Genomic DNA, 57,671 nt, shown 5'->3' with positions numbered 1-57,671 from the left:
GTGTTGGTGACGAACATGACGCGCCCTTTGGGGCGGGAATCGGCAAACGCACCGACGAACGCTGCGAGCACCACATACGAGAGGACGAAAAACAGCTTGAGCAGCGGCGTCATCCAGTTCTGGGCATGCAGGTCTTTGAGCAGAGCGATGGCGGCAATCAGAAGGGCACTATCGGCCAGCGACGAAAAAAACTGCGCGGCCATGATGGAATAAAAACCTTTTTTCATCAGATGCGGTGCTGTCCTCGTTGTGCCTTGTCCTGGCTCCTCGCGAGCGACGCGTTTGGGCCTATGCCGTTCGAAATGGGTTGTGCGCACGGCTTTATATCACGAAAATAGGTGCCTTCGGACGGCTGCTCGCGTTGCCCAGGCGGCGCCAAGCAGCCGTTCACCCGCGCGAAAGGAGCGCCACGAGCGCCCGATAGCGCCTGCTTGCGCCCTTAAGTTCTTACGAAAACACCCATGCCGCGCCCGCTTCTCGCCACCATCCACACCGCCGCCCTGGCCAACAACCTCGCTGTCGCCCGCCGCCACGCGCCGAACTCCAAGGTCTGGGCAGTCGTCAAAGCCAATGCCTATGGCCACGGATTGGCCCGTGCGTTCCCGGGCCTTCGAGCAACCGACGGTTTCGGTCTGCTCGATCTCGAAGAGGCGGTCAAGTTGCGCGAGCTCGGCTGGGCCGGGCCGATTCTCCTGCTGGAAGGATTTTTCCGGCCGACCGACATCGACGTGATCGACCGGTACAGCCTCACCACGACGGTGCACTGCGACGAGCAGTTGCGAATGCTCGAAATGGCGCGGCTCTCGAAGCCCGTCAACATTCAACTCAAGATGAATACGGGGATGAACCGGCTCGGGTACACGCCCGAGAAGTTCCGGGCCGCGTGGGAACGGGCTCGCGCATGCCCGGGAGTCGGTCAGATCGCGCTGATGACGCATTTTGCCGATGCGGACAGCGAGCGCGGCATCGATGAGCAGCTGGCAGCATTCGAGCGCGGTGCCGAAGGCATCGCGGGCGCGCGCAGTCTTGCCAACTCGGCCGCGACGCTCTGGCACCCTGCCGCGCATTTCGACTGGGTGCGCCCGGGCATCATCCTTTACGGTGCATCGCCCTCGGGCGTCACCGCTGCGATCGAAGGCACCGGCCTGCAGCCGGCCATGACGCTCGCCTCGGAGCTGATCGCCGTGCAAACGCTGAGCGCCGGGCAGACTGTCGGCTACGGCTCGGCGTTCTCGGCGCCGGGTCCGATGCGCATCGGGGTCGTGGCTTGCGGCTACGCCGACGGCTATCCGCGCTGTGCGCCCGACGGCACGCCGATCGTCGTCGACGGCATTCGCACGCGCGTGATCGGACGTGTTTCGATGGATATGCTGACCGTCGATCTCACGCCATGCCCGGCGGCCAATGTCGGCTCGCGCGTCGAGCTCTGGGGTGCGCAGGTGCCGATCGACGATGTCGCGCGCGCCTGCGGCACGATCGGCTACGAGCTCATGTGCGCGGTGGCGCAACGCGTGCCCGTGCGCGCCGAATAGCTCCGCACACCGGTTGAGTCGTACCCGTCGACCACCATTGAAACCCTCTAGAACGACCGAACCGGCACGGCCGGGCAGCGGACCCATAGCGCGTGGCAAAACAAAAAACGACGTATAGCTGTACCGAGTGCGGCGGACAATCTCCCAAATGGCAAGGGCAGTGTCCGGCCTGCGGAGCGTGGAACACGCTCGTCGAGACGATCGCACCGGCCGCCGGCGCACATCGCTTCCAATCGCTCGCGAAAACCGCCCCCGTGCAACGGCTCGCCGATATCGAAGCGGCCGACGTGCCGCGGTTTTCCACCGGCATCGGGGAGTTCGATCGCGTACTGGGGGGCGGCTTCGTCGCAGGGGCCGTTGTATTGATCGGCGGCGATCCCGGCATCGGCAAATCGACGCTGCTCCTGCAGTCGCTCGCCGCGCTGGCCGAAGAGCGCCGTGCACTCTATATCAGCGGCGAGGAATCGGCGGCCCAGATCGGCCTGCGTGCGCAGCGGCTGGCGCTTGTCGAGCCAGGCTCGAAGGCGGCCGAGCTGAGGCTGCTCGCCGAGATTCAGCTCGAAAAGATCCAGGCGGCGATCGAGGCGGAGCGGCCCGATGTCGCCGTGGTCGATTCGATTCAAACGATCTATTCCGACGCGCTGAGCTCAGCGCCGGGCTCGGTCGCCCAGGTGCGCGAGTGTGCGGCACAGCTCACGCGGCTCGCCAAGCAATCCGGGACGACGGTCGTCATGGTCGGCCACGTGACGAAGGAGGGCAGTCTTGCAGGCCCGCGCGTGCTCGAGCATATCGTCGACACCGTGCTTTACTTCGAAGGCGATACCCATTCGTCGTTCAGGCTCGTACGTGCGTTCAAGAACCGCTTCGGCGCCGTCAATGAACTCGGCGTTTTTGCGATGACGGAACGCGGGCTACGCGGCGTGGCGAACCCCTCGGCGCTGTTTCTCTCGCAGCACGAGCAGATCGTACCGGGCTCGTGCGTGCTCGTGACGCAAGAGGGGTCGCGGCCACTGCTGGTCGAAATTCAGGCGCTCGTCGATACGGCGCATGTACCGAATCCGCGCCGTTTGGCCGTCGGGCTCGAGCAAAACCGGCTCGCGATGCTGCTTGCCGTGCTGCATCGGCATGCCGGCATCGCCTGTTTCGATCAGGACGTGTTCCTCAACGCGGTGGGCGGCGTGAAGATCGCAGAACCGGCCGCGGATCTGGCCGTTTTGCTGGCAATCCACTCGTCGATGCGCAACAAGCCGCTGCCGAAGGGGCTGATCGTGTTCGGCGAAGTCGGGCTGGCCGGTGAAATCCGGCCGTCGCCGCGGGGCCAGGAACGGCTCAAGGAAGCGGCCAAGCTCGGTTTCACGGCGGCGCTGATTCCGAAGGCGAACGCGCCGAAGCAGCCGATCGAGGGACTGCAGGTATTGGCCGTCGAGCGAATCGACGAGGCGATCGGGCGCGTCAAGGAGCTGGAGTAGCCGCTGGCAGGGCGATGGCGCCCTGCGCGGCGAGCGCATGGTGCAGGCGCGCGTGCGCGAAGTACCCGCTACGAGTCCGCATCCGTCGTCGTGAACAAAAGGTGCTGGCGCGCTTCCTCGACGGTCAACACGGGGCTCACGCAGCAATCGAGCGGCTCGAGCAATGCGAGCCAGGCCGCGAGCGGCTCGCTGGCGATGCGCGCGGCCAGCTCGCGCGTCAGCGATGCAGCGTCGGCGCCGCCCGCCGCCTGACCGAGGCTCCAGTGGCGACTCGTCCAATCCTCGCGCCCCAACGCGCGGCACAGCTTCTCCCAGAACTTGAGTTCCAGCGCGCCGATGGCCAGCCAGCGCCCGTCAGCGGTCTTGTAGACGTTGTAGCAAGGCGCGCCGCCGTTCATCAGCCCGTGTCCGGCGGCGAGGTCCGCCGATGCAGCGTGCTGCCCGCCGGCATTCTCGAGTGTGGTGTGGGCCACGACGTTGCAGGCGCGGATGGCATGCGTCATCGATATGTCGAGAAACGAGCCGCCGCCTCCCTGCGCGACCTGCCATAGCGCGGCGAGAATCCGGGTAAGAGCCGTCGATGCGCCGCCGAGAATATCCGCGATCTGAATGTTCGGAATGACGGGCGTGCCGTCCGCCCCTCGGATTTGATCGAGGACACCGGCGTAAGCCAGGTAGTTGATATCGTGTCCGGGCCGATGCGCGAACGGCCCGTTTGCGCCATAGCCGGTGATCGCGCAGTAGACCAGTTTGGGATTGATCTTGGCGAGGCTCGCATAATCGAGCCCCAGGCGAGCCATCACGCCGGGCCGGAAGCTCTCGACGAGTACATGCGATTCGCGTACGAGCGCGCGCAACACCGTGCAGCCCGTCTCGCTCTTCAAGTCCAGCCGCGTTTCACGTTTGCCGCGATTGACGAGCCGGTAAAACGCGCTCGGCCGGCCCGCGGACCGGTCCGCCGCGCTTTGCAGCATCGTCCGTGCGCCGTCGCCGGCACCGGGCTCTTCGATCTTGAGTACTTCGGCGCCGAGCTCAGCCAGCCGCAAGGTGGCGAGCGGTCCGGGCAGCAAACGGGTAAGGTCCAGCACGCGCAGGCCTCGCAACGGGGCAGTCAAGAGCACACCTCCTCTCGGTCGAAATGAGCGCCCGCGCCCGGGCGCTAGCTTATCTGTTCGAGTTCCTCCTGCGCGTCGAGCCACTGAGCTTCGAGCGTCTCCAGGCGCGATTGGACATCGGCTTGCTGCCTGAGCGTTTCAGTCAGCCGGGCCTTCATGGCGGGCTCATAGCTGGCCGCATCCGCAACGAACGCGTCGAGAGCTGCCTTTTGCGCGTTCAATGCTTCCATCTCTTTCTCGATTCTGGCAATTCTCGTTTGCAGCGGCTTTTTCAGTTGCGCGAGCTTCTGTCGAGCCTGCGCCTCCTGGCGGCGCTGATCTTTGCGATTGCCCGCGCCGGCCGTGAGACCATCCGCCGCCTCACCTTCCTCCGCATGCGCCGCTCGAGCCGCGCTACGTGCTTGGGCGGCGTGTTCGAGGAGCCAGTCGCGATAGTCGTCGAGATCGCCATCGAACGGCTCGACACGGTGATGCGCGACGAGCATGAACTGGTCGGTGCTCGCTCGCAGCAGATGCCGGTCATGCGAAACGAGGATCAGCGTCCCTTCGAACTGCGCAAGCGCCATCGTCAACGCGTGCCGCGTTTCGAGATCGAGGTGATTCGTGGGCTCGTCGAGCAACAGCAGATTCGGTTTTTGCCAGATGATGAGCGCCAGCGCAAGCCGCGCCTTTTCGCCGCCCGAGAACGGTGCGATCGGCGCGCTCGCCATGTCGCCGGAAAAGTTGAAGCCGCCCAGGAAGTCGCGCAGCACTTGTTCGCGCGCATCGGGGGCGATGCGCGCTAGATGGGCCAGCGGCGAATCGTCGGGCCGCAGCGTTTCGAGCTGGTGCTGGGCGAAGTACCCGATCACGAGCCCGCGGCCCTGGTGCATCGAGCCCGCGAGCGGTGCGAGCGTGCCCGCCAGTGTCTTGACGAGCGTCGATTTGCCTTGGCCGTTCGCGCCCAGCAGCCCGATGCGCTGACCGTTCTGGATCGACAGCGTCACGCCTTCGAGGATCGGGATGTCGATGTCGCTGCCATCGCCGCGGTAACCGCACCGTACGTCCTCCATGACGAGCATCGGATTCGGCGCGGCATCGGGCTCGCGAAACTCGAACGTGAAAGGCGACGCCACGTGAGCCGGCGCGATGAGCTCCATTTTCTCGAGCGCCTTCATGCGGCTTTGCGCCTGCCGCGCCTTGGTGGCCTTGGCCTTGAAGCGATCGATGAAGCTTTGCAGATGGGCGACTGTCTTTTGCTGCTTTTCGTAGGCGCTTTGCTGCAACGCAAGCTGCTGCGCGCGAAGGATCTCGAACTGCGAGTAGTTGCCGCCGTAGCGCGTCACCCGCCGGTTTTCGAGATGTAGCGTGACGTTGCAAACGGAGTCCAGGAACTCGCGGTCATGCGAAATCACGATCAGCGTGCCGGGGTAGCGGTGCAGCCAGTCCTCGAGCCAGACGATCGCGTCGAGATCGAGGTGATTCGTCGGCTCGTCGAGCAGCAGCAAGTCGGAGCGGCACATCAGTGCCTGCGCGAGGTTCAGCCGCATACGCCAGCCGCCCGAAAAGCTCGCGACGCTTTCTCGCGTTTGCGCGAGCGTAAAGCCTAGCCCGAGCAGCAGCGCCTCGGCGCGGGCGGGCGCCGTATAGCCGTCCGCATCGGCGAAGGCTGCATGCTCGTGGGCAAGGGCCTCGCCGTCATGGGCGCGTTCGGCTGCGGCGATGCGCGCTTCGACCTCGCGCAAATCGGCGTCGCCGTCGAGCGTATATTCGAGCGCCGATTTCTCGGCGGCCGGTGTGTCCTGCGCCACATGCGCGATGCGCCAGGTGGGCGGCAGCGAAACATCGCCCGCGTCGGCATGCAGCTCGCCGCGCAAGACCGCGAAAAGCGTCGACTTGCCCGCGCCGTTGGCGCCGACGAGTCCGGCTTTCTCGCCCGGATTGAGGACGAACGACGTGGCTTCGAAAAGGGGCTTGACGCCGCGCGAGAGGCTGAATTGGTTGAAACGGATCACGACGGAATTTGACGGCTCGAAAAACGCTATTTTAGACGGGGCTGCCGTAATCGGGCTCGCTCAGTTTGGCCCCGATATCGCATAGACTGCCGGTTCGTCGGGAACGATAACGCAGGAGAGGGCACGATGACATCGCTTTATGAATTTACCGCACGCGAACTCGGCGGCGAGCCGCTGAGCTTGGAACGCTACCGGGACAAGGTGCTGTTGATCGTCAACACGGCCAGCGAGTGCGGGTTCACGCCGCAGTATGCCGGCTTGCAACGCCTACATGACCGTTATGGCGCGCGCGGCTTCGAAGTGCTGGGCTTTCCGTGCAATCAATTCGGCAAGCAGGAGCCCGGTGACGCGGCCCAGATCGGCAGCTTTTGCGAGAAGCAGTACGGTGTTGCCTTTCCGATGTTCGAGAAGATCGATGTCAAAGGACCGAACGCGCATCCGCTGTATCGCTATCTGACGCGGCAGGCGCCAGGGGTGCTCGGCACGCGCTGGATCAAATGGAATTTCACGAAGTTTCTGGTCGATCGCAGCGGCCGCGTCGTCAAGCGCTATGCGCCGGCCACGAAGCCCGAAGAACTCGAGGCCGATATCGAGGCGTTGCTGTAAAGATGCGGCAGGCAGGCTCGCGCGGCACCCGGTGCTGTCAGCGGCGGCTCGCTTGCCAGTGCGCCGATGCATCACAGAATCGGCGAAAAAAGCCGAGCCACATGCATCAGAATCCGCCGCAGCGCGGGTGCATCGCGGTATTCGCTGCGCTCGACTTCATAGGACTGTTCGAAGTCGTCGAGCAACATGGCCTCGACTTCGCGGGCAAAGACCGGATCGATCGTCAGCACCATGATTTCGAAATTGAGGCGAAACGAGCGATTGTCGAGATTCGCGCTACCGATCGCGGCGGCAATATCGTCGATCAGCACGACCTTCTGGTGAAGGAAGCCAGGCCGGTACCGGAAGATCCGCACACCCGCCCGCAGCAGATCGTAGGCATACAGCTTCGATGCCTCGAACACGACGTAGTGATCGCGGCGGCTCGGGATCAGGATTCTGACATCGACGCCGCGCATCACGGCGAGACGCAACGCCGAGAACACCGCCTCGTCGGGAATCAGATAGGGTGACGTGATCCAGACGCGCGTCTGAGCGGCATTGATCGCTTCCACGAAAAACAGCGAGCCCGTTTCGAACTTGTCGGCGGGACCCGGTGCGACGACGAGACAGTGCATGTCGCCCACCGCCTCGGGTTGCTCGGCTTGCGACGGCGGCAGTTGGGGCAGATCCTGCGTGGCCCAGTGCCAGTCCTCGATGAACACGAACTGCACGCTGGCCACCACAGGCCCGCGCAACTCGATGTGCGTATCGCGCCAGGGCGAGAGGCGTGGATTACCGCCGAGGTACTCCACGCCGACGTTATGGCCGCCGACGAATGCGCATTCGCCGTCCACCACGACGATCTTGCGGTGATTGCGGAAATTCAACTGGAAGCGGTTGACGAAGCGCCGGTTCGTCGCGAACGGATGGATGTCGACGCCGGCTGCGCGCAGCGCCAGAACATAGTGCTGCGGCAGATCGAACGAACCGATGCTGTCGTAGAGAAACGATACGCGAACGCCCGCGGCCGCCTTGGCGATGAGCAGGTCCCTCAGCATTCTTCCGAGTGCGTCGTCCCGCACGATGAAAAACTGCACGAGTACGTAGCGCTGTGCGCGCTCGATGGCCTCGAGGATGGCGGCGAACGTCGCGTCGCCGTTGACGAGCGTGCGTGCGCTGTTGCCGGGCAGAAACGGCATGCCGCTCAGGCTTGCCAGCGAGCGCACGACATGGTGACCGAGCGCCTCGGCGGGCGCGCCGGCCGTCGACGCGCGCGTATCCCAGGTCTGCGGGTGGGCGCGCGAGCGTACCATCTCGTTCTCGATCCGGCGCGCGTCGACATAGCCGGCGAACTTGCTGCGTCCGAGAAACAGATAAGGAATGACCGTCAAATACGGCATCGCCACGAGCGAGACGGCCCAGGCGATGGCGCCTTGCGAGGTGCGCGTGTGCAAGATCGCATGGCAAGCCGCGACGACGCCGAGCACGTGCGCCGCAAAGATGAGACTGCCGAGCGAAAGCCAGTTGAATTCGAAGTGCATGAGACAGCCTGTTCCGTCCGCGACGACACGCGCATCGCCCGTGCGCATCTTACCGAAACGCCGTCGGAAGATGATGAGGCCGAGGCGGGCCTCAGGGGGCCGGCAAATCGTTCGCCGAAAGGAGGAAAACGCTGTCTTCGCCTGCGCTCGTCGGCAGCCAGACGAGATCGAGCCCGCCGAATGCCGCTTCGACATGCGCGCGCTCGTTGCCGATCTCGACGATGAGCACGCCTTCTTCGGTCAGCCAGTTGCGGGCCTCGCCGACTATGCGGCGAACGATATCCATGCCGTCGTCGCCGCCCGCAAGCGCCAGGGCCGGCTCGTGGCGATACTCGGCGGGGAGTTTCGCCATCGATGCGCTGTTCACATAGGGCGGGTTGGCGATGATGACGTCGTAGCGGCGTTCGGGCAGCGGCGCGAAAAGATCGCCTTCGAACAGCGCAATGCGGTCCTCGAGCCCGTACTCCGTCACGTTGAGCGCGGCGACTTCGAGCGCCGGCCCGGAGATGTCGACCGCATCCACGTCGGCATTCGGAAACGCGTGCGCGGCGAGGATGGCGAGCGATGCGGAACCGGTACAGAGTTCGAGCACCGCGCCGACTTCGTCGGGGTCCGCGACGTAGGGCTGCAGGCCGTCTTCGAGCAACTCGCCGATGAATGAACGCGGCACGATGACGCGTTCGTCGACGTAAAAGCGCCGGCCGTGCATCCAGGCTTCGTGCGTGATATAGGCGGCGGGCAGCCGTTCGTCGGCGCGGCGCGCGATCACGGCGAGCACTTCTTCGATCTCGCTGGCGAGCAGCCGCGCGTCGAGAAACGGTTCGAGCGTATCGAGCGGCAGGTGCAGCGTATGCAGGATCAGGTACGCAGCCTCGTCGTAGGCGTTGTCGCTGCCATGGCCGTAAGCAAGCCCCGCGGCGGTAAAGCGCGAGACCGCATAACGGAGCAGGTCGCGAACGGTGGTGAACGGCGTCGTCATTGCTGCAGCTCCTACGCGCATCAGGCGATCAGCGCTTCGAGCACGCGCCGATAGATGTTTTTGAGGGGCTCGACGAAAGCGAGCTCGATGTGTTCGTCGATCTTGTGAATGCTGCCGTTCGGCGGGCCGAACTCCACGACCTGCTTGCAGATTCGCGCGATGAAGCGTCCGTCCGAGGTGCCGCCCGTCGTCGAGAGTTCGGCGCTCACGCCGGTCTCCTCCCCGATGGCCGAGACGAGCGCGTTCGACAGCTCGCCGCGCGGCGTGAGAAACGGCAAGCCGCTGACGGTCCAGTCGAGTTCGTAATCGAGGCCGTGTCTATCGAGGATGGCATGCACGCGCTGTTGCAGCCCCTCGACGGTGCTCGCGGTCGAGAAGCGGAAATTGAACGTCAACTCGGCCCGCCCCGGAATGATATTGCTCGCGCCGGTGCCGCTATGCAGATTCGAGACCTGCCAGGTCGTGGGGGGGAAGTATTCGTTGCCGGCGTCCCAGTGTTCGGCAACCAATTCCGTCAGCGCGGGCGCCAGCAAATGAATCGGATTCTTGGCGAGATGCGGATAGGCGATATGGCCTTGCACCCCTTTGACGGTGAGCTTGCCCGACATCGAGCCGCGCCGGCCGTTTTTGACGACGTCGCCGAGTGTGGCGTCCGACGTGGGTTCGCCGACGATGCAGTAATCGAGCGTCTCGCCGCGCGCTTGGAGTGCCTCGACGACTTTCACCGTGCCGTACGTGGCGGGTCCTTCCTCGTCGCTCGTGATCAAAAAGGCGATCGAGCCGCGGTGATCGGGATGAGCGGCGACGAACTCCTCGGTCGCGACGACGAAGCCCGCGATCGATGTCTTCATGTCAGCCGCGCCGCGGCCGTAGAGCTTGCCGTCCCGGTGCGTGGGCACGAACGGCGGTGAACTCCATTGTTCGAGCGGGCCCGTCGGCACCACGTCGGTATGACCGGCGAACGCGAGCAGCTTTCCGCCCGCACCGGTCCGGCCGCGTTTGACGGCCCACAAGTTCGTGACACCGTGCGCTTCGATCGTCTCGCACGTGAAGCCGATGGCTTGCAGGCGCTCGATCAGCAACTGCTGACAATCCTGGTCGTCGGGCGTGACGGATGCGCGCGCGATCAGCTGTTCGGTAAGGGCGAGGGTGCCGGACATGGATTCGAATCCGTATCAGCGCTGGCGGGACCCGGGTAAGCGCTGAAGCGCTAACCCGGATCGACCCAGCATGGGATCGCAGTAAATCGCTAAAGCGATAACTGCGATCGACAAACTGCCGGCCGCATGGCGGGCGGCAGTTGCGTTCTAGGCGTTGTCCCGTGCGACGCACGCCGCGCCGGTGCGCGGCAGGCAGTGCACCGGGGCAGCGGGCTACGCGAAAAGCGTTTCGTAGGTTTCGACGGAAAAGCCGAGCGTCTTCACGCGCCCGTCGACCACCACCACGGGGCGCTTGACGACGGAAGGCTTCTCGACCATCAGCGCAATGGCGCCGTCTCGCGTCTCGGCGGCCGCCTTGGCGGCATCCGAGAGGCCTCGCCACGTCGTGCCCCGGCGGTTCAGCAGCAGTTCCAACGGTACGTCGGCGAGCCACGCGTTCGCGAGCGGAGCGCTCAGCCCCGCCTTCTTGAAGTCGTGAAATTCGAACGGCACGCCGCGCGCTTCGAGCCACGTGCGCGCCTTCTTGACGGTATGGCAGTTGGGAATGCCGTAGACGACGGTATGCGCGGCCGACATCAATCGCCCCGCAGCAACTCGTTGAGGCCCACCTTGGCGCGCGTCTTGGCATCGACCTTCTTGACGATCACCGCGCAATAAAGGCTATGCGAGCCATCCTTCGACGGCAGATTGCCCGCGACGACGACCGAGCCCGGCGGCACGTAGCCGTAGCTGACTTCGCCCGTTTCGCGATCGTAGATCTTGGTGCTCTGGCCGAGGTACACACCCATCGAGATGACCGAATTCTCGCCGACGATCACACCCTCGACCACCTCCGAGCGCGCGCCGATGAAACAGTTGTCTTCGATGATGACGGGATTCGCCTGCAGCGGTTCGAGCACGCCGCCGATCCCGACGCCGCCCGACAGATGCACGTTCTTGCCGATCTGCGCGCACGAGCCGACCGTGGCCCAGGTATCGACCATCGTGCCTTCGTCGACATAAGCGCCGATGTTGGTGTACGAAGGCATCAGCACGACGTTTTTCGCGATGAACGAACCGCGGCGCGCGATGGCGGGAGGCACGACGCGAAAGCCGCCCGCCGCGAAGTCTTCGGCCGTGTAATGGGCGAACTTCGAAGGCACCTTGTCGTAGAACTGCGAGTAGCCGCCTGCCGGCATCGGCACATTGTCCTCGAGCCGGAACGACAACAGCACGGCCTTTTTCAGCCATTGGTTGACGATCCATTGACCGTCTTTCTTTTCGGCGACACGCAGCGCGCCGCGATCGAGCTCGCCGATCGCATGCGCGACGGCTTCGCGCACTTCTGCCGGCGCGGCCTTCGGCGAGAGCTCGGCACGGTTGTCCCAGGCGGTGTCGATGATTTGCTGAAGTTGTTGCGACATGGTCTCGATTTGGCTAAGTGGATATCGGGTGGGCAGTTCCGGCCCGGCTGAGCGGTGCGGCGATCAGGCGGCGGCGAGCCGCCGCGCGGGCGCAGCCGCTACCGAGCGAGCGAACGGCAGAAATCGACGATGCGCCGGGCGCCTTCGACGCATTCGCTCTCGTTCGCGACGAGCGCCAGGCGGATGAAATCCCGGCCGGGGTTGACGCCATGCGCGGTGCGCGCGAGATACGAGCCCGGCAAAACGGTCACATTATAGTCGGCGTGAAGACGCCGGGCGAATTCGATGTCCGAGAGACCGGTGCGGGCGACGTCGGCCCAGAGGTAGAACGCGGCGTCGGGCAGCTTCACATCGAGCACCTCGGCAAGCATCGGCGTGACCGCCGAAAATTTGCTGACGTATTTCGCGCGGTTTTCGCGCACGTGCGCTTCGTCGCTCCAGGCAGCGATGCTCGCGCTCTGGTAGACAGGCGAAAGCGCGGCGCCGTGATAGGTCCGGTAGAGCAAGAAGCGTTGCAGCAATCGGGCATCGCCCGCCACGAAGCCTGAGCGCATGCCGGGCACATTCGAGCGCTTCGACAGGCTCGACAGCATGACGAGACGCTCGAAGCCGCGGCCGAGCCGGTGGGCTGCCTCCAGGCTGCCGAGTGGCGGCCTGGCTTCGTCGAAATAGATTTCGGAGTAGCACTCGTCCGAGGCGATGACGAAACCGTGCTCGTCGGAGAGCGCGAACAGTTCGCGCCAATCGTCGAGGGTCGACACGGCGCCCGTCGGATTGCCCGGCGAGCAGACATACAGCAACTGCGTGCGGGACCAGACGTCTCGCGGCACGGCGCCGTAGTCGCAGGCGAAGTTGCGTGCCGGGTCGCTGTTCGCGAAGTACGGCTGCGCGCCGGCCAGCAGGGCCGCGCCCTCATAGATCTGATAAAACGGGTTGGGGCACAGCACGACGGCATCCGGGCGCGAGCCGTCCACCACCGCTTGCGCAAGCGAAAAAAGCGCCTCGCGCGAACCCGACACGGGCAGCACCTCGGTGGCGGGATCGAGCGCGGGCAGGCCATAGCGCTGCGAAGCCCAGCGCGCGATCGCCTCGCGCAGCGCGGGCGAGCCCGCCGTCGCGGGATAGTTCGACAGCGTGTCGAGCGATGCCACGACAGCATCGGTGACGACCTTCGGCGTAGCGTGCTTGGGCTCGCCGATGCCGAAGCTGATGTGAGGCAGCGCGCTCGGCGGTGCCGAGTCCTTGAGCAGGGCGCGCAGCTTTTCGAACGGATAAGGCTGGAGGCTGTCGAGTCGAGGGTTCACGTTGGGCTTCGGCGTTGACGGAATCGAAAGCGGCTGTGCTCGCCCACTGCGATGCCGAATCCGGCGACGCGTCCGGGCCCAGGCCCGCCAGCGCGCTCGAGGCTCGGCCGCGGTGCGGCGACGATCGAGAAGGCGGCCATTATAGCCGCCCTGGCTCGCCCCGTTGCGCTGCGTCGCGCGATGGGCCGGAACGCGGTTGGGGCGATGGTATGATTGCCACTTTCCCGCGGGGCCATGCGGCTGCGCGGTCCGTTCGACCTTCCCCTATTCAATCAGCGATATCGCCGTGCGTCTGACCTCGATCAAACTCGCTGGCTTCAAGTCCTTCGTCGATCCCACCCACTTCCAGGTCCCCGGCCAACTGGTCGGTGTCGTCGGGCCCAACGGTTGCGGAAAATCGAACATCATCGATGCCGTGCGCTGGGTGCTGGGCGAGTCGCGCGCCTCCGAGCTGCGCGGCGAATCGATGCAGGACGTGATCTTCAACGGCTCGACTGCGCGCAAACCCGGCAGCCGCGCGAGCGTCGAGCTCGTGTTCGACAATGCCGACGGCCGTGCGGCCGGCCAATGGGGGCAGTACGCCGAAATCGCGGTGAAGCGCGTGCTCACGCGCGACGGCACGTCGAGCTACTACATCAACAACCTGCCCGCGCGCCGGCGCGACATCCAGGACATCTTCCTCGGTACGGGCCTGGGACCGCGCGCCTACGCGATCATCGGGCAGGGCATGATCGCCCGGATCATCGAGGCCAAGCCCGAAGATCTGCGGGTCTTTCTCGAGGAAGCGGCGGGCGTGTCGAAGTACAAGGAGCGGCGCCGCGAGACGGAGAACCGCCTGCACGACACGCGCGAGAATCTGACGCGCGTGGAGGACATCGTCCGCGAACTGAGCGCCAACCTCGAAAAGCTGGAAGCGCAGGCGGTCGTCGCGACCGAGTTCAAGACGCTGCAGGCGCAAGGCGAGGAAAAGCAGCGGCTGCTGTGGCTATTGCGCAAGAACGAGGCCGCTGCCGAGCAGGCGCGGCAACAGCGCGCGATTTCCGAGGCGCAAATCGACCTCGAGGCGCAGACGGCGCGCCTGCGTGAAGTCGAAGCCGAACTGGAGACGTTGCGCGTCGCGCACTATGCCGCGAGCGACGCGATGCAGGGTGCGCAGGGCGCTCTATACGAAGCGAATTCCGAGGTGAGCCGGCTCGAAGCGGAAATCAAGTTCATCGTCGAGTCGCGCAACCGCGTGCAGGCCCAGATCGCGGCGCTGACGGCGCAGCGCGAGCAATGGCAGGCGCAGGCCGAAAAGGCGCGCGGCGAGCTCGAGGATGCCGATGCACAGCTCGCCATCGCCGAAGAAAAGGCAGCGCTGGCGGAAGACGCGGCGGCGGCGAAGCACGATGCATTGCCGGCCCTCGAGGCGCAATGGCGCGATGCGCAGGCGCGGCTGAACGACGAGCGCGGCGAGATCGCCCAGACCGAACAGGCGCTCAAGCTCGAGGCGGCGCATCAGCGCAATGCCGATCAACAATTGCAGCAGTTGCAACAGCGCCACGAGCGCCTCAAAGCGGAGGCGGGTGGCCTCGACGCGCCGGACGAGGCGCAGCTCGAGGAAGGGCGCATGCAGCTTGCCGAGCACGAGGAAATCCAACGCGATGCGCAGGCACGCCTGGCCGAGGCCGAGGCCGCGCTGCCGGCGCTCGATGCGGCGCGGCGCGAGGCGCACGAGCGCACGCAAACCGAAACGGCGCGGATCCATCAGCTCGAAGCGCGGCTCGTCGCGCTCAAGCATTTGCAGGAAAACGTACAGACCGACGGCAAGATTCAGCCCTGGCTCGACAAACACGAACTGGGAAGTTTGCCGCGTCTGTGGAAGAAGCTGCATGTCGAAACGGGCTGGGAAACGGCGCTCGAATCGGTGTTGCGCGAACGGCTCGCCGCGCTCGAGATCTCCAATCTCGACTGGGTCAAGGCGTTTGCGAGCGATGCGCCCCCGGCCAAGCTGGCGTTCTACGCGCCGCCTTCGGCCGGCGTGCCGCGCGAGCAGGTCCCGGGCCTGCGGCCGTTGCTCTCGCTCATGCGCATCGACGACGCGGGGCTGCGCGCGGTGCTGGCCGACTGGCTCGGTCATGTGTACGTCGCCGACGATCTGGGCTCGGCGCTCGCCCAGCGGACGCAGTTGCCGGAGGGCGCGGCTTTCGTCGTCAAGGCGGGGCATGTACTCACGCGTGTAGGCGTTCAGCTTTACGCGGCGGATTCCGAGCAGGCCGGCATGCTGGCCCGCGAGCAGGAGATCGAGAACCTCACACGCCAATTGCGCGCGCAGACGTTGCTTGCGGACGAGGCGAAGACCGCGGCGATTCGCGCCGATGCGGCGCACACCCAGGCGACGCAAGCGCTGGCCGATGCGCGCGCGCAGCTCGAGCGGGCGACCCAGCGCGTGCATGCGCTGCAGCTCGACGTGCTGAAGCTCACGCAAGCGCACGAGCGCTATACCCAGCGCAGCACGCAGATTCGCGAGGAACTGGACGAAATCGGCGCACAGATCGAGGATCAGCGCGCGCAGCGCGCCGAATCCGAGGCGAACTTCGAGCGCCACGACGGCGAGCTTGCCGCGTTGCAGGCCCGTTTCGAGGACGATCAGCTTGCGTTCGAAGCACTCGACGAAACGCTGAGCGCGGCGCGTACGGAGGCCCGCGATCTCGACCGGGCGGCCACCGACGCGCGCTTCGCCGCGCGCAACATGGCCAATCGGATCGAGGAGCTCAAGCGCAGCATTCAAATCGCGCAAGAACAGAGCGAGCGCGTTGCGGCCTCGCTCGAGGATGCCCGCGCGGAGCTGGAATCGATCAATGAGCAGACCGCGCACACGGGCCTGCAAGACGCGCTTGCAGTGCGTGCGGAAAAGGAAGCCGCGCTCGGCGCCGCGCGCATCGAGCTCGACGACCTGACGGCGAAGCTGCGGCATGCCGATGAAATGCGGTTGACGACCGAGCGTTCGCTGCAGCCGCTGCGCGAGCGCATCACCGAGCTGCAGTTGAAGGAGCAAGCCGCGCGCATTGCCGGCGAGCAGTTCATCGAGCAACTCGCCGAGGCGGGTGTCGACGAAGCGGAGCTGCAGCAAAAGCTGACGCCGGATATGAAGCCGTCGTACCTGCAAGGGGAAGTGACGCGCATCAACAACGCGATCAATGCCTTGGGGCCCGTCAATATGGCGGCGCTCGAAGAGCTGGCGGCCGCGACCGAGCGCAAGACGTTCCTCGACGCGCAATCGGCCGACCTGACGGCGGCGATCGATACGCTCGAAGACGCCATCCGCAAGATCGATCAGGAGACCCGTACGCTGCTGCAAGGCACGTTCGACGAAGTCAACCGGCATTTCGGCGAGCTCTTCCCGCGTCTTTTCGGCGGCGGGCAGGCGAAGCTCATCATGACGGGCGACGAGATTCTCGATGCGGGCGTGCAGGTGATGGCCCAGCCGCCCGGCAAGAAAAACTCGACTATCCACCTGCTGTCGGGCGGCGAGAAGGCGCTGACGGCGACGGCGCTCGTCTTCGCGATGTTCCAGCTCAATCCCGCGCCGTTCTGTCTGCTCGACGAGGTCGATGCGCCGCTCGACGACGCGAACACGGAACGCTTTGCCAATCTCGTGCGCGCCATGTCCGAAAAGACGCAGTTCCTTTTCATTTCGCACAACAAGATCGCGATGGAGATGGCGCAGCAACTGATCGGCGTGACGATGCAGGAGCAAGGTGTCTCGCGCATCGTGGCGGTCGACATGGAAACCGCGGCCGGTTTCGCACAGAATACGGCTTGAACGAACGACAGCGGCGGTCGGCACACTGCATGGCCGCCGTCGACGAAAGAACGTGCTTCATGGAGCGTGCATGGACGAGTTGACACTCGGGTTGATCGGCGCAGGCGCCGTGGTGGTGGCGGGAGTGGTCGGATACAACGCATGGCAGGGCGCGAAAGTGCGCCGCAAGATGCCAAGACCGATGCCGCCCGACGCCGCCGAAGCGCTTGCGCGTCACGATTCCGAGGAGGAGCGGCCGTTTATCGAGCCCGCGCGCGCAAACGTTCGCCGCGAGCCGGCGCTCTCCGATGCGCCGGCCTCGGCCGAGGCGGCCAGGGTCGAACCGAGCTTTGGCGCCGCGCCGCTCGACACGCCGGCCGATCTTCAAGCGGACGCGACGGTGCCCGACGGCGATCTGACGCGCGACGTGCCCGGAGCGCGGCACGCGGAGCAGATGTCCGATGCGCCCGTCGCGCCGGCCGCCACGACGATTTCCTCGGCGCCGCCGCATGTCGTCGATCGCCGCATCGACTGCGTGGTGCCGATCAAACTCGGTGGCTCCGTTGCCGGCGACAAAGCGGTGCCGTTCGCGCAGCGATTGCGCCGAGCCGGCAGCAAGCCTGTCTATATCGAGGGCAAGGCGGAAGGCGCCGGCGCCTGGGAACTGCTGCAAAACGGGCAACGTTATGACGAACTTCGCGCGGCGGTCCAACTGGCGAACCGCGGCGGTGCGTTGAACGAGCTCGAATTCTCGGAATTCGTCTCGGGTGTGCAGCAGTTCGCCGACGCGGTCGATGGTGCGCCCGAATTCCCGGACATGCTCGAAACGGTGTCGATGGCGCGCGAACTCGACGGCTTCGCGGCGCAGTGCGACGCGCAGTTGTCGATCAACGTGCTCTCGGACGGGGCGCCCTGGTCGGCCAATTACGTGCAGGCCGTGGCGTCCCAGGACGGATTGCTGCTCTCGCGCGACGGCACCCGCTTCGTCAAGCTCGATGCGAGGCAAAGCCCCGTTTTCATGCTGCAGTTCGGCGACACCAACTTCCTGCGCGATGACCTGACCTACAAGGGCGGGCAGATGATCACGCTGATTCTCGATGTGCCCGTGGCCGACGAGGACATTCTGCCGTTCCGGCTCATGTGCGACTACGCGAAGTCGCTGGCCGAGCGCATCGGCGGGCGTGTCGTCGACGATCAGCGTCGGCCGCTTCCGGAATCGGCGCTGCTGGCGATCGAAAAACAACTGATGACGCTTTACGCCAAGCTCGAAGAGGCGGGCATTCCCGCCGGCTCCGCGGCGACGCGCCGGCTGTTCAGTCAATGACGCCGGACGGCTTGCGCGCGTGATGGGCGCTGCGATAATGCCGGGGTGAACTCGAAATCGAAATCGAACAAGAGCGCCCCCGCATGGCCGAACACACTGCACAAGCCCCGACAGACCAACCCGCCGAGCGCGCAGCATGGCTACGTGCGGAGCTCGATCGCGCTAACTTTCAGTACTACGTGCTCGATCAGCCCGAGCTGCCCGATGCCGAATACGACCGGCTCTTTCTCGAGCTGCAGCGCATCGAAAGCGAACACCCCGATCTGATCACGCCCGAGTCGCCGACGCAGCGTGTCGGCGGCCAGGCGTCGAGCGGCTTCGCGCCCGTGCACCATGCGGTGCCGATGCTCTCGCTGAACAACGGCTTTACCGACGAAGATATCGTCGCCTTCGATAAGCGCGTCGCCGACGTGCTCGGCAGCGAATCGGTCGAATACGCGTGCGAGCTGAAGTTCGACGGCCTCGCGATCGCGCTGCGCTACGAGAACGGCCGGCTCGTGCAGGCCGCGACGCGCGGCGATGGTGCAACGGGCGAGGATGTGACCCAGAACGTGCGTACGATCCGTTCCATTCCGCTCAAGCTGAAGGGCGATAGCGTGCCGCGCCTCGTCGAGGTACGAGGCGAGGTGCTGATGTTCAAGCGCGACTTCGAGCGGCTCAATGCGCGTCAACGCGAAGCCGGGCAACGCGAATTCGCGAATCCGCGCAATGCGGCGGCGGGCAGTTTGCGGCAGCTCGATCCGAGAATCACCGCTCATCGGCCGCTCTCGTTTTTTTCATACGGCATCGGCGAGCTCGACGGTATCGAGATGCCCGGTACCCACAGCGCGCTGCTCGACTGGTACGGCGAGCTCGGGTTGCCGGTGTGTGCCGAACGCGCCACGGTCGACGGCGCGCAAGGGCTCCTGGAATTCTTCCGACGTATCGGCGAAAAACGTAAGTCGTTGCCTTACGAGATCGATGGGGTCGTCTACAAGGTCAATCGGCGCGACGAGCAGGACCGGCTCGGATTCGTTTCGAGAGCGCCGCGTTTCGCGCTCGCGCATAAATTCCCGGCCGAAGAGGCCATGACGGAGCTGCTCGACATTTACGTCAACGTCGGGCGCACGGGCGCGATTACGCCGGTGGCGCGGCTCAAGCCGGTCTTCGTCGGTGGCGTGACCGTCACGAACGCCACCTTGCACAACGAAGACGAGGTCCGCCGCAAGGACGCCCGCATTGGCGATACCGTCGTCGTGCGACGCGCGGGCGATGTGATTCCCGAGCTCGTGTCCGTCATGCTCGAGCGCCGGCCCGAGAACGCGCGGGAGTTCGTGATGCCCACCCACTGCCCGGTCTGCGGTTCGCGCATCGAGCGGCTGCCGGACGAAGCCGTCGCACGATGCACCGGGGGGCTGTTCTGTCCAGCGCAGCGCAAGCAGGCCATCTGGCATTTTGCGCAGCGCCGCGCGCTCGATATCGATGGCCTCGGTGAAAAGATCATCGACCAGCTCGTCGAGCAGCAACTCGTGCGTACACCGGCCGATCTTTTCAATCTTGGTTTCGCGACGCTGGCCCAACTCGACCGCTTTGCCGAAAAATCAGCGCAGAATCTGCTCGATTCGCTCGAAAAGGCCAAGCACACGACGCTTGCGCGCTTCATATATGCGCTCGGTATTCGGCATGTGGGCGAATCGACGGCGAAGGACCTCGCGCGCCATTTCGGTTCGCTCGATCCGCTGATGAACGCATCGATGGAGGAATTGCTCGAAGTCAACGATGTCGGCCCCGTCGTAGCAGAGTCGATTCATCAGTTCTTCGCAGAAGAGCACAATCGGACTGTCATCGAACAGTTGCGGGCGCCCGGCAAAGTCAGCTGGCCCGAAGGGCCGCCGGCGCCGCGCGCACCGCAAGGGGTGCTGGCCGGTAAGACCGTGGTGCTGACCGGCACACTGCCGACCTATTCGCGCGAAGACGCCAAGGAACTGTTGGAGGCGGCCGGCGCAAAGGTGTCCGGCTCCGTGTCGAAGAAAACCGATTATGTGGTGGCGGGAAGCGAGGCGGGCAGCAAGCTTACGAAAGCCGAGGAACTCGGCATTCCCGTGCTCGACGAAGACGGTATGCGCAAGCTTCTGGAGGGTCACAATCCATGATTCGCGAAATTCTCAAGATGGGCGATCCGCGTCTTTTGCGCATCGCCCAGCCCGTCGATCATTTCGACACGCCCGAGCTGCACGCTCTCATCGCGGACATGTTCGAGACGATGCATGCCGCCAACGGCGCGGGGCTTGCCGCACCGCAGATCGGCGTCGATCAGCAAGTGGTCATCTTCGGCTTCGGACACAACGAACGCTATCCCGAGGCGCCGCCGGTGCCTGAGACGGTGCTCATCAATCCGACCATCACACCGGTATCGCAGGATACGGAAGAGGGCTGGGAAGGGTGCCTTTCGGTGCCGGGCATGCGCGGGATCGTCGGACGATTTTCGATGATCCGCTACCACGGATTCGATCAGTATGGGCAGCCGATCGACCGCGTGGCCGAAGGCTTTCATGCGCGCGTCGTGCAGCACGAATGCGACCATCTGATCGGCAAGCTCTACCCGATGCGGATAACCGATTTCTCGAATTTCGGCTTCACCGAGGTGCTCTTCCCCGATCTCGACCCCAACAGCGACGATTGACACGCGCTTTCCGTTCGTCCGGGCGAGCTCGCGAGAGCAAGGCCCGGACGGCGTCGCTGTTCAAAACGCCTCGTCCGCCAGCAGATAACGCCATTTTCCCTGCGGCAGTGCGCCCAGCGCCACGCGGCCCATGCGGACGCGCTTCAGCCCGACGACGTGCAAGCCGACGAGTTCGCACATGCGACGGATTTGCCGCTTCTTTCCTTCGCGCAGCGCAAAGCGCAGCTGTTCGCCGTTTTGCCAGCTGACTTTGGCTGGTTTCAGCGCTGCGCCATCGAGCGACAAACCGAACCGCAGCAACGCGAGTTTGTCGGCGGGAAAGTGCTTGTCGACATCGGTCGTGTGCTCGCCGTAGGTCACACGCACGAGATATTCCTTTTCCACGCTCGAATGTTCGCCGATCAGCTGCTTCGCGATGCGGCCGTCCTGTGTCAGCACGAGCAGCCCCGTCGAATCGATATCGAGGCGGCCAGCGGGCGCGAGCGCGCGCAGATGACTTGGGGAGAAGCGCACGGGCGAACGGTCCCCGTCCCAGCGATTGGCTGCGGTGACGAGCGTGACGGCGGGTTCATAGCCGTCTTCGGCCTGTCCCGACACGTATCCGATGGGCTTATGGAGCAGGATCGTGACTTGCCGCGATTGCGCGGCATGCGCATCGCGCGTGATCTCTATCTGCTGATCGGGACGTACGCGAGCGCCCAGCGTATCGATTCGTTCGCCATCGACGCGCACCCAGCCGTTCGCAATCCACTCATCGGCTTCACGGCGCGAACATAGACCGAGTTCGGACATGCGTTTCGATAGGCGCACGGTCCCCGCCGTTTCAGGATTCGCCGGGGACTTTGCTGCGGCCGCACTGGTCGGGCGGTGCTCAGGACGCTCGGCACGCTCCGTGCGCTCCGTGCGTTCCGTCGGCTGGCGCAAGACCTGCGAGCCCGTCTTACGCTCGGGCCGGGCTTGTACGGCGGCGCCAGAGCGTTTGCCCGTGCCGGTTGCGCTCCGGTGGGGCACACGAGCTCCGCTTTCGTTCGCGGTGGCGCCTCCGCGTTTGCCGCTGCCCACCGCGGTCCTGGGCGCGCGGGTGTCGCTCCGACTCACGTCCCCCGCGGCGGCCGTGCGTTTGTCGCCGCCCGTTCCGGTCCTCGTCGTGCGGCTTCCGCTGTCGTGGGAGACAGCCCCCGTGCGTCTGTCGTTGCTTGCCGCAGCCCGGGGCGCGCGGGCGCCAGTCCCACGCACGTCCCCCGCGGCGGCCGCGCCTTTGCCGGTTCCGGTTCTCGGCGTGCGGGTTCCCGTTTCGTTCGAGACGGTCCCCGTGCGTTTGTCGTTGCTTGCCGCAGCCCTGCGAGTTCCCGGAGCGCTGTCGCGCTCACGGCCGCGCGGCACGCCGGCCGACGCCCCCGCGAGCGTGCTGCCGGACGCGGTTGCCCTGCGGGCGCCCGGTGCTGCCGGTCGTTGGCGTCTTTCGACGGGCGACGAGCCCGGCTTGTCCTCGCGCCTGCGAGGCGCGAGTGTCGTGCCCGCGCTTCGCGTGCCGCCCGCGGCTTTCGCGCCGGGGGCGCGTGGCGCCGGCGCTGCCTTGCCGGGTGCTGTGCCCGCTGCACGCGGTGCTGCGGCACCTCGCGCCGGCTTGCGTGCCGACGGGCTGCCGGAACGAACGGGAGCGCGATCCGGTGTGTCCGGTCGCGGATGCTTGGCTGTCAGTTTGACGCGCATAGATTCTCGAAAAAACAGGACCGCGGGCGCAAGGCCTGAGCGGCGGTGAAACAGCGCCTAGAGTGCGATGGCTTGCAGCAGTTCGGTTTCCAGCTGAATTTGCAGCCGGCTGTCGGACAGACCGCGCCCATCGAGCAGAAAGACGTCTTCGACGCGCTCGCCCAGCGTGTTGATGCGGGCGGCATGCACGCCGACACGATGATTGGCGAGCACGCGCGCGATCGAATAAAGCAGACCCAGCCGGTCGTTTGCGGAGACCGAGAGTATGTAGTACTGGCCGCGCTCATCGGCCCGCAGATCGACGCGCGGCGTGATCGGGAACGTGCGCGAGAGGCGCGACAGCCGACCCTTGGACGGCTCGGGCAACGGCTCGCCCGACGAAAGCCAGGCACTGAGCTGCTGCTCGACGAGATTCGCGATATCGCGATACTGCACGTCTTGCTCGGGATGCGCGACGATGAAATTGTCGAGCGCATAGCCGTGGCGGGTCGTGCTGATGCGGGCATCGAGCACGGACAATCCGTTGCGCTCGAAGTAGGCGCAAATGCCGGCGAACAGATCGGGGCGATCGCGTACATAGACGAGCACTTGCAGTGCTTCGCCGATGGGTGCCGGGCGAGCGCGGACGATGGGCGCCTGCGCTTCGACGTGGCGATACAGCACACGCGTTTGCCAGGCAATGTCGGCGGCGTCGTGCCGCAGGAAGTAGCCGACATCGAGCTGCTCCCAAAGCGCGCGCTGAGCGTTCTCCGGCACGGTTTCGAGCCGCAGCAGGGCCAGCGCTTCCTCCTTGCGCGTCTTGAGCTCGGAGTGCTCGTCGGGGCGTGCGCCGCCCAGCACGGCGAGCGTCATGCGGTAAAGGTCCTCGAGCAGCTTGCCTTTCCAGGTATTCCAGACCTTGGGGCTCGTGCCGCGGATATCGGCGACCGTCAGCAGATAAAGCGCGGTGAGCCGTCGCTCCGTGCCGACGAGTTCGGCGAACTGCTTGATGACGGCCGGGTCGCTCGTGTCTTGCTTCTGCGCAACCTGACTCATCGTCAGATGCTGCTGCACGAGCCAGACGATCAGCGAGGCGTCGTCTCCCGTGATGCCGTGCTCGCGGCAAAAGCGCCGCGCGTCGGTCATGCCGAGCGTCGAATGATCGCCGCCGCGGCCTTTCGCGATGTCATGAAAAAGCGCGGCCACGTAGAGCACCCACTGGCGCTCGAAATTGGCCATCAACTGGCTGCAAAACGGGTACTCGTGCGCATGCTCGGCAAGGGCGAAACGGCGCAGATTGCGCAGCACCATCAGAATGTGCTGGTCGACCGTATAGACGTGATAGAGGTCGTGCTGCATCTGGCCGACGATGCGCCGAAAGTTCAGCAGATACCGGCCGAGCACGCTCGTTTGATTCATGAGCCGCAGTGCATGAGTGATGCCCTGCGGCTCTTTGAGGATTTGCATGAAGAGACGCCGGTTCTCGGGTGCCTTGCGCCAGCGCGAATCCATGATTTCGCGGGCGTTGTAAAGCGCTCGCAGCGTGCGTGCGGACAGCCCCTTGGTGCCCGGCGTGGCCTCGTAGAGCAAGAACGCCTCGAGAATGGCGGAGGGCGCGCGCTCGAACACGTCGTCGCTGACGATCTCGATCATGCCTTGCTTTTCGACGAAGCGCTCGGATAGCACCCGCGTAATGCCGCTCGTGCGCGGGAAGAGCTGCGCTTCGACATTCTGGATCAGGATCGTCGCGAGCTGCGTCACCGCTTTCGCTGCCCAGTAATAGCGGCGCATGAGCTGCTCGCTCGCCCGCCGCGCCTGCGTCGAGCGGTAGCCGAAGCTCTCGGCGGCAGCGGTTTGCAGATCGAAAACGAGAACATCCTGACGGCGCCCCGCGATTAGATGCAACCGGGCACGCAGCATCTTCAGGAAGCCTTCGTTGCGGCGCAGCTCGCGCGCTTCGCGCGCCGTAATGAGACCGCGTTGGTCGAGCTCGCGCCAACTGCTGCCAAAGCCGGCGGCGCGAGCGATCCAAAGAATCAGCTGCAAGTCGCGCAGCCCGCCGGGACTTTCCTTGACATTGGGCTCGAGGCTATACGGCGAGTCCTGGAACTTCGCATGGCGCTGCCGCATTTCGAGGACTTTCGCTTGAAAAAATGCGCGCGCGTCGAGCGTTTCGTTGAAGCGCAGTGCGAAACGCTGAAAAAGCGCCGTGCTGCCCGTGATGCGTCGCGCTTCGAGCAGCGAAGTGCGCACCGTGATGTCGCGCTCTCCCTCGTCGATGCATTCGTCGACGGTGCGCACGCTGCTGCCCAGTTCGAGCCCGAGGTCCCACGCCATCCCGATGAACCGCTCGATGCGCGCTTCGAGCTCGGGCCCGGGGGTTTCGTGCAACAACACGAGAATGTCGATGTCGGAATAGGGCGAAAGCTCGCCGCGACCGTACCCGCCGACGGCGACGAGCGCGAGCGAGGCCGGCATTTCGCAGGCGAGCCAGGCGCGGCGCAACGCGTCGTCCGTGGCGCGTGCGAGCGCGCGCATGGCCGCATCGACATTGCCGGCGGTTTTGAAGCGATCGAGAAGCGCCGTCTTGGCGACGCGGTAATCCGCTTTGAGCGACATGGAATGGGGCAGGGCGGCTGGGACGCTCATGTGACGACGAAGATGCGGCTGACGATGGCGACAACGGTGGCCAGGCAGCGGGCGCCGCCGCTCTCGCGCGATACGCGCCGCGGCCCGCCGGCTGAAGGGGTGCGCGCCGCCGTTAGGCGGCGACGGACAGACGGGGCCGTTCGGGCGTTCCGGCCGAAACGGTCAGCACGTCGAAACCCGTATCGGTGACGAGCACCGTATGCTCCCACTGCGCCGACAGGCTGCGGTCGCGCGTCTTGACGGTCCATTGATCCGGCATCGTGCGAATCTCGCGGCGCCCGGCATTGATCATCGGCTCGATCGTGAAGATCATGCCCTTTTGGAGCTCGAGACCGGTGCCGGGGCGGCCGTAATGAAGCACCTGGGGGTCTTCATGGAAGACCTTGCCGATACCATGGCCGCAGTATTCGCGCACGACGCTGTAGCCCTGGGCCTCGGCGTGCTTCTGAATGGCGTGGCCGATATCGCCGAGCCGCGCGCCCGGGCGCACCTGCTCGATTCCGAGCCACATGCACTCGTAGGTCGTCTGGGCGAGCCGCCTGGCGAGAATCGAGCCTTCGCCGGCGATGAACATGCGGCTCGTATCGCCGAAATAGCCGTTTTTGATGACCGTGATATCGATATTCAGGGCGTCGCCGTTCTTGACGATCTTGTCGCCCGGAATACCGTGACAGATGACGTCGTTCACCGAAATACAGGTTGCCTTCGGATAGGGCGGGTAGCCGGGCGGCTGATAATTGAGCGGCGCCGGGATCGTGCCTTGCACGTCGAGCATGTAGTTGTGGCAGAGCCGGTCGAGCTCGCCCGTCGTCACGCCCGGTTTGACAAAGGGCGTGATGTAGTCGAGCACTTCGCTCGCGAGTCGGCACGCGATGTGCATTTGCTCGATGTCGTATTCGTTTTTGATCGTGATAGCCATTGGAGTGCCAGCATGAGACGCGGATTGCCGGATTATCGCACCATATAGAGCCGCCGGCTGAAACCAAGGTCGGTGTTGAGGCGGGCGCCGCGAGCGTGATATACTTTCTGGCTAGTCGTCAATGATGCCCGGCGGAATTCATGTTTTCCGTGTTTCGTTCGCTCGGAGCTTCGGCGGCTGGAAGTCAAAGCGTCAAATTTTTTTGAGTAAATCGCAAGCCGGCGCATCCAGGGTGCCGGGTGCGCATGATACGCGAGCGTCGGCGAGATCGTCCGTGCACGCGTGTGGCGCATCCGTTACTGCAGCCGGCTTAAGGCCCAACCCTCGCGGAGAATTTCAATGGCAGTCACCATGCGTCAAATGCTGGAAGCCGGTGTCCACTTCGGTCACCAGACCCGGTTCTGGAACCCCAAGATGGCCCCGTTCATCTTCGGTCATCGCAACAAGATTCACATCATCAACCTCGAAAAGACGCTGCCGATGTACAACGACGCGCTGAAGTACGTGCGTCAGCTGGCGGCGAATCGGGGCACGATTCTTTTCGTGGGTACGAAGCGTCAGTCGCGCGATACGATCGCCGAAGAGGCGCAGCGCTGCGGTATGCCTTACGTGAACGCCCGTTGGCTTGGCGGCATGCTGACCAACTTCAAGACGCTGAAGGTTTCGATCAAGCGCTTGAAGGACATGGAGACGGCCGTCGAGGCAGGCGAGCTCGAGCGCATGAGCAAGAAGGAAGCCCTGCTGTTCGAACGTGAAATCGCGAAGCTGCAGAAGTCGATCGGTGGCGTGAAGGATATGGGTGGCATTCCCGATGCGATCTTCGTCGTGGACGTCGGCTATCACAAGATTGCCGTGACGGAAGCCAACAAGCTGGGCGTGCCGGTCATCGCCGTGGTCGACACGAACCACTCGCCGGAAGGGATCGACTACGTGATCCCCGGTAACGATGACGCGAGCAAGGCTGTGGCGCTTTACGCGGCCGGCGTGGCGGACGCGATCCTCGAAGGCCGCGCGAATGCGGTGAACGAAGTCGTCCAGGCAGTGCGCGGCGAGGGCGACGGCGACGAATTCGTCGAGGTCAACGGGGAGGCGTAAAGCAACCCTGGGGCCGGCAAAAAAGGGGGCTTTCAGGGGCCCCCTTTTTTTGAGTTTCGGCCGCGGTGACGGCCGTTGATGCGGCGCGGCGGTTTCGGCGCGTGCCGCGAACGAATGCCTGCCGTTCGCGTCGATTGCGGGCGGCCTATGAAAGACAGACTCAAGGAGCGAATGATGGCGGCAATTACCGCAAGCATGGTGGCAGAACTGCGCGCGAAGACCGACGCGCCCATGATGGAGTGCAAGAAGGCGCTGACGGAAGCCGAAGGCGACATGTCCCGCGCGGAAGAGCTGCTGCGCGTGAAGCTCGGCAACAAGGCCAGCAAGGCCGCCTCGCGCGTGACGGCCGAGGGGATCATCGTCTCGTCCATCAGCGGCAACGCGGGCGCGCTCGTCGAGTTGAACTGCGAGACGGACTTCGTCGCGAAGAACGACGATTTCAACGCGTTCGCCAAGCAAGTCGCGGAACTCGTGGTGGCCCACAAGCCGGCCGATGTGGCCGAGCTGTCCGCGCTGACGCTGAATGGCCAGACGGTCGACGCCGTGCGCCTCGCGCTCGTCGGCAAGATCGGCGAAAACCTGTCGATCCGCCGCTTCGTGCGCTTCGAGACGACCAACAAGCTCGCGGCCTACCTGCACGGCACGCGCATCGGCGTGCTCGTGGAGTACACGGGCGCCGACGAGCAAGTCGGCAAGGATGTCGCCATGCACGTGGCCGCAATGAAGCCGGTGTCGCTCTCCGCGAGCGATGTGCCAGCCGAGCTGATCGCGAAAGAGCGCAGCATCGCCGAGCAGAAGGCAGCCGAATCGGGCAAGCCGGCCGATATCGTCGCGAAGATGGTCGAAGGCAGCGTGCAAAAGTATCTGAAGGAAGTGTCGCTGCTGAATCAGCCGTTCGTGAAGAACGATAAGCAGACGATCGAGCAGATGCTGAAGGCGGCCAATGCGTCGGTCCAGCAGTTCGCGCTCTTCGTCGTCGGCGAAGGGATCGAAAAGCGCCAGGACGATTTCGCGGCCGAAGTGGCCGCGCAGGTCGCAGCCGCCAAGCAACAGTAAGTACGCGCCTCGAAAACGTCCGGATGCGGGTGCATTCGGACGGCGAGGCGAGCCTCGATGCGGAGTTCGGCGCGAACCCGCTTCGCGGCATCGGCGGCACCGACTATCGACTATTGGCTAGGGGTTTTCACCTAGTCATCGCGCGCAAGCTTTGCCGGGTGGCTGTGTTGCCAGTTGCCCGGCGAGCACGCGGCGCGGCGTGGGCGATGCTTGCTCGAATTTATGTTTCACCCCTACAGTTCCACATTGTCGTCACTCCCTTCGGCGCGATCGGATACCGCTATGCCCACAGCCTATAAACGCGTTCTTCTCAAACTCTCCGGCGAAGCTTTGATGGGCGACGATGCCTTCGGCATCAACCGCGCGACGATCGAAAGAATGGTGGCGGACATCGCTGAGGTGGTTGGCCTCGGCACGCAACTCGCGGTCGTGATCGGCGGCGGCAACATTTTTCGCGGCGTGGCCGGCGGTGCGGCGGGAATGGATCGCGCCACGGCCGACTACATGGGCATGCTCGCGACGATGATGAACGCGCTTGCGCTGCAAGACGCGATGCGGCACGCGGGAATCGAGGCGCGCGTGCAATCGGCGCTGCGTATGGATCAGGTGGTTGAGCCGTACATCCGTCCGCGGGCGATCCGGCAACTCGAGGAAGGCAAGGTCGTGATCTTCGCGGCAGGTACGGGCAACCCGTTCTTCACGACCGATACCGCTGCGGCGTTGCGCGGCTCGGAAATCGGCGCCGAAGTGGTGCTCAAGGCGACGAAGGTCGACGGCGTATACTCCGCGGATCCGAACAAGGATGCGTCGGCAACGCGCTATGCGACGATCAGCTTCGACGAGGCGATCGGCCGCAACCTCCAGGTCATGGATGCGACGGCGTTTGCGCTGTGTCGCGATCAGAAGCTGCCGATCCGCGTTTTTTCGATCGTCAAGCCCGGCGCACTGAAGCGCATCATTCAGGGGGAGGACGAGGGTACGCTGGTCCACGTGTAAACTCTCGCACAACGCGGAAAACGCCCGCCGCGGCTTGTCCGTGGTCATGCGCGCCGTTGGCGCGCGGGCGATCCGCACTGTTATGAAGGTTCGGAGGTTTAAATGAGTCTGGCAGAGATAAAAAAGGGCGCCGATCAAAAGATGCAGCGTTCGATCGAGGCGTTCAAGAGCGATCTGGCGAAGATCCGCACCGGGCGCGCGCATACGGGCCTGCTCGATCATATCCAGGTCGACTACTATGGATCGAACGTGCCTATTTCTCAGGTGGCCAACCTGACGCTCATCGATGCGCGCACGATCGGCGTGCAGCCTTGGGAAAAGAAGATGGTCGCCGTGGTCGAAAAGGCGATCCGCGAGTCGGATCTCGGGCTCAATCCCGCCACGCAGGGCGACTTGATTCGGGTGCCGATGCCGGCGCTGACCGAGGAGCGCCGCCGCGAGCTGACGAAAGTCGTCAAGAGCGAAGGCGAGACGGCGAAGATCGCGGTGCGCAATCTGCGCCGCGACGCCAACGAGCAGCTCAAGAAGCTCGTCAAGGACAAGGAAATCTCCGAAGACGACGAACGCCGCGCCAGCGACGAAGTCCAAAAGCTCACCGACAAGTACGTCGCCGAGATCGAGAAACTCGTGCATACGAAAGAAGCCGAGATCATGACGGTCTGAGGCCACGCGCCTCCCGACGTCTTCCCGGTCTTACTTCGTTCAAAGCAGTTATCTGTCCCGGCGGCCATGACTTATACCAGCTCAACTGTTCGCGTACCCGATGTCGCAGCCGTTCCGCGCCACGTCGCGATCATCATGGACGGCAACGGCCGCTGGGCGACGCAACGACGTTTGCCGCGCGTAGCGGGCCATTCGCGCGGCGTCGATGCGGTGCGCGCGACCGTCGAGGCGTGCGCGCGCGCGGGCGTCGAATATCTGACGCTTTTCGCGTTCAGCTCCGAAAATTGGCGACGGCCCGTGGAAGAAGTGTCTTTCCTCATGCGGCTTTTCGTGACCGCGCTCGAGCGCGAGGTCGGCAAGCTGCACGCCAACGGCATTCGCTTGCGCGTCGTGGGCGATCTGTCGCAGTTCGATACGCGCATTCAAGACCTCATTCGCCGCGCGGAAACCAAAACGGCACGTAATGAACGGCTGACGCTGACGATTGCCGCCAATTACGGCGGGCGCTGGGATATCCTGCAGGCGGCCCGCAAGGCCGCCGAGGAAGCCGCGCAGGAAGGCCAGCCGGCGAATTTCGACGAGGAAGCGTTTTCCCGGCATTTGGCGATGGCTTACGCGCCGGAGCCCGATCTGTTCATCCGCACAGGCGGCGAGACGCGCATCAGCAACTTCTTGCTCTGGCAACTCGCTTACACCGAACTCTATTTCACCGAGACGTTCTGGCCCGATTTCGATGCCAATACGCTCGCCGATGCCATTGCCTCTTATGGACGCCGGGAGCGGCGTTTCGGCCGCACCAGCGCACAGCTCGAGCCGCAATCGCAGGACGTCGATTCCCTCCCATGCTGAAGACCCGCGTCGTCACGGCCATCGTTTTGCTGGCCGTGTTTGTTCCGGTCACGCTTTATGCGCCGGCAAGTGCGTTCGGTGCGTTGATTGGACTGGTCGTGGTCCTGGCGGCATGGGAATGGGGGCGCCTTCTGGGTTTGCCGGCCATCGCGTCGTATGGCTACGCCGCGCTGGCCGCGGTGGCGCTGCTGGCGAGCCTGCGGCTCGGCCCCGGCATGCGGGCGACGCGCCCGCTTTTCGAGGCGGCCGCGATATTCTGGCTCCTCGCGGGTCCGTTCGCGCTTGCCCGCAAGCCGCAGCTTGCACACGGGGCGTGGCGCGCATTCCTAGTGTTGGCGGGGCTTGTCGTCTTCGTCGCCTGCTGGCATGCGCTGGTGCTCGCGCGCACGATTGGCGTCGCGTTCGTGCTTTCGGTGCTGATCGTCGTCTGGCTTGCGGACATCGGCGCATACTTCTCTGGCAAGGCTTTCGGCAAGCACAAGCTCGCGGTGACCATCAGCCCGGGCAAAACCTGGGAAGGCGCCGTGGGAGGCTGGATCGCCGTGCTCGTCGTGGGCGGCGTGGCGATGGCAAGCGAAGCGTTCGCGCCTACGCTTTTTTTGACGTTGTCGACGAAGCTCGGCGCAGTACGCGCGCTGCTGGCGCTCACCGGGCTCGTCGCCTTCAGCATCGTCGGCGATCTGTTCGAGTCGCTGCTCAAGCGCCAGGCGGGCGTGAAGGATTCGAGCGCGCTGTTGCCGGGGCATGGCGGGGTGCTCGATCGCATCGACGCATTGCTGCCGGTGTTGCCGCTCGTGATGTTGCTCGTGGCGTAAGGCGCCTTCGGCGCCCAGGAAATGACTTATGACAAAACGTTTGACACTGCTGGGTTCCACGGGCTCGATCGGCGAGAGCACGCTCGACGTGGTTGCTCGCCATCCGGAGCGCTTCTCGGTCTATGCCTTAAGTGCGCATCGCAACGGCGATAAGCTCGTCGAGCAATGTCTGCGCTTTGTGCCGGAGGTCGCCGTGGTCGGCGATGCGGAGACAGCGGCGCGAGTCGAGGCGCAATTGCGTGCGGCCGGTTGTGCAACCCAGGTGACTTATGGCCCGCAGGCACTCGTCGATGTGGCCAAAAGCGATGGCTGCGACACTGTGGTGGCAGCGATCGTCGGCGCGGCGGGGCTTGCGCCGAGCTTGGCCGCGGCCGTTGCCGGCAAGCGCATTTTGCTCGCGAACAAGGAAGCGCTCGTCATGTCGGGTGCGATCTTCATGGATGCCGTGCGCGACCACGGCGCCACGCTGTTGCCCGTCGATAGCGAGCACAACGCGATATTCCAGTGCCTGCCGCGCGACGCGTCGCCGCGCGGCGGCGTCGCCAAGATCATCCTGACGGCGTCGGGCGGCCCGTTTCGCACGCGCGAACCGGCCACGCTCGTCGATGTCACGCCAGAGGAAGCCTGCAAGCATCCGAACTGGGTCATGGGCCGCAAGATCTCCGTCGATTCGGCCACGATGATGAACAAGGGGCTGGAAGTGATCGAGGCGCATTGGCTGTTCGATCTGCCCGGCGAGCGCATCGACGTGCTGATCCATCCGCAAAGCGTCATCCATTCTCTCGTTTCGTACGCCGATGGATCGGTGCTGGCCCAGCTCGGCAATCCGGACATGCGTACACCGATAGCGCACGCGCTCGCTTTTCCGGAGCGCGTCGATTCGGGCGTCGCTCAACTCGATCTGGCACAGGTCGCGTCGCTGAGCTTCGAAAAACCCGACTACGAACGTTTCCCGTGTCTGGCGCTCGCCATGCAGGCGCTGAGCGCAGGCGGAATTGCGAGCGCGGCGCTCAATGCGGCCAACGAGGTCGCGGTCGAGGCTTTTCTCGAGCGCCGCATCGGTTTCACCGATATCGCGCAAACGGTGGCGGCCGTGCTCGATGCGGTGCCGAACCAACGCCCGGACGGGCTCGCTACCGTGCTCGAAGCCGATGCCGCGGCGCGGCGCGCCGCCATCGATTTCATCGCGCGGCGTCCCATCGCGGGGCGCACTGCCGTTCACCGCGACCGGGCGAACCGCGCGTTGCAGTGAGACGTAGATGAACCTGCTGATCGAAATTGCCGCGTTCGCCGTTGCGATCGGCATACTCGTCGTCGTTCACGAATTCGGGCATTTCGCTGTCGCGCGATTGTGCGGCGTCAAGGTGTTGCGGTTTTCGATCGGTTTCGGTCGCCCGCTCTTGACCTGGGTCGGTAAAAGGAGCGGTACCGAGTGGACCGTCTCGGCGCTGCCGCTCGGCGGCTACGTGAAGATGCTCGACGAGCGGGATCCCGGGGCGGGCATTGCCCGCTCCGACCTGCCTTTCGCGTTCAATCGCCAGCATGTTGCCAAGCGCATCGCGATCGTGCTGGCGGGGCCGCTGGCCAATTTCGCGCTCGCCATCGTCCTTTTCGCGGCCGTTTTCGCGACCGGTGTCGTCGAGCCGGCGGCCACGCTCGCCACGCCGCCGGCCGATAGCGTAGCGGCGCATGCGGGCTTCGAAGGCGGGGAAACGATCGTCGCGATCGGCGACGTGCACGGTGCAGACATCGAGCCTGTGCGCTCGTGGTCCGATTTGCGCTGGAAGCTGCTCGATGCGGCGTTCGACCATCGGCGCGTCGTCATTCGCGCGCACGACGGGCACGGCACATATGACTTCCAAGTCGACCTCAGCCGTGTCTCGGAGCGCGACGTCGACGACGACTTCATGTCGAAGCTGGGTTTCGACGAAGGCGGCGCGCTTTCGGTGGCTGCCGTGGAGCCTGGCAGCGCGGCCCAGCAGGCCGGCCTCGCAACGGGCGATGTGTTACGCACGGTCGACGGCCGACGCATCGACGGCGCCGAAGCGTTCATCGCTTACGTGAAGGCTCACGCCGGACATCCGATCGTGCTTCGAGTGGAGCGGCCCAACGCGGCAAGCGGCCCGCTCGCCGTGACGATCACGCCCATTGCGCAAGAAGACTCCGCTACGGGGCGCGAGGTGGGCCGCATCGGGGCTGCGCTCGCCACCAAGGTGGCTACGGTGCACGTGCGTTACGGCCCGCTCGAAAGCGTCGCACGCGGTGCGAGGCGCACATGGGAGATCGGTGTCTACTCGCTGCGGATGTTCGGGCGCATGCTGATCGGCGAGGCCTCGATCAAGAATCTGTCCGGCCCGGTGACGATCGCCGATTATGCCGGCAAGAGCGCGCGGCTTGGCTGGGTGCCTTTCCTGTCCTTTCTCTCGCTCGTCAGCATCAGCCTCGGCGTGTTGAACTTGTTGCCAATTCCGGTATTGGACGGGGGGCATCTGTTATATTATTTGGTTGAAGCTGCGACCGGCAAGGCCGTATCGGAGCGTTGGCAGCTTGTTCTGCAAAGAGCCGGACTCGTTTGCATCGTCGCGTTGTCGGCGATCGCGCTCTTTAACGACCTGGCTCGTTTAATCCACTTCTAAAGCGTCCCGCGGCATGCGCTCGGCAGGCCGCTGCGGACTGATGCAGCTAAAAACATTGGGGAAGCACGTTGTTGAAACCTCATCGCTTTGTTCCTAAGACTGTCGCAGCCACGGCCATCGCCGTCCACGGGCTCGTCGCTCATGCCGCGGCGCCTTTCGTGGTGAAGGACATCAAGATCAACGGGCTGCAACAGGTCGAACCGGCCACGGTGTTCGCCTACCTGCCGATCAAGCAAGGCGATACGTTCACGGACGACAAAGCATCGGAGGCGATCCGCGCGCTCTACGCAACGGGGTTCTTCAACGACGTACAGATTTCGACGGAAGGCGAGACGGTCATCGTCAACGTCGTCGAGCGATCGGCCATTGCTTCGATCGACTTCTCCGGCTTGCACGAATTCGAAAAGGATGCACTGCTCAAGGCGCTCAAGAGCGTTGGCCTGTCGCAGGGGCGATACTACGACAAGTCGCTCGTCGACCGCTCGGAGCAGGAACTGAAGCGCCAGTATTTGACGCGCGGTTTTTACGCGGCCGAAATCAAGACGACGGTGACGCCTGTCGACCGCAACCGTGTCTCGATTCTGTTCTCGGTGACGGAAGGCCCGAGTGCGAAGATCCGCCAGGTCAATTTCATCGGCAACAAGGCGTTCAGCACGAGCACGCTGCGCAACGAGATGCAGTTGTCGACACCGAACTGGTTCTCCTGGTACACGAAGAACGACCTTTATTCGAAAGACAAGCTCACGACCGACCTCGAGAACGTCCGCAAGTACTATCTGAATCACGGCTATCTCGAGTTCAACATCGAATCGACGCAGGTCTCGATCTCGCCCGACAAGAAAGACATGTACCTCACGCTGACGGTACACGAGGGCGAGCCCTACAAGATTTCGAGTATCAAGCTGGCCGGCAATCTGCTCGATCGCCAGGCCGAGCTGCAAAAGCTCATCAAGATCAAGCCGGGCGAGCGGTTCTCGGCGGACAAGCTGCAAGCCACGACGAAAGCGATCGTCGACAAGCTCGGCGAATACGGTTATGCGTTCGCAACCGTCAACGCGCAGCCGGAGATCGATCAGCAGCATCACACCGTTGCGATGACGCTGCAGGTGGACCCGAGCCGCCGCGTCTATGTCCGGCGCATCAATATCGTCGGTAACACGCGCACGCGCGATGAAGTCGTGCGCCGCGAAATGCGCCAGCTCGAAAGCTCGTGGTTCGATTCGAGCCGTCTCGCACTGTCGAAGGACCGCGTCAACCGGCTCGGCTATTTCACCGATGTCGATGTGACGACGGTGCCGGTCGAGGGGACGGCGGATCAGGTCGATGTCGACGTCAAGGTCGCCGAAAAGCCGACCGGCGCGATTACGCTCGGCGCCGGTTTCTCGTCGACGGACAAGGTCGTGCTGTCGGCCGGCGTATCGCAGGACAACGTCTTCGGTTCCGGCACGAGCCTCGCGGTCAACGTCAACACGGCGCGCACCTATCGCACGCTGACGGTGACGCAGGTGGACCCGTACTTCACCGTCGACGGCATCAAGCGGATCACCGACGTCTATTACCGCACCACCGAGCCGCTTTATTACTCGACGAGCTCGAGCTTCCGGATCATCACGGCCGGTGGCGATCTGAAGTTCGGCATCCCCTTCTCGGAAGTGGATACCGTCTATTTCGGCGCGGGCTTCGAGCAGAACCGGCTCGATATCGACAGCAACACACCCAAGAGCTACCGCGATTACGTGAACGACTTCGGCCGCGTATCGAACAACATCCCCGTGACGGTGGCGTGGTCGCGTGACGCGCGAGACAGCGCGCTCGTGCCGAGCCGCGGCTACTTCACGCAGGCGAACGCCGAGTACGGCACGCCGGCCGGTGCGACCCAGTACTACAAGGCGGACTTGCAGGCGCAGTACTACTACTCGTTCGCGCGCGGCTTCGTGCTGGGCCTGAACTTGCAGGGCGGGTACGGTCGCGGCCTGGCGGGCAAGCCTTTCCCGATCTTCAAGAACTACTACGCGGGCGGTATCGGCTCCGTGCGCGGCTATGAGCCGAGCTCGCTCGGGCCGCGCGATGCGACGACCGGAGATCCGATCGGCGGCTCGAAGATGGTCGTCGGCAACATCGAGCTGACGTTCCCGCTGCCGGGTACCGGCTATGACCGGACGCTGCGTGTATTCACGTTCCTCGACGGCGGTAACGTCTGGGGCGAACTCGGTAACAGTGTCGGTGCGAACGGCTTGCGGTATGGTGCCGGTGTCGGTCTCGCATGGATTTCGCCGATCGGGCCGCTCAAGTTGAGCCTCGGTTTCCCCGTGACGAAGCACGACGGCGACAAATATCAGAAGTTCCAGTTCCAGATCGGGACGGCATTCTGACGAACGCGCCCCAAACAGCATCGAGAGGAAGATTTTGCTAACCGGTACGTTTTCGAAACGCTTGATTTGCGCGACTGCGCTGGCGGTCGCGCTGGGCGCCAGCGTCGGCGAGGCGTGTGCTCAGGAAGCCCGCATCGCGGCCGTCAACTCCGATCGCATTCTGCGCGAATCCGCCGCGGCGCAAGCGGCGCAGAAGAAGCTGGAGGCCGAATTCGCGAAGCGCGACAGTGACCTGCGCGATATGACTCAGCGTCTGAAGGCGATGTCCGATGCGCTCGACAAGAACGGTCCGAAGATGTCGAGCGTCGAGCGCGCGGAAAAGCAGCGCGAGCTCTCGAACCTCGACAGCGACTTTCAGCGCAAGCGTCGCGAGTTCAACGAGGACCTCAATCAGCGCCGCAATGAAGAGCTGGCCGCTGTGCTCGACCGCGCGAACAAGGTCATCAAGCAGATCGCCGAGCAGCAGCACTACGACCTGATCGTGCAAGAGGCGGTCTATGTGAGTCCGCGCATCGACATCACCGACCAGGTGCTCAAGGCACTTGCGGCGAACGCAGCGAACTGAACACGCGGGGTAGCAAGCGAATGGCATTGACGCTCGGTGAAATTGCGCAGCGTTTCGGCGGCGACATCGTCGGCGACGCGACGACACGTGTTGGCGGCCTCGCGCCGCTCGATCAGGCGCGCTCGGATCAGCTCGCCTTTTTAGCCAATCCCAAATATCTGTCTCAAGTCGAGGCGACGCAAGCCGGCGCCGTGCTGATCTCGCCGGCGGACCTCGCGAAGCTCGGATCGTGCGAGGGGCGTAATTTCATCGTCACACCGAATCCTTACGCTTATTTCGCCCGCGTGGCGCAGATGTTCATCGATCTCGCTGCGCCCAAGGCCGCGGCGGGCGTGCATCCGCGCGCGGTGGTCGATCCGGGCGCGCAGGTGGCGGCAAGCGCGGTCATCGGCCCGCATGCGGTGATCGAGGCCGGCGCCGTCATTGGCGAAGGCGTGCGGCTCGATGCGAACGTCACGATCGGCCGCGGCACGCACGTGGGCGAGGGCGCGCACCTTTATCCGCACGTGACCGTCTATCACGGCTGCAAGATCGGACCGCGCGCGATCATTCACGCGGGCGCCGTCGTCGGATCGGACGGTTTCGGCTTTGCGCCGGACTTCGTCGGCGAGGGCGATGCGCGGACGGGGACGTGGGTCAAGATTCCGCAGGTCGGCGGGGTGAGGATCGGCCCGGACGTCGAAATCGGCGCGAACACGACGATCGATCGCGGTGCGATGGCCGATACGGTCATCGAGGAGTGCGTGAAGATTGATAACCTCGTGCAGATCGGCCACAACTGCCGCATCGGCGCTTATACGGTCATCGCGGGCTGTGCCGGCATCGCGGGCAGTACGACGATCGGACGCCACTGCATGATCGGTGGCGCCGTTGGCATTGCGGGGCACGTGACGCTGGGCGACTACGTGATCGTCACGGCCAAATCGGGGGTTTCGAAATCGTTGCCCAAGCCGGGCATCTACACCAGCGCGTTTCCGGCGGTCGAGCACGGCGAGTGGAACAGGAGCGCCGCGTTGATGCGTAACCTCGACAAGCTGCGGGAGCGCATCAAAGCGTTGGAGGCCGCTGTCGCCGAGCGCGACAGCGGAGCATGAAGAGCGCCTGAAGTGCGCGAATGGCGGTGCCGCGCATGAACGGCGGACGCCGCGGGCGCAGGCAGCACGAACGCTTCGAACGAAGCACAGCAGTTATCATCCGCGCAATCGAGCGTGGAGCAGACACACCATGAGCACTGAAAAAATCAACCTCGACATCCATAAGATTCTGACGCTGCTGCCGCATCGCTACCCGATCCTGCTCGTCGACAGGGTGCTCGAGCTGGAACCGCACAAAAGCATCAAGGCACTGAAGAACGTGTCGATCAACGAACCGTATTTCGTTGGTCACTTCCCGCAGCGGCCCGTGATGCCGGGCGTGCTGATTATCGAGGCGCTCGCGCAGACCGCGGCGCTGTTGACGTTCACCGAAGAGGCGCACGATCCCGCGACGGCGCTGTATTACTTCGTCGGCATCGACGGGGCACGTTTCAAGCGCGTCGTAGAGCCGGGCGATCAGTTGATTCTGAACGTGGCGTTCGAGCGCTGCATGCGCGGTATCTGGAAATTCAAAGCGCGCGCCGAGGTCGATGGCGTGACGGCAGCCGAGGCTGATCTGATGTGCACGATCAAGCATACCGATCAGTGAACGCATTGACGTATTGAAGAAGGGCGAAGGCGCATGAGCAGGATTCATCCCACCGCGATCATCGAATCGGGCGCAGAGCTGGCCGACGAGGTCGAAATCGGGCCGTACGCGATCGTCGGCCCGAACGTCACGATCGGCGCGGGAACGGTCATCGGTTCGCATAGCGTGATCGAAGGCCACACGACCATTGGCGCTGCCAACCGGATCGGGCATTACGCTTCGATCGGCGGGCGGCCCCAGGACATGAAGTACCAGGGCGAACCGACGCGGCTCGTCATCGGGGATCGCAACACGATTCGCGAATTCACGACGATTCATACCGGCACCGTGCAAGACGGCGGCGTGACGACGATCGGCGACGACAACTGGATCATGGCGTACGTGCACATCGGTCACGATTGCCACGTCGGCAGCAACACGATTCTGTCGAGCAACGCGCAGATGGCCGGCCATGTGATCGTCGGCGATTGGGCAATCGTCGGCGGCATGTCGGGCGTTCATCAATTCGTGCGGATCGGCGAGCATTCGATGCTCGGCGGCGCGTCGGCGCTCGTGCAGGACATTCCGCCGTTCGTGATCGCGGCCGGCAACAAGGCGGAGCCGCACGGCATCAATGTCGAAGGCCTGCGCCGGCGCGGTTTTTCCGCCGACGCGATCTCCGCGCTGCGCGGCGCTTACCGTCTGCTCTACAAGAACGGGCTGTCGCTCGAGGAAGCGAAGACCCAACTGGGCGAACTCGCGGCGGCAGGCGGCGACGGAGACGAGCACGTGCGCAAGCTGATCGCCTTCATCGACGCGTCGCAGCGCGGCATCATCCGCTAAATGGTGCTCCCGACCCACTCGCTGCGCGTGGCAATGGTAGCGGGCGAGCCGTCGGGCGATCTGCTCGGCGCGGCGCTCGTGGGCGGCCTCGTGCGCCGGCTGCCGGCTGGCACGCGCTACTACGGCATCGGCGGGCCGCGCATGATCGCGCACGGCTTCGATGCACATTGGCCGATGGAGAAGCTGACGGTGCGCGGCTATGTGGAAGCGCTACGTCACATCCCCGAGATTCTGCGGATCCGGCGCGACCTCAAGCATCAACTGCTGGCAGAGCGGCCGCACGCATTCGTTGGCGTGGACGCGCCAGACTTCAATTTCGGGCTCGAGGAGCCGTTGCGCGCAGCGGGCATTCCGACCATTCACTTCGTCTGCCCGTCTATTTGGGCCTGGCGCGGTGGCCGCATCAAGAAGATTGCGCGGTCGGTCGACCATATGCTCTGTGTCTTCCCGTTCGAGATCGAGCTGCTCGAGAAAGCCGGTATTCCGGCCACTTACGTGGGCCACCCGCTTGCCGACGAGATTCCGCTCGTGCCCGACATGGCGAGTGCGCGTCAGGCATTGGGCCTGCCCGCGGGCGGTCCGGTGATTGCGGTGCTGCCGGGCTCCCGACGCTCGGAGATCGAGTTGATCGGGCCGACGTTCTTTGCCGCGATGGCGCTCATGCACGAGCGCGAGCCTGACGTGCGCTTCGTCATGCCGGCCGCGACGCCGGCTTTACGCGCGCAACTGCAGCCGCTCGCCGACGCTCATCCGGGGCTGCCGCTGACGATCACCCCAGGCGATGCGCAGCGCGCCATGACAGCGGCCGACGCGGTGCTCGTCAAGAGCGGCACCGTCACGCTGGAAGCCGCACTGCTGAAAAAGCCGATGGTGATTTCGTACAAGGTGCCTTGGTTGACGGGACAGATCATGCGTCGCCAGGGTTATCTCCCGTACGTCGGTTTGCCCAACATCCTCGCGGGCCGCTTCGTCGTTCCCGAAATTCTGCAGCATTTCGCTACGCCGCAAGCGCTCGCGGATGCAACGCTGACCCAGTTGCACGACGAAGCGAATCGGCGCACGCTCACCGAAGTGTTCACGCGCATGCATGAGACGCTCAAACGCAACACCGCCGAGCGCGCGGCGGAGGCGGTCGAGCGGATCATCGAATCGAGAAGGGTACGAACATGACGGCCTCCGGTCCAACGCGCCGCGCCGGCGCGGCGAGTGGTGCCGCAGCATCGAAGACAGCGGGCAAACCGGCTGGCGACGCGCCGCAATCGGCGCTCGATTTCAGCTCGCCGCTCGACATCGTCTGCGGTGTCGACGAGGCGGGGCGCGGACCGCTGGCCGGTCCCGTCGTGGCGGCGGCCGTCATCCTGAATCCGAAACGACGTATTCGCGGTCTCGACGATTCCAAGGTGCTCAACGCGAAAACGCGCGAAGCGCTTTACGAGAAGATCGTCGAACGCTCGATTGCCTATTGCGTGGCCTCGGCCAGCGTCGAGGAAATCGATACGCTCAATATCCTTCACGCGACGATGCTGGCGATGAAACGCGCCGTCGAAGGACTGGCGATCATGCCGACACTGGCCAAAATCGACGGCAATCGTTGTCCCGTGCTGTCGATCCGAAGCGAAGCGATCATTGGCGGCGATGCCCTCGTGCCGGCGATTTCGGCGGCGTCGATTCTTGCGAAGGTAACGCGCGACCGGATGCTGAACGAGCTGCACGAACGTTTTCCGATGTACGGGTTCAACGCGCATGTCGGCTACAGCACGCCGCAGCATTTGGCCGCGCTGGCCGAGCACGGCCCCTGCGAGCACCATCGGCGCTCATTCGCGCCCGTGCGCGAGGCATACGAGCAGCGCGGCGTGCGCGTCAGCCTGCCTGCCGGCGCCGAGGTCGTGGTCCCATCTACGCTCGAGGAGGCATTTGCGCTCGTGGACGTTGCCGCGCCCACGTCAGCGCCAGGCGAAGATGCCGCGCCCACGCCTGCCTCGATGCCGTGAAAGCCATTACTTCGCGCGACAATCCGCTCTATAAGCGTCTGAAGGCGCTGGCCGGCTCGACGCACCAGCAGCGCAAAAGCGGCCATGCGCTGCTCGAGGGTTTTCACCTCGCGAGCGCTTACCTCGATGTTGCGGGGCAACCCGAGACTTGCGTGGTTACCGACGAGGCATTGCATCATCCGGAGGCGCAGGCGATCGTCGGGCGCGTCGATCCGGCACATCTCGTGTCGTTGCCGCAAGCGTTGTTCGGGCAGCTATCGAACGTCGTCAACGGCGTTGGCATGCTCTTCGTCGTGCCGAAACTCGTGCGGGCGCTACCGGAGTGCATCGACGAGACCTGCGTCGTGCTCGACGGTGTACAAGATGCGGGCAATGTGGGTTCGATCCTGCGCAGCGCGGCTGCTGCCGGCATCAAGCGCGTGTTTTGTGCGCCGGGAACTGCCTACGCTTGGTCGTCAAAGGTACTGCGCTCCGCGATGGGCGCGCATTTTCTGCTCGATGTCCACGAAGATGCGGCGGCGGAGACGTTGATTCCACGTCTTGCCGTGCCGGTGGCGATCACCGATTCGCACGCGGCTTCACCGCTTTACGATTGCGATCTGTCGGGGCCCATCGCATGGGTCTTCGGCAACGAGGGCGCCGGCGTGTCGCCCGCGTGGCGCGCCGCCGTTTCGTACTGGCTGAGCATTCCTCAGCCGGGCGGGATGGAATCGCTCAACGTTGCCGCGGCCGCCGCTATTTGCCTGTTCGAACAGTGCCGTCAACAGCGGGCTTGAGGCCGCAGCCTTGGCGTCTCACGGTCAATAGCCAGGACGTTCCAATTTGATTTCTTGAAGAATCGTGGTGGCGATTTCTTCGATCGACTTGTGCGTCGACGACAACCACTTGATCCCCTCGCGCCGCATCATCGCTTCGGCTTCGTTGATCTCGTAGCGGCAGTTCTCCAGCGCCGCGTATTTGCTGCCTGGACGCCGCTCGTTGCGAATCTCCGACAGGCGTTGAGGGTCGATGGACAGGCCGAACAGTTTGTCGCGGTGATCGCCGAGCGCGCCGGGCAGCTTGCCGCGTTCGAAATCTTCGGGAATCAGCGGATAGTTGGCCGCTTTCACGCCGTATTGCATGGCGAGATAAAGGCTTGTCGGCGTTTTACCGCTTCGCGATACGCCGATGAGGATGACATCCGCTTCGGTCAGATTGCGATTCGATTGACCGTCGTCATGCGCGAGCGAGAAGTTGATCGCCTCGATACGCGTCTTGTATTCCTCGGTGTCCGCATTCTGATGGCCGCGGCCGACAGCGTGCGTCGACTTCATATCGAGTTCCTGCTCGAGCGGCTCCACGAACTGCTGGAAGATATCGAGGACGAGCGCATTCGAATTCTTGACGATGGCGTTCGAGGCACTATCGACGAGCGTCGTGAAAACGATCGGGCGGCGGCCGTCGAACAGGGCGGATTCGCTGATCTTTTCGACCGTCGCATACGCCTTGTCGGCCGAATCGACGAACGGGACGCGGACGAGACGGAACTTCTGATCGAACTGGGAAAGAATCGAATGCGCGAAGGTTTCGGCAGTGATTCCAGTACCGTCGGAAACGATGAATACGGTTGGCGGCATCGAGAAAAACTCTGAAGGTAGCGGCGCTGCGGGCTGGGAGCTGGCTCGAAAACAGACGGCATCGCCCGCGGAAAAACGGAGGAGCGATGCCTTTCAGGCGCCCCGGCGCACGTTCTGCCGGCGCTTTTTCGCTTCGAGCGCCCCGATTATCGCGCGGCGGCCACTATTTGGCGAGGCAGCACGGTAAAATAGCGACAACCTGTTGGATAAGCAATTGCTATCGAAACGTAAATGCGATTGCTTCTCCAACAGGTTGCGCATGATGCGCGCCGTCTTCCAATGGGGTGGCGCGCGTCCGAGCCCGCGTGCGCAGCCGTGCATTTTTTTCACACTTAGGGGCTTGTATGACTAACGCAGCAAACGTCGCAAAGGACCAGGCGTATGTAGTTCCGTTCGAACAATTGCGAATGACCGATGTCGAGATCGTGGGCGGCAAGAACGCCTCGCTCGGCGAGATGATCAGCCAACTGGCGGAGGCGGGCGTGCGCGTGCCGACCGGCTTTGCCACGACCGCGCTGGCCTTTCGCGATTTCCTCGCGCACAACAATCTGACGGAGCGCATTGCGGCGCGCCTTGCGACGCTCGACGTCGACGACGTCAAGGCGCTCGCCGCCGCCGGTGCCGAAATTCGGCAATGGATCGTCGAGGCACCGATGCAGGCCCGACTCGAGCAGGAGATTCGCGCGCAGTTCGAGACCCTGCAAAACGGCTCGCCCGACGAACTGTCGTTCGCCGTGCGTTCGTCGGCCACGGCCGAGGATTTGCCCGACGCATCGTTCGCGGGCCAGCAGGAAAGCTACCTCAACGTCGTCGGCATCGACGAGGTGCTGGACCGGATGAAGCACGTCTTCGCCTCGCTCTACAACGATCGGGCGATCTCGTACCGCGTTCACAAGGGCTTCACGCATGCCGAAGTGGCGCTTTCGGCCGGCGTGCAGCGCATGGTGCGCTCGGACGTGGGCGCGGCCGGCGTCATGTTCACGCTCGACACGGAATCGGGCTTCAAGGATGCGGTGTTCATCACCTCGAGCTACGGCCTCGGTGAAACCGTCGTGCAAGGCGCGGTGAATCCGGACGAGTTCTACGTCTTCAAGACGACGCTCGAGCAGGGCAAATATCCGATCATCCGCCGCTCGATCGGCTCGAAGCTGATCAAGATGGAGTTCACGCAGCCGGGCGAGCCGGGTCGCGTGAAGACGGTCGACGTGCCGCACGAGCAGCGCAACCGTTTCTCGATCACCGATCAGGATGTGATCGAGCTGGCGAAGTACGCCGTCATCATCGAAAAGCACTACCAGCGTCCGATGGACATCGAGTGGGGCAAGGATGGCCGCGACGGCAAGATTTTCATCCTTCAGGCGCGCCCTGAGACGGTCAAGAGCCAGAGTGCCGGCAAGATCGAGCAGCGTTTCAAACTGAAGGGCCAGTCGACCGTCCTTGCGACGGGCCGTGCGATCGGTCAGAAGATCGGCGCGGGACGCGTGCGCGTCATTCACGATCCGTCGGAAATGGAGCGGGTGCAGCCGGGTGACGTGCTCGTGGCCGACATGACCGATCCGAACTGGGAGCCGGTGATGAAGCGTGCGTCGGCGATCGTCACGAATCGCGGCGGACGTACCTGCCATGCGGCGATCATCGCGCGCGAGCTCGGTGTGCCGGCCGTCGTCGGCTGTGGAGACGCCACCGATGTCCTGAAGGATGGGACGCTCGTCACGGTGTCGTGCGCCGAGGGCGACGAAGGCAAGATCTATGACGGCTTGCTCGAAACGGAGGTGACCGAGATCGCGCGCGGCGAGCTGCCCGAGATTCCGGTCAAGATCATGATGAACGTCGGTAATCCGCAGCTTGCGTTCGATTTCGCGCAGTTGCCGAACGCCGGTGTCGGCCTTGCACGGCTCGAGTTCATCATCAACAACAACATCGGCGTGCACCCGAAGGCGATCCTCGAGTATCCGAATGTCGATCAGGATCTCAAGAAGGCCGTCGAAAGCGTTGCGCGCGGCCATGCATCGCCGCGTGCGTTCTACGTCGACAAGCTGACCGAGGGCATCGCTACCATTGCGGCGGCGTTCTATCCGCGCCCCGTCATCGTGCGGCTTTCGGACTTCAAGTCGAACGAGTACAAGAAGCTGATCGGCGGTTCGCGCTACGAGCCGGATGAGGAAAACCCGATGCTGGGTTTCCGGGGTGCGTCGCGCTACATCGCGCAGGACTTCGCGCAGGCGTTCGAAATGGAATGCGTGGCGCTCAAGCGCGTGCGCGAGGACATGGGTCTTTCGAACGTCGAAATCATGGTCCCGTTCGTGCGTACGCTCAAGCAGGCGGAGCGCGTCGTGGGCCTGCTCGCGAAGTTCGGATTGAAACGCGGCGAGAACGGCCTGCGCCTCATCATGATGTGCGAGATTCCGTCGAACGCAATTCTGGCCGAGCAGTTCCTCGAACACTTCGATGGCTTCTCGATCGGCTCGAACGACCTCACGCAGCTCACGCTCGGTCTGGATCGCGATTCCGGCATGGAACTGCTCGCGGCCGACTTCGACGAGCGCGACGAGGCGGTCAAGTTCCTGCTGAAGCGGGCGATCGATACGTGCCGGCGCCTGGACAAGTATGTCGGTATCTGCGGTCAGGGGCCGTCCGATCACCCCGATTTCGCGCAGTGGCTCAGCGATGAAGGCATCGCGTCCATCTCGCTGAATCCGGATACGATCATCGAGACCTGGCAGGCGCTTGCCAAGGCCGCAGCGAAGTAACGAGCGAACCCGCCCGATATCGGTGCGGGTCCGTCGTGCAAGTCACGGCATTCGTGCTATAACGCCCCGGTAACCCCGGGGCGTTTTTATTATTGGGCCATTCAGTACTCAGGATTCGGGATTCGGTACTCGGGGTGAACCGGATTCGAGGAGACCGGGATGAATCCGAACGACTATATCTGGTGGATCGGCGCGGGTGTGCTCGTCGTCGCCGAGTTGTTGACCGGGACGTTTTATCTATTGATGATCGCGCTCGGGTTTCTCGCCGGCGCGCTCGTTCATCTGGCCGGTGCGGCGCCGGCCGTTCAATACGCGGTGGCGGCGCTCGTTGCGCTTGCGGCAGTCATCACGTTGCGGCGCAGCCGCTTCGGTCACCGCAAGGCGCGGCGCGATGCCGGGTCGAATCCTGACGTCCATCCCGATATCGGCGCCGCGATCGAGGTCCTCGAGTGGCGCGATGGCCATGCGCGTGTGCCGTATCGCGGCGCGCTCTGGGACGTGGAGCTCGCGCCCGGGGCCCGCGACGACGCGCGTCGCTACGAGATCACCGCGGTACACGGGAACCGTCTGATCGTCGCCGAAAAGAAGCCGTCGGGTCCGACCGCGCCGCATCATCCGCTGTCAACAACCAAGGAGTGAACAATGGATATGACCATCGTGGGGGCCGTGCTGCTCGTCGTCGTGATCGTCCTCGTCGCGCAGACGATCAAGATCGTGCCGCAGCAGCATGCGTGGGTGGTCGAGCGGTTCGGTCGCTATCATGCGACGCTCGCGCCGGGGCTCAACATGGTGCTGCCGTTCGTCGATCGCGTCGCGTATAAGCACGTACTCAAGGAAATCCCGCTCGAGGTGCCCGCGCAAATCTGCATTACGCGCGATAACACGCAACTGCAGGTGGACGGAGTGCTGTACTTCCAGGTGACCGATGCGATGAAGGCATCGTACGGATCGACCAATTTCGTGTTCGCCATCACGCAACTCTCGCAGACGACGCTGCGCTCGGTCATCGGCCGTCTGGAACTCGACAAGACCTTCGAAGAGCGCGATCTCATCAACCGCAGCGTGGTGTCGGCGCTCGACGAGGCGGCGTCGGGGTGGGGCGTGAAAGTGCTGCGCTACGAGATCAAGGATTTGACGCCGCCGAAGGAAATTCTGCATGCGATGCAGGCACAGATCACCGCTGAACGGGAAAAGCGCGCGCTGATCGCGGCCTCCGAAGGGCGCAAGCAGGAACAAATCAACATTGCGGCCGGCCAGCGCGAGGCGGCCATCCAGCGCTCGGAAGGCGAGCGTCAGGCAGCGATCAACCAGGCGCAGGGCGAAGCAGCGGCGATTCTGGCGGTAGCAGAAGCGAATTCCGAGGCGATCCGAAAGATCGCGGGCGCGATTCAATCGACCGGTGGCATGGACGCCGTCAATTTGAAAGTGGCCGAGCAATACGTCAATGCGTTCTCGAATCTGGCCAAGGCGGGCAATACGCTGATCGTGCCCGGCAACCTGTCCGACTTGAGCACGATGATTGCCTCGGCGCTGACGATCGTGAGCCGCGGCAAAAACGCACAGGTGGCCGAGGCGCGCTGAAACCGTCGGCCATTTCGCAACCGGGGCCGCCAGCGGTGGCCTCGGAGTTCGACTGAGCGCTCAGTACTCAGTCCTCGGCCTTCTTGGCCTTGGCCAGGCGCTCAGCCGGCCGAGCGCATGAGCCGTGCCTTTTCGCGTTCCCAATCGCGCTTTTTCTCCGTCTCGCGTTTGTCGTGCTGCTTTTTGCCCTTGGCGAGGCCGATTTCGCACTTGACGAGGCCGCCTTTGTAGTGAAAGTTGAGCGGTACGAGCGTATAACCGCGTTGTTCGACCTTGCCGATCAGCTTCTTGATCTGATCCGCATGTAAAAGCAGTTTGCGCGTGCGGACGGGGTCGGGCTTGATGTGGGTCGACGCCTCGGGCAGCGGACTGATGTGCGCACCGATCAGGAACATCTCGCCGTCGCGCACGACGACGTAACCTTCCTTGATCTGGCCGCGCCCGGCGCGCAGTGCCTTGACCTCCCATCCCTCGAGCACGAGCCCTGCTTCGTAGCGCTCCTCGATGAAGTAATCGAAGAAGGCTTTTCTGTTGTCGATGATGCTCATGAATGGAGGATGCCCATCTCGTTTAAAATTGCAATTTTAGCAAAGCGGGACCTACCGAGGCTCCGCTCCGCCCACTTTCGCCCGCGCGCCGTCAAATGTATGGCTGATGTCCAGAAAACCGTATTGATTCGGCACTCGGCCGAGGAGATGTTCGATCTCGTCACCGATGTCGCCGATTATCCCAACTTCCTGCCCTGGTGCGGCGGCGTCGAGATCCGGCGGCAGGACCAGCACGGCATGGAAGCCCGCATCGACATCAACTTCAAGGGCATCAAGCAGCACTTCGCGACACACAACACGCAGTCGCGTCCGACACGCATCGACATGGAATTCGCCGAGGGGCCGTTTCGCAAGTTCACCGGCTACTGGCGGTTCACCCCGCTGCGCACGGATGCTTGCAAAATCGAATTCGCACTGCATTACGAGTTTGCGAGCGTCATCCTCGAGAAACTCATCGGCCCGGTATTCACGCATATCGCGAACACGTTCGTCGAATCGTTCGTCAAGCGCGCCGATCAGCGCTACGGCCGGCCATGAGCGCACCGTTGTCGATCTGCGTCTGCTATGCGCAACCCGGGACGCAAACCCTGATCGAGGTTCGTTTGCCGGTCGGTGCGACGGTTCGCGACGCGATCGACGCGAGCCGCATCGTCGAGCGGCACCCGGAGATCGATCTCTCGACCGCGAAAGTCGGTGTGTACGGCAAGCTCAAGCCGCTCGACGCGCCGCTCGCGGATCACGACAGAGTCGAGATCTACCGTCCGCTCATTGTGGACCCGAAGCTTGCTCGGCAGCGGCGCGTGGACAAGACACGCCGAGAGGGCTCGATCGAGGGCCGCAAATGGTTGTCGAAGGATTCGCGCTGAGCGGGGAGGCGGGCCGGGACTGCGCGCCGCTATGCCGCTTGACCGACCATACCACACCGGCCAACAGCAGTGCGATCGCTGCGCCTTCCAGCGGGCGCGGCATGCGCGCGTCGTAGATGAATCCATAGAGCAGGGCGAACAGCGTCTCGAAGACGATCAACTGGCCCGACAGCGTGAGCGGCAAGCGGGTTGCGGCCGCGTTCCACAGGCCGTTGCCTAGCCAGGAAGCGCCTACCGCCAAACCCAGGTTGAGCAGCCAGAACGTTTGCCAGCGCGCGCTGCTGAGCGTCTCGAAGCTGTCCGCGGCGCCATGTGCGTGGACGAATGCGAGGGCGGGCAACCACGTCAGCGCACCGAAGAGGCCCGTAGCCACGCCCAGCAGGACCGACCATTCGTTGCTGTCGAAGCGGGCATTGCCGCGCAGCGTGCGCGCGTTGACCACGGCGAACCAAGTCCATGTGGCGAGCGCGCCCACCGCGCAGGCGACGCCGGCGAGCTTGCCGGCCACCGTCGTCGCGCTCGCGGCCGCCTGCGAGGCGTCGCCCGTGAAGACATCCACATTGATGCAGGCGATGCCGGCCGCCACGAGCCCGAGCGGAAAGATCAGACGAACGAGCGGCACGGCACCGTGGTCGTGTCGCCCGGCGAGGGTGACCGTGACGGGCAGTACGCCGACGATCAGCGAGGTCGGCCCGATACCGATCCGATGCACCGCCGCGGTCAGAAACAGGTAGTAGACGAGATTGCCGATCAACGCGAGCCGCGCGAGCGCGGCGAGATCGGCTCGCGTCAGCTTGCCGGCCACACGCCGCGCGATCGGTACCGCAGCGGCGAGCGAAACGAGCCCGTACATCATGCAGCGCGCAGAGGCGAGCAATGCCGGCGGGAAGTCGCCCAGCAGCCTCGGCACGAGAAACACCGTGCCCCATAGGGCGCCAGCCATGATGCCGTAGCTCACTCCCTGCCGCATGCCGTGATCCTCGTTCGATGGGTTGCACTGTGCCGCACTGTAGGAGCGTGGCGAGGCCTCGTCTTGTTCATTTCTGCACTCGCGGGAGCGTGGGCCCGATCGCGCGCTTTTTTTCTGTTGGTTCGATTCGTGCGTGTCGCGCAAACGAAAAACGAGCGAACCGGGCTCGAACGCAAAACCGAAATCGCGTCGGCCCGAGGGGCACAAAAATGCGCTAACTTGCTGTTCGCGCAGTGAAAACCAGGGAGGTATCGCGTATAATTCGCTTTTGCGCCTATAGGATTTGCCATGCGTCTGATCCAGAAAGCACTCACGTTCGATGACGTGCTCCTCGTCCCGGCTTTCTCCGATGTGTTGCCGCGCGACACCAGCCTCAAGACCAAGCTGACCCGCAATATTTCCCTGAATATGCCGCTCGTGTCGGCCGCGATGGACACAGTCACCGAGGCACGGCTCGCGATTGCCATGGCGCAGCAAGGCGGCGTCGGCATCATCCACAAGAATCTGACGGCTGCCGAACAGGCGCGTGAAGTGGTGAAGGTCAAGCGGTTCGAATCGGGCGTCGTGCGCGATCCGATCACGATCCCGCCCGACATGAAGGTGCGCGACGTCATTGCGTTGTCGCAGCAGCATGGCATTTCCGGCTTTCCCGTCGTGGAGGGCGCGAAGCTCGTCGGTATCGTGACGAACCGCGACTTGCGCTTCGAGACGCGCTTCGACGAGCCCGTACGGAGCATCATGACTCCGCGCGAGCGGCTCGTGACAGTCAAGGAAGGGACGCCGCTTGCGGAGGCGAAGGCCTTGATGCACTCGCACCGTCTCGAACGCGTGCTCGTCGTGAACGACGCCTTCGAACTGCGCGGGCTGATGACCGTCAAGGACATCACGAAGCAGACCGAGCACCCCGATGCGTGCAAGGACGAGCACGGCAAGCTGCGCGTGGGCGCGGCGGTGGGCGTCGGTCCCGATAATGAAGAGCGCGTGACGCTGCTTGCGGCGGCGGGGGTCGATGTCATCGTCGTGGATACCGCGCATGGTCACAGCAAGGGCGTGCTCGAGCGTGTGCGCTGGGTCAAAAAGCAATACCCGCACGTGGAAGTCATCGGCGGCAATATCGCGACGGCCGACGCGGCGCGTGCGCTCATCGAATACGGCGCGGACGGTGTAAAGGTCGGCATCGGCCCCGGTTCGATCTGCACGACGCGTATCGTGGCCGGCGTGGGTGTGCCGCAGATCACGGCGATCGCAAACGTCTCCGAGGCGCTCAAGGGCACGGGTGTGCCGGTGATCGCCGATGGCGGCGTGCGTTACTCCGGCGATGTCAGCAAGGCGCTTGCCGCCGGTGCCGACGCAGTCATGATGGGCAGCATGCTCGCCGGTACGGAAGAAGCGCCGGGCGACGTGTTCCTTTATCAGGGCCGCCAGTACAAGTCGTATCGCGGCATGGGTTCGGTCGGCGCGATGAAGGATGGCGCGGCGGACCGCTACTTCCAGGACAATTCGGCCAACATCGACAAACTCGTACCCGAGGGGATCGAGGGCCGCGTTGCATACAAGGGCTCGGTCAACGCCATTCTGTTTCAACTGATCGGCGGTGTGCGGGCCAGCATGGGTTATTGCGGCTGCAGCACGATTGCCGAGATGCACGAGAAAGCGCAGTTCGTGGAGATCACGTCGGCAGGGATGCGCGAATCGCACGTGCACGACGTCCAGATCACGAAGGAAGCACCGAACTATCACGTGGACTGACGCGTGTGGGCGTTGCGGGCGGGTTGGCCTGGTTCGGCTTGCCCTTCGCGCCGACCCGTCCGGTTTCCGCGATCGTCGTCAGCTTTTTTCGGTAATGAGTGCTGCCACTTGCTGCCTGCACAGCTGTTGCGCCTGCGCGCCGGTCTTGTTTGCCGGCCGCTCGGCGCAATTTGTTTATCGGCATGGCCGATCGCCCGTCCTGACGCATTCGTTTTCTATTTTTCCTCATTGAGTTTCGTGCCCAGCCATGCATGACAAGATCCTGATCCTCGACTTCGGCTCGCAAGTCACCCAACTTATCGCCCGCCGTATTCGCGAAGCGCATGTGTATTCGGAGATTCACCCGTACGATGTCGACGACTCGTTCATCCGTGAGTTCGCCCCGAAAGGCGTGATTCTGTCGGGTGGGCCGAACTCGGTGACCGAATCCGATACGCCGCGCGCGCCGCAGGCCGTGTTCGAACTGGGTGTGCCGGTGCTCGGCATCTGTTACGGCATGCAGACGATGGCGGAGCAACTGGGCGGCAAGGTCGACGGTGGGCACGTGCGCGAATTCGGCTATGCCGAAGTGCGTGCGCGTAACCATACGAGCCTGCTCGAGGGGATCGAAGATTTCCGTACGCCGGAAGGGCACGGCATGCTGAAAGTGTGGATGAGCCACGGCGACAAGGTAACCGAGATGCCGGAAGGCTTCGCGCTGATGGCGTCCACGGAATCGTGCCCGATTGCGGCAATGGCCGATGAAGAGCGGCATTTCTACGGTCTCCAATGGCATCCGGAAGTCACGCATACGGTTCAAGGGCGTGCGATGCTCGAGCGCTTCGTGCTGCAGATTTGCGGCGCGAAGGCCGATTGGGAGATGGGGCATTACATCGACGAGGCTGTCGAGAAGATTCGCGCGCAGGTGGGTGACGAGCATGTGATTCTCGGCTTGTCGGGTGGTGTCGATTCATCGGTGGCGGCGGCGCTCCTGCATCGCGCCATTGGCGATCAGCTGACGTGTGTCTTCGTCGATCATGGCTTGTTGCGGTTGAACGAGGCGGAGCAGGTGATGGCGACGTTTGCCGATCATCTCGGTGTGCGCGTCATCCATGTCGATGCGAGCGAAGCGTTTCTCTCGAAGCTAGCCGGCGTGACGGATCCGGAGCACAAGCGCAAGATCATTGGCGCCGAGTTCGTTGAAGTGTTTCAGACGGAAGCGGGCAAGCTGCGCGACGCGAAATGGCTGGCGCAGGGCACCATTTATCCGGATGTGATCGAATCGGCCGGCAAGGGCAAGAAGGCGGCACATACGATCAAGAGCCATCACAACGTTGGTGGCTTGCCTGAGACGTTGAATTTGAAGTTGCTTGAGCCGTTGCGGGAACTGTTCAAGGACGAGGTACGCGAGCTTGGTGTGAAGCTCGGATTGCCGTATGAGATGGTCTATCGGCATCCGTTTCCTGGGCCGGGGCTCGGTGTGCGGATTCTTGGTGAGGTGCGGCGCGACTTTGCGGATCTGCTGCGGCGGGCTGATGCGATTTTCATCGAGACGCTGCGCAACACGATCGACAAGGAGACCGGGAAGTCGTGGTACGACCTTACCAGTCAGGCGTTTGCCGTGTTTTTGCCCGTGAAAAGCGTTGGCGTAATGGGCGATGGGCGGACTTATGAATATGTCGTCGCACTGCGCGCGGTGCAGACGCTCGATTTCATGACGGCGCATTGGGCCCATTTGCCGCATGCGTTGCTCGGGCAGGTTTCGAATCGGATCATCAATGAGGTCCGAGGGATCAATCGGGTTGTCTATGATATTTCGGGGAAGCCGCCGGCTACGATTGAGTGGGAGTGATTTTGGGCCGCGCCAAGCTGTCTCACTTGGTATCGAAAATCGCCTAAACGCCATATGTAGCAACGGTTTAAGGCTATCATCCGGTCTCATTTCGTGTCGCCCGATCTCGATATATTTGCTGGTACGGTCGATGGCATGTTTTTAGGGCATCCACTTCGTTCTGTTCTGTACCATTGCGGTACCATGATGGTATCTGATGGTGAACCGAACGGAGGATACCTTGCTGACAGATACGGGGCTGCAGAAGCTCAAACCCGCCGAGAAGCTTTACAAGAAGGGCGACCGTGACGGCCTGTACGCCGCCGTTCTGCCGAGCGGCACCATCAGTTTCAGATACAACTATCGGATAAACGGCAGGGGCGAGACGCTCACAATAGGCCGGTACGACGCCAAGCTGGCACGCAATCCGGCGCGCGAACCCGATACGCTCGAATATGGCATGGACATGTCGCTGGCCGAGGCGCGCACGCTGCTGGATCGCGCCAGACGAGACGTGGAGCGGGGCGCATCGCCGTCGCGCGGGAAAGCAGACAAGCGCTCTGCAGTAGCGGACGCGCTGACGTTCGGTGGCTGGGCCGAAAACTATTTTGCCCACAAGGCAGACCCCAAGAGCGGCGCCGAGCAACTGGCGGACAGCACCCTGGCGATGCGAAGGTCTGTCTATAAGCGTGCCATCGAACCGGCGCTGTCAAAACTAAAGCTGGACGAGGTGACACCCGCTCGCCTGAAAGCGCTTTGTGACGACGTGAAGTCCAAACGCGGCCCCGCAGTAGCTATCCATGTTCGCGATGTAACGCGGGCTATATTCGCGCACGCGCGCGCCAGTGGGCTGCCCGTCGAGAATCCAGCCGAATCAATCCGCGCGTCGGCCATCGCAACGTTTGAACCCCGCGACCGCGCGTTGTCGCCGGCCGAAATCCGCACATTCCTGATCGCGCTGGAGCTGGTAGCCACCACGCCGACGCTGCGACTGGCGCTGAAATTCATTTTGCTGACTGGCGTTAGAAAATCGGAATTCATAGACGCGACTTGGGGGGAGGTTGATTTCGACGCCGAGCGGTGGACAATCCCCGCCGCCAGAATGAAGGCGGGGAAGGCGCACGTAATCCCATTGAGCGACCAGGCGCTGGACATTTTAGTGGCCTTGCGTGCTTGCTTCGGTGCCAGCGACTACCTGCACCCAGGGCGATACGACCACGACCAGCCGATTTCGAACGCAACCCTGAATCGGGTCATTGACGCGGCCGTGGAGCACATTCGAAAGTCGGACCCGGAATTCCAGACGTTCGGCGTGCACGATCTGCGGCGCACGTTTTCCACTGGGCTTAACCGTGCGAAGTTTGAGGAACGCTGGATTGAAATGTCACTGGCGCATGCACCGCGCAACCGCATCGCCGCCGTCTACAACGTGAACCGCTACCTGACCGAAAGAAAGATCATGTTGCAATGCTGGGCCGACATGGTCGACGCGTGGATGCGTGGAGAGTCAGCGCGCGACCTGATAGCCGACGCAAAGCGGCGAGCCGCCGAAGTACACGAAGATGACTTAGACGACGACCTCTAATTTTCGTGTGCGCGCACAACGACCCGGCTTCGGCCGGGTTTTTTTATTGCGTTCGTGATGCAGCGTTAAGCACAGTGAACTGCGAGCGCCGTACGGCGAAGAACCCGCAAGAGGAAACGAATAACCCACAAGAGGAAACTGCGCGCAATGGCACCGAAACTGTCGCCATGCAATCTCACATGGAGTCATACCAAAATGCGCAACACGCAAACCATCGGTCTGGAAACGTATCTTCGCATCACGCAGCTTATCAACGAACGCTTCGTCCCGTTCAGCAAGCCGACACTCTGGCGGCGCGTGCAGGATGGCAGCTTTCCGAAGCCGATCAGGATTCAAGGCGTCACAGCCTGGAGGCTGAGCGACATTCAGGAATGGCAGCGCTCGCAGATGGAAATCGCGAATGCACAATAAAAACGGTGGACGACCATGAAGCCGACCACCGCAAAGGACCAAATAACCATGAGCACTCCTAATAATTATATCACCCCATCCGATTTTCTCGCGTGGGAAAAAGTCAACGCCGCAATGCTTCGCGACGAAGCGGAACGGCAGCGTCGCGCAATTGATGACGCCGTTATCAAGGCCGTCATGCAAGCGAGGCAGAGCGGTATGTGTCTGCAGGACGCGGGACGCATCATCGTTCGCAACTTTCAGTATGGCTGCCGTGACGGCATCAGTTATACGCCGGCCGCCGTTCGTCGTGCGCTGGAGTCCATCGGCTGGGAGCCGAAGCGTAAGAATGCGGGAGGCGACGCCCAGTGAACGCGTTCATTTCGATTGAACAAATCCGAGCAATGCAGAAGGCCGGCACGCTGGATGCGACGGTTGCTCCCGAGCATTCGCCGCGCCGGAAGAAGAAGCCGAAGGATCAGCCGAGGGTTCAGAAGTCGCCCGAATTGCTGGCCTGGGAGGACGAGCAGCGGAAAGCGCGAAATGCGCGTGACGAAGAACGACGCCGCCAGCAGAAGGAAGAAAACGCGCGCTTGCAGGACGAACCCGTTAGCGTCTTGCCGCCTGTAATGACGGTGGACGACATGCTGGAAGATTGCGTGTGGATTGCGTCGGGCAGCCAGGTAGGCAGGCTGAGCGCGCCGAAAACGGTTTTGTCGTTCGGGGAGTTTTGTGATCTTACGGCGTGCAACACCACCGAAGTAGGCGACCCGGACAGCAAGGCGAAACCGCGTCAGGTTCCGAACGCGGCGCTGTGGAAGAAGGACGCGAACCGCAAGACAGTGCACGCGCGCACGTTCCATGCTGGGGCCAGCGAAATCTGCCGCGATCCTGACGGCGAGACGGCGATGAATTCCTGGCGGCCAATCGAGCGTCGTAAGTCATCGGCCGACGAGCAGCCATTTCTGGAACACGTCGCATATCTGATTGAGGATGTGGCCGAGCGCGAAGTGTTCCTGGACTGGCTTGCACACATCGAGCAGTGCCCTGGCGTGCTGCCGCATTACGGCTGGCTGCACATCGCTGCGAACACCGGAACCGGCCGTAACTGGATGGCGTCTGTTCTGGCGCGCGTGTGGCGAGGATATGTTGCGCCGAACGTCGATTTGCCTGCGCTGCTGGAAAGCCAGTTTAACGGCATGCTGGCGGGCCGCGTGCTGGCAATGGTCGATGAAGTACAGGAGGGTAGCGGCGAAAATCCATTTCGCAATGCCAACCGCCTTAACGCCATCGTCAACGCCGAAGAACGCGAAATCAATCCGAAATTTGGCCGCAAGTTCAAGGAACGCAATTCTTGCCGCTGGCTGGTGTTCAGCAACTACGAAAACGCCCTGCCGATGAAGGGCACCGACCGCCGCTGGCGCGTGGTTCGCCACGATGCCGCGCCGCGCTCGCCTGAGACGTACACGAAGCTGTATGCACTGCTTGGCGATGCCGAGTTCATCAACGCGGTGGGCGTCTATCTGCGTGAGCGTGATATCAGCGCGTTCAACCCCGGCGAACGTCCGCCGATGAACGAAGCGAAGCGCGCTGCGTTGAACGCATCGAAGTCGATGACACAGCAGGCAGCCGAACAGCTAATCAAGCGCTGGCCTGCTGACGTAATCACCAACGGCGACGCCGCCGAAGTGCTGGGCGACGGGCACGACAAGGGATTCACTCCGGCTATGCGTCGAGCGTTGACCGAAGCCGGCGCGGTTCAGTACGGCGACGGGCGGCTGGTCAAGGTTCGCGGCCAGTCCTGGCGGTGCTGGATTCTGCGCAACGCCGAGCGGTGGACTGAGGCTACGCCAGTCGAGATTGCAACCGAGGCGGCCCGCGCTCGCGATTACAACGACACGCTGCCAGCAATGGACGTGTTGGCCGGCGCATCCAGAGAATCCGACCGCGATGATCGTCCGATCTGAACTGCACGCGTGCACAAAAAGAGCCGCCCATGAGGCGGTTTTTTTCTTCCCTAACAGCTTGCTGAAATACCACTCGCCTGGTCATCGGACGAGGTGGCCGAAGCGTTGATAAGAAAGCCCTGTCTGCCTCCTGAAGATCATGCGCGGTAGCGACACATTCACCGAGAAGTTGTTCACGTTC

Annotated in this window: 50 protein-coding genes (1 of these 50 running past the window's edge); 35 read left to right on the top strand and 15 right to left on the bottom strand. The window is 63.6% G+C overall.

The genetic code is table 11. From position 1 onward, the window contains the following. On the bottom strand, positions 1 to 227 hold the 5' portion of the coding sequence (lplT, locus tag GWC77_RS17715; RefSeq protein WP_173259082.1) for a lysophospholipid transporter LplT. The gene continues 1,081 nt to the left of window position 1, outside the view; the window shows 227 of its 1,308 coding nt (coding positions 1–227); the start codon lies at positions 225 to 227; its stop codon lies beyond the left edge, outside the window. A gap of 234 nt (positions 228 to 461) precedes the next feature. Here lplT and alr point away from each other — a divergent pair, with 234 nt between their 5' ends. Next, positions 462 to 1,532 carry an alanine racemase gene (gene alr, locus GWC77_RS17710; protein ID WP_173259081.1) on the top strand — a complete coding sequence of 357 codons (1,071 nt, stop codon included), beginning with the start codon at positions 462 to 464 and terminating at the stop codon, positions 1,530 to 1,532. A gap of 92 nt (positions 1,533 to 1,624) precedes the next feature. After that, on the top strand, positions 1,625 to 3,001 hold the full coding sequence (gene radA / locus GWC77_RS17705) for a DNA repair protein RadA (protein ID WP_173259079.1): 1,377 nt from the start codon (positions 1,625 to 1,627) through the stop codon (positions 2,999 to 3,001). 68 nt (positions 3,002 to 3,069) lie between these two features. On the opposite strand, the gene GWC77_RS17700 is transcribed toward radA, so the two are convergent. Together GWC77_RS17700 and GWC77_RS17695 are read right to left on the bottom strand one after the other, a co-directional pair. Further along, positions 3,070 to 4,122 (bottom strand): CaiB/BaiF CoA-transferase family protein, encoded by a 1,053-nt coding sequence (locus tag GWC77_RS17700; protein ID WP_173259077.1) that lies wholly within the window; start codon positions 4,120 to 4,122, stop codon positions 3,070 to 3,072. Between the two features lie 38 nt (positions 4,123 to 4,160). Beyond that, the gene (locus GWC77_RS17695) at positions 4,161 to 6,110 is read right to left on the bottom strand and encodes an ATP-binding cassette domain-containing protein (RefSeq protein WP_173259075.1); all 1,950 of its coding nucleotides are present in this window, start codon (positions 6,108 to 6,110) and stop codon (positions 4,161 to 4,163) included. Between the two features lie 126 nt (positions 6,111 to 6,236). Here GWC77_RS17695 and GWC77_RS17690 point away from each other — a divergent pair, with 126 nt between their 5' ends. Next, on the top strand, positions 6,237 to 6,716 hold the full coding sequence (locus tag GWC77_RS17690) for a glutathione peroxidase (RefSeq protein ID WP_173259063.1): 480 nt from the start codon (positions 6,237 to 6,239) through the stop codon (positions 6,714 to 6,716). A gap of 71 nt (positions 6,717 to 6,787) precedes the next feature. Here the strand turns inward: GWC77_RS17690 and cls are convergent, their stop codons facing one another. The 6 genes from cls to dapC all read right to left on the bottom strand — a co-directional run bounded on the left by cls (position 6,788) and on the right by dapC (position 13,109). After that, entirely contained in the window at positions 6,788 to 8,239 is a 1,452-nt protein-coding gene (cls, locus tag GWC77_RS17685; RefSeq protein WP_173259108.1) for a cardiolipin synthase, read from the bottom strand. A 91-nt stretch (positions 8,240 to 8,330) separates the two neighbouring features. Further along, the gene (prmB, locus tag GWC77_RS17680) at positions 8,331 to 9,218 is read right to left on the bottom strand and encodes a 50S ribosomal protein L3 N(5)-glutamine methyltransferase (protein ID WP_173259061.1); all 888 of its coding nucleotides are present in this window, start codon (positions 9,216 to 9,218) and stop codon (positions 8,331 to 8,333) included. A 20-nt stretch (positions 9,219 to 9,238) separates the two neighbouring features. Continuing rightward, positions 9,239 to 10,378: a succinyl-diaminopimelate desuccinylase gene (gene dapE, locus GWC77_RS17675; RefSeq protein ID WP_173259059.1), complete on the bottom strand. Its 1,140-nt coding sequence runs from the start codon at positions 10,376 to 10,378 to the stop codon at positions 9,239 to 9,241. 213 nt (positions 10,379 to 10,591) lie between these two features. After that, a complete protein-coding gene (locus tag GWC77_RS17670) occupies positions 10,592 to 10,954 on the bottom strand; it encodes a Spx/MgsR family RNA polymerase-binding regulatory protein (RefSeq protein ID WP_173259058.1) in 363 nt (120 codons plus the stop codon). Then, on the bottom strand, positions 10,954 to 11,781 hold the full coding sequence (gene dapD, locus GWC77_RS17665) for a 2,3,4,5-tetrahydropyridine-2,6-dicarboxylate N-succinyltransferase (RefSeq protein ID WP_173259056.1): 828 nt from the start codon (positions 11,779 to 11,781) through the stop codon (positions 10,954 to 10,956). Before dapD ends, GWC77_RS17670 begins: the two co-directional genes overlap by 1 nt. A gap of 98 nt (positions 11,782 to 11,879) precedes the next feature. Beyond that, on the bottom strand, positions 11,880 to 13,109 hold the full coding sequence (dapC, locus tag GWC77_RS17660) for a succinyldiaminopimelate transaminase (RefSeq protein ID WP_173259106.1): 1,230 nt from the start codon (positions 13,107 to 13,109) through the stop codon (positions 11,880 to 11,882). A gap of 262 nt (positions 13,110 to 13,371) precedes the next feature. On the opposite strand from dapC, the gene smc reads away from it, so the two are divergent. From smc to def, 4 genes are all read left to right on the top strand, one after another. Next, entirely contained in the window at positions 13,372 to 16,890 is a 3,519-nt protein-coding gene (smc, locus tag GWC77_RS17655) for a chromosome segregation protein SMC (protein WP_173259054.1), read from the top strand. A 70-nt stretch (positions 16,891 to 16,960) separates the two neighbouring features. After that, positions 16,961 to 18,193 carry a cell division protein ZipA C-terminal FtsZ-binding domain-containing protein gene (locus GWC77_RS17650; protein WP_173259052.1) on the top strand — a complete coding sequence of 411 codons (1,233 nt, stop codon included), beginning with the start codon at positions 16,961 to 16,963 and terminating at the stop codon, positions 18,191 to 18,193. Between the two features lie 83 nt (positions 18,194 to 18,276). Then, positions 18,277 to 20,325, top strand: coding sequence for an NAD-dependent DNA ligase LigA (gene ligA, locus GWC77_RS17645; RefSeq protein WP_173259050.1), 2,049 nt, complete (start codon positions 18,277 to 18,279; stop codon positions 20,323 to 20,325). Then, positions 20,322 to 20,855: a peptide deformylase gene (gene def / locus GWC77_RS17640; RefSeq protein ID WP_173259048.1), complete on the top strand. Its 534-nt coding sequence runs from the start codon at positions 20,322 to 20,324 to the stop codon at positions 20,853 to 20,855. Before ligA ends, def begins: the two co-directional genes overlap by 4 nt. Before the next feature lie 60 nt (positions 20,856 to 20,915). On the opposite strand, the gene GWC77_RS30315 is transcribed toward def, so the two are convergent. The 3 genes from GWC77_RS30315 to map all read right to left on the bottom strand — a co-directional run bounded on the left by GWC77_RS30315 (position 20,916) and on the right by map (position 26,115). Continuing rightward, the gene (locus GWC77_RS30315) at positions 20,916 to 21,866 is read right to left on the bottom strand and encodes a pseudouridine synthase (RefSeq protein ID WP_367949057.1); all 951 of its coding nucleotides are present in this window, start codon (positions 21,864 to 21,866) and stop codon (positions 20,916 to 20,918) included. Between the two features lie 759 nt (positions 21,867 to 22,625). Further along, a complete protein-coding gene (locus GWC77_RS17630) occupies positions 22,626 to 25,196 on the bottom strand; it encodes a [protein-PII] uridylyltransferase (RefSeq protein ID WP_173259044.1) in 2,571 nt (856 codons plus the stop codon). Positions 25,197 to 25,308: 112 nt separating this feature from the next. Further along, positions 25,309 to 26,115: a type I methionyl aminopeptidase gene (map, locus tag GWC77_RS17625; protein ID WP_173259042.1), complete on the bottom strand. Its 807-nt coding sequence runs from the start codon at positions 26,113 to 26,115 to the stop codon at positions 25,309 to 25,311. Positions 26,116 to 26,454: 339 nt separating this feature from the next. Here map and rpsB point away from each other — a divergent pair, with 339 nt between their 5' ends. The 17 genes from rpsB (at position 26,455) to GWC77_RS17540 (ending at position 42,434) form a co-directional block, all read left to right on the top strand. Continuing rightward, a complete protein-coding gene (gene rpsB / locus GWC77_RS17620; protein WP_173259040.1) occupies positions 26,455 to 27,210 on the top strand; it encodes a 30S ribosomal protein S2 in 756 nt (251 codons plus the stop codon). A gap of 174 nt (positions 27,211 to 27,384) precedes the next feature. After that, positions 27,385 to 28,266, top strand: a complete 882-nt coding sequence (gene tsf, locus GWC77_RS17615; RefSeq protein WP_173259105.1) for a translation elongation factor Ts — start codon at positions 27,385 to 27,387, stop codon at positions 28,264 to 28,266. A 23-nt stretch (positions 28,267 to 28,289) separates the two neighbouring features. Next, the gene (locus GWC77_RS17610) at positions 28,290 to 28,565 is read left to right on the top strand and encodes a hypothetical protein (RefSeq protein WP_173259038.1); all 276 of its coding nucleotides are present in this window, start codon (positions 28,290 to 28,292) and stop codon (positions 28,563 to 28,565) included. After that, positions 28,549 to 29,262: a UMP kinase gene (pyrH, locus tag GWC77_RS17605; protein WP_173259036.1), complete on the top strand. Its 714-nt coding sequence runs from the start codon at positions 28,549 to 28,551 to the stop codon at positions 29,260 to 29,262. The genes GWC77_RS17610 and pyrH overlap by 17 nt, the downstream gene beginning before the upstream one ends. Before the next feature lie 102 nt (positions 29,263 to 29,364). Then, positions 29,365 to 29,925 carry a ribosome recycling factor gene (gene frr / locus GWC77_RS17600; RefSeq protein ID WP_173259034.1) on the top strand — a complete coding sequence of 187 codons (561 nt, stop codon included), beginning with the start codon at positions 29,365 to 29,367 and terminating at the stop codon, positions 29,923 to 29,925. Positions 29,926 to 29,991: 66 nt separating this feature from the next. Further along, the gene (gene uppS / locus GWC77_RS17595; RefSeq protein WP_173259032.1) at positions 29,992 to 30,774 is read left to right on the top strand and encodes a polyprenyl diphosphate synthase; all 783 of its coding nucleotides are present in this window, start codon (positions 29,992 to 29,994) and stop codon (positions 30,772 to 30,774) included. Then, positions 30,768 to 31,589 carry a phosphatidate cytidylyltransferase gene (locus tag GWC77_RS17590; protein ID WP_173259030.1) on the top strand — a complete coding sequence of 274 codons (822 nt, stop codon included), beginning with the start codon at positions 30,768 to 30,770 and terminating at the stop codon, positions 31,587 to 31,589. The genes uppS and GWC77_RS17590 overlap by 7 nt, the downstream gene beginning before the upstream one ends. Before the next feature lie 28 nt (positions 31,590 to 31,617). Beyond that, positions 31,618 to 32,841: a 1-deoxy-D-xylulose-5-phosphate reductoisomerase gene (locus GWC77_RS17585; RefSeq protein WP_173259028.1), complete on the top strand. Its 1,224-nt coding sequence runs from the start codon at positions 31,618 to 31,620 to the stop codon at positions 32,839 to 32,841. 7 nt (positions 32,842 to 32,848) lie between these two features. Next, the gene (gene rseP, locus GWC77_RS17580) at positions 32,849 to 34,225 is read left to right on the top strand and encodes an RIP metalloprotease RseP (protein WP_173259026.1); all 1,377 of its coding nucleotides are present in this window, start codon (positions 32,849 to 32,851) and stop codon (positions 34,223 to 34,225) included. 68 nt (positions 34,226 to 34,293) lie between these two features. After that, positions 34,294 to 36,597, top strand: a complete 2,304-nt coding sequence (bamA, locus tag GWC77_RS17575) for an outer membrane protein assembly factor BamA (RefSeq protein WP_173259024.1) — start codon at positions 34,294 to 34,296, stop codon at positions 36,595 to 36,597. Positions 36,598 to 36,631: 34 nt separating this feature from the next. Next, on the top strand, positions 36,632 to 37,162 hold the full coding sequence (locus GWC77_RS17570; protein WP_173259022.1) for an OmpH family outer membrane protein: 531 nt from the start codon (positions 36,632 to 36,634) through the stop codon (positions 37,160 to 37,162). Positions 37,163 to 37,182: 20 nt separating this feature from the next. Further along, positions 37,183 to 38,256: a UDP-3-O-(3-hydroxymyristoyl)glucosamine N-acyltransferase gene (gene lpxD / locus GWC77_RS17565; protein WP_173259020.1), complete on the top strand. Its 1,074-nt coding sequence runs from the start codon at positions 37,183 to 37,185 to the stop codon at positions 38,254 to 38,256. A 130-nt stretch (positions 38,257 to 38,386) separates the two neighbouring features. Continuing rightward, positions 38,387 to 38,845, top strand: a complete 459-nt coding sequence (gene fabZ, locus GWC77_RS17560; RefSeq protein WP_173259018.1) for a 3-hydroxyacyl-ACP dehydratase FabZ — start codon at positions 38,387 to 38,389, stop codon at positions 38,843 to 38,845. A 33-nt stretch (positions 38,846 to 38,878) separates the two neighbouring features. Continuing rightward, on the top strand, positions 38,879 to 39,667 hold the full coding sequence (gene lpxA / locus GWC77_RS17555; protein ID WP_173259016.1) for an acyl-ACP--UDP-N-acetylglucosamine O-acyltransferase: 789 nt from the start codon (positions 38,879 to 38,881) through the stop codon (positions 39,665 to 39,667). Continuing rightward, positions 39,668 to 40,837 carry a lipid-A-disaccharide synthase gene (gene lpxB, locus GWC77_RS17550; RefSeq protein WP_173259014.1) on the top strand — a complete coding sequence of 390 codons (1,170 nt, stop codon included), beginning with the start codon at positions 39,668 to 39,670 and terminating at the stop codon, positions 40,835 to 40,837. Next, entirely contained in the window at positions 40,834 to 41,658 is an 825-nt protein-coding gene (gene rnhB, locus GWC77_RS17545) for a ribonuclease HII (protein ID WP_173259012.1), read from the top strand. Before lpxB ends, rnhB begins: the two co-directional genes overlap by 4 nt. Further along, positions 41,655 to 42,434: an RNA methyltransferase gene (locus tag GWC77_RS17540; RefSeq protein ID WP_173259010.1), complete on the top strand. Its 780-nt coding sequence runs from the start codon at positions 41,655 to 41,657 to the stop codon at positions 42,432 to 42,434. Before rnhB ends, GWC77_RS17540 begins: the two co-directional genes overlap by 4 nt. Positions 42,435 to 42,458: 24 nt before the next feature. On the opposite strand, the gene GWC77_RS17535 is transcribed toward GWC77_RS17540, so the two are convergent. Beyond that, the gene (locus GWC77_RS17535; protein ID WP_173259008.1) at positions 42,459 to 43,274 is read right to left on the bottom strand and encodes a pyruvate, water dikinase regulatory protein; all 816 of its coding nucleotides are present in this window, start codon (positions 43,272 to 43,274) and stop codon (positions 42,459 to 42,461) included. Between the two features lie 344 nt (positions 43,275 to 43,618). Between GWC77_RS17535 and ppsA the strand changes: the two genes are divergently transcribed. From ppsA to GWC77_RS17520, 3 genes are all read left to right on the top strand, one after another. Continuing rightward, positions 43,619 to 46,024, top strand: coding sequence for a phosphoenolpyruvate synthase (gene ppsA, locus GWC77_RS17530; RefSeq protein WP_173259006.1), 2,406 nt, complete (start codon positions 43,619 to 43,621; stop codon positions 46,022 to 46,024). A 159-nt stretch (positions 46,025 to 46,183) separates the two neighbouring features. Continuing rightward, positions 46,184 to 46,663 (top strand): NfeD family protein, encoded by a 480-nt coding sequence (locus GWC77_RS17525; protein ID WP_173259004.1) that lies wholly within the window; start codon positions 46,184 to 46,186, stop codon positions 46,661 to 46,663. Positions 46,664 to 46,666: 3 nt separating this feature from the next. Further along, positions 46,667 to 47,605: an SPFH domain-containing protein gene (locus GWC77_RS17520; RefSeq protein ID WP_173259002.1), complete on the top strand. Its 939-nt coding sequence runs from the start codon at positions 46,667 to 46,669 to the stop codon at positions 47,603 to 47,605. 101 nt (positions 47,606 to 47,706) lie between these two features. Here GWC77_RS17520 and smpB read toward each other — a convergent pair whose 3' ends face one another. Then, positions 47,707 to 48,153, bottom strand: a complete 447-nt coding sequence (gene smpB, locus GWC77_RS17515) for an SsrA-binding protein SmpB (protein WP_173259000.1) — start codon at positions 48,151 to 48,153, stop codon at positions 47,707 to 47,709. A gap of 99 nt (positions 48,154 to 48,252) precedes the next feature. On the opposite strand from smpB, the gene GWC77_RS17510 reads away from it, so the two are divergent. Together GWC77_RS17510 and GWC77_RS17505 are read left to right on the top strand one after the other, a co-directional pair. Continuing rightward, the gene (locus GWC77_RS17510; RefSeq protein WP_173258998.1) at positions 48,253 to 48,690 is read left to right on the top strand and encodes a type II toxin-antitoxin system RatA family toxin; all 438 of its coding nucleotides are present in this window, start codon (positions 48,253 to 48,255) and stop codon (positions 48,688 to 48,690) included. Next, entirely contained in the window at positions 48,687 to 49,019 is a 333-nt protein-coding gene (locus tag GWC77_RS17505; RefSeq protein ID WP_173258996.1) for an RnfH family protein, read from the top strand. Before GWC77_RS17510 ends, GWC77_RS17505 begins: the two co-directional genes overlap by 4 nt. Here the strand turns inward: GWC77_RS17505 and GWC77_RS17500 are convergent. Next, a complete protein-coding gene (locus GWC77_RS17500) occupies positions 48,919 to 49,989 on the bottom strand; it encodes a DMT family transporter (RefSeq protein WP_173258994.1) in 1,071 nt (356 codons plus the stop codon). The genes GWC77_RS17505 and GWC77_RS17500 overlap by 101 nt on opposite strands. Positions 49,990 to 50,277: 288 nt before the next feature. Here GWC77_RS17500 and guaB point away from each other — a divergent pair, with 288 nt between their 5' ends. The 6 genes from guaB to GWC77_RS29630 all read left to right on the top strand — a co-directional run bounded on the left by guaB (position 50,278) and on the right by GWC77_RS29630 (position 57,490). Then, entirely contained in the window at positions 50,278 to 51,738 is a 1,461-nt protein-coding gene (gene guaB, locus GWC77_RS17495) for an IMP dehydrogenase (protein ID WP_173258992.1), read from the top strand. Positions 51,739 to 51,985: 247 nt separating this feature from the next. Beyond that, entirely contained in the window at positions 51,986 to 53,569 is a 1,584-nt protein-coding gene (gene guaA / locus GWC77_RS17490; protein ID WP_173258990.1) for a glutamine-hydrolyzing GMP synthase, read from the top strand. Positions 53,570 to 53,789: 220 nt separating this feature from the next. After that, complete coding sequence (locus GWC77_RS17485; protein ID WP_217283314.1) at positions 53,790 to 55,133, top strand: site-specific integrase; 1,344 nt, start codon at positions 53,790 to 53,792, stop codon at positions 55,131 to 55,133. 195 nt (positions 55,134 to 55,328) lie between these two features. Continuing rightward, positions 55,329 to 55,544 carry an AlpA family transcriptional regulator gene (locus tag GWC77_RS17480; RefSeq protein ID WP_173258987.1) on the top strand — a complete coding sequence of 72 codons (216 nt, stop codon included), beginning with the start codon at positions 55,329 to 55,331 and terminating at the stop codon, positions 55,542 to 55,544. Between the two features lie 15 nt (positions 55,545 to 55,559). Continuing rightward, on the top strand, positions 55,560 to 55,895 hold the full coding sequence (locus tag GWC77_RS17475) for a hypothetical protein (protein WP_173258986.1): 336 nt from the start codon (positions 55,560 to 55,562) through the stop codon (positions 55,893 to 55,895). Further along, positions 55,892 to 57,490, top strand: a complete 1,599-nt coding sequence (locus GWC77_RS29630; RefSeq protein ID WP_173258984.1) for a DUF5906 domain-containing protein — start codon at positions 55,892 to 55,894, stop codon at positions 57,488 to 57,490. The genes GWC77_RS17475 and GWC77_RS29630 overlap by 4 nt, the downstream gene beginning before the upstream one ends. Positions 57,491 to 57,671 lie beyond the last annotated feature (181 nt).

Source organism: Paraburkholderia sp. NMBU_R16 (assembly GCF_013282575.1).
GTDB lineage: Bacteria > Pseudomonadota > Gammaproteobacteria > Burkholderiales > Burkholderiaceae > Trinickia.
The sequence above is the reverse complement of the archived record's forward strand: the minus strand, read 5'-3'. Positions and strand labels throughout refer to the sequence as shown.

Coding starts and splice junctions, on each gene's coding strand:
- alr (WP_173259081.1), top strand. CDS start 462: ATGCCGCGCCCGCTTCTCGCCACCATCCACACCGCCGCCCTGGCCAAC.
- GWC77_RS17690 (WP_173259063.1), top strand. CDS start 6,237: ATGACATCGCTTTATGAATTTACCGCACGCGAACTCGGCGGCGAGCCG.
- cls (WP_173259108.1), bottom strand. CDS start 8,239: ATGCACTTCGAATTCAACTGGCTTTCGCTCGGCAGTCTCATCTTTGCG.
- prmB (WP_173259061.1), bottom strand. CDS start 9,218: ATGACGACGCCGTTCACCACCGTTCGCGACCTGCTCCGTTATGCGGTC.
- dapE (WP_173259059.1), bottom strand. CDS start 10,378: ATGTCCGGCACCCTCGCCCTTACCGAACAGCTGATCGCGCGCGCATCC.
- GWC77_RS17670 (WP_173259058.1), bottom strand. CDS start 10,954: ATGTCGGCCGCGCATACCGTCGTCTACGGCATTCCCAACTGCCATACC.
- dapD (WP_173259056.1), bottom strand. CDS start 11,781: ATGTCGCAACAACTTCAGCAAATCATCGACACCGCCTGGGACAACCGT.
- GWC77_RS17650 (WP_173259052.1), top strand. CDS start 16,961: ATGGACGAGTTGACACTCGGGTTGATCGGCGCAGGCGCCGTGGTGGTG.
- ligA (WP_173259050.1), top strand. CDS start 18,277: ATGGCCGAACACACTGCACAAGCCCCGACAGACCAACCCGCCGAGCGC.
- def (WP_173259048.1), top strand. CDS start 20,322: ATGATTCGCGAAATTCTCAAGATGGGCGATCCGCGTCTTTTGCGCATC.
- GWC77_RS17630 (WP_173259044.1), bottom strand. CDS start 25,196: ATGAGCGTCCCAGCCGCCCTGCCCCATTCCATGTCGCTCAAAGCGGAT.
- map (WP_173259042.1), bottom strand. CDS start 26,115: ATGGCTATCACGATCAAAAACGAATACGACATCGAGCAAATGCACATC.
- rpsB (WP_173259040.1), top strand. CDS start 26,455: ATGGCAGTCACCATGCGTCAAATGCTGGAAGCCGGTGTCCACTTCGGT.
- tsf (WP_173259105.1), top strand. CDS start 27,385: ATGGCGGCAATTACCGCAAGCATGGTGGCAGAACTGCGCGCGAAGACC.
- GWC77_RS17610 (WP_173259038.1), top strand. CDS start 28,290: ATGCGGGTGCATTCGGACGGCGAGGCGAGCCTCGATGCGGAGTTCGGC.
- pyrH (WP_173259036.1), top strand. CDS start 28,549: ATGCCCACAGCCTATAAACGCGTTCTTCTCAAACTCTCCGGCGAAGCT.
- frr (WP_173259034.1), top strand. CDS start 29,365: ATGAGTCTGGCAGAGATAAAAAAGGGCGCCGATCAAAAGATGCAGCGT.
- uppS (WP_173259032.1), top strand. CDS start 29,992: ATGACTTATACCAGCTCAACTGTTCGCGTACCCGATGTCGCAGCCGTT.
- GWC77_RS17590 (WP_173259030.1), top strand. CDS start 30,768: ATGCTGAAGACCCGCGTCGTCACGGCCATCGTTTTGCTGGCCGTGTTT.
- GWC77_RS17585 (WP_173259028.1), top strand. CDS start 31,618: ATGACAAAACGTTTGACACTGCTGGGTTCCACGGGCTCGATCGGCGAG.
- rseP (WP_173259026.1), top strand. CDS start 32,849: ATGAACCTGCTGATCGAAATTGCCGCGTTCGCCGTTGCGATCGGCATA.
- lpxD (WP_173259020.1), top strand. CDS start 37,183: ATGGCATTGACGCTCGGTGAAATTGCGCAGCGTTTCGGCGGCGACATC.
- fabZ (WP_173259018.1), top strand. CDS start 38,387: ATGAGCACTGAAAAAATCAACCTCGACATCCATAAGATTCTGACGCTG.
- lpxA (WP_173259016.1), top strand. CDS start 38,879: ATGAGCAGGATTCATCCCACCGCGATCATCGAATCGGGCGCAGAGCTG.
- lpxB (WP_173259014.1), top strand. CDS start 39,668: ATGGTGCTCCCGACCCACTCGCTGCGCGTGGCAATGGTAGCGGGCGAG.
- rnhB (WP_173259012.1), top strand. CDS start 40,834: ATGACGGCCTCCGGTCCAACGCGCCGCGCCGGCGCGGCGAGTGGTGCC.
- GWC77_RS17535 (WP_173259008.1), bottom strand. CDS start 43,274: ATGCCGCCAACCGTATTCATCGTTTCCGACGGTACTGGAATCACTGCC.
- ppsA (WP_173259006.1), top strand. CDS start 43,619: ATGACTAACGCAGCAAACGTCGCAAAGGACCAGGCGTATGTAGTTCCG.
- GWC77_RS17525 (WP_173259004.1), top strand. CDS start 46,184: ATGAATCCGAACGACTATATCTGGTGGATCGGCGCGGGTGTGCTCGTC.
- GWC77_RS17520 (WP_173259002.1), top strand. CDS start 46,667: ATGGATATGACCATCGTGGGGGCCGTGCTGCTCGTCGTCGTGATCGTC.
- smpB (WP_173259000.1), bottom strand. CDS start 48,153: ATGAGCATCATCGACAACAGAAAAGCCTTCTTCGATTACTTCATCGAG.
- GWC77_RS17510 (WP_173258998.1), top strand. CDS start 48,253: ATGGCTGATGTCCAGAAAACCGTATTGATTCGGCACTCGGCCGAGGAG.
- GWC77_RS17505 (WP_173258996.1), top strand. CDS start 48,687: ATGAGCGCACCGTTGTCGATCTGCGTCTGCTATGCGCAACCCGGGACG.
- GWC77_RS17500 (WP_173258994.1), bottom strand. CDS start 49,989: ATGCGGCAGGGAGTGAGCTACGGCATCATGGCTGGCGCCCTATGGGGC.
- guaB (WP_173258992.1), top strand. CDS start 50,278: ATGCGTCTGATCCAGAAAGCACTCACGTTCGATGACGTGCTCCTCGTC.
- guaA (WP_173258990.1), top strand. CDS start 51,986: ATGCATGACAAGATCCTGATCCTCGACTTCGGCTCGCAAGTCACCCAA.
- GWC77_RS17480 (WP_173258987.1), top strand. CDS start 55,329: ATGCGCAACACGCAAACCATCGGTCTGGAAACGTATCTTCGCATCACG.
- GWC77_RS17475 (WP_173258986.1), top strand. CDS start 55,560: ATGAAGCCGACCACCGCAAAGGACCAAATAACCATGAGCACTCCTAAT.